At 38.5% G+C, this 57,671-nt stretch carries 28 protein-coding genes (1 of these 28 only partly in view); 14 read left to right on the top strand and 14 right to left on the bottom strand.

The genetic code is table 11. The features are described from left to right. The first annotated feature begins 140 nt into the window (after positions 1-140). From ACP6PM_RS24735 to ACP6PM_RS24750, 4 genes are all read left to right on the top strand, one after another. Positions 141-584 carry a globin domain-containing protein gene (locus tag ACP6PM_RS24735; protein WP_426589356.1) on the top strand — a complete coding sequence of 148 codons (444 nt, stop codon included), beginning with the start codon at positions 141-143 and terminating at the stop codon, positions 582-584. 33 nt (positions 585-617) lie between these two features. Then, on the top strand, positions 618-2,177 hold the full coding sequence (locus ACP6PM_RS24740; RefSeq protein WP_426589358.1) for a cobyrinate a,c-diamide synthase: 1,560 nt from the start codon (positions 618-620) through the stop codon (positions 2,175-2,177). Positions 2,178-2,770: 593 nt separating this feature from the next. After that, positions 2,771-3,121: a photosystem II reaction center protein Psb28 gene (gene psb28 / locus ACP6PM_RS24745; protein WP_426589360.1), complete on the top strand. Its 351-nt coding sequence runs from the start codon at positions 2,771-2,773 to the stop codon at positions 3,119-3,121. 955 nt (positions 3,122-4,076) lie between these two features. Then, complete coding sequence (locus tag ACP6PM_RS24750; RefSeq protein WP_426589362.1) at positions 4,077-4,568, top strand: ureidoglycolate lyase; 492 nt, start codon at positions 4,077-4,079, stop codon at positions 4,566-4,568. A gap of 851 nt (positions 4,569-5,419) precedes the next feature. Here ACP6PM_RS24750 and ACP6PM_RS24755 read toward each other — a convergent pair. Continuing rightward, positions 5,420-11,362, bottom strand: coding sequence for a cadherin domain-containing protein (locus ACP6PM_RS24755; RefSeq protein ID WP_426589364.1), 5,943 nt, complete (start codon positions 11,360-11,362; stop codon positions 5,420-5,422). Between the two features lie 512 nt (positions 11,363-11,874). Continuing rightward, positions 11,875-12,222, bottom strand: a complete 348-nt coding sequence (locus tag ACP6PM_RS24760; protein WP_426589365.1) for a CHASE3 domain-containing protein — start codon at positions 12,220-12,222, stop codon at positions 11,875-11,877. Positions 12,223-12,369: 147 nt separating this feature from the next. On the opposite strand from ACP6PM_RS24760, the gene codA reads away from it, so the two are divergent. The 3 genes from codA (at position 12,370) to ACP6PM_RS24775 (ending at position 15,987) form a co-directional block, all read left to right on the top strand. Further along, entirely contained in the window at positions 12,370-13,638 is a 1,269-nt protein-coding gene (gene codA / locus ACP6PM_RS24765) for a cytosine deaminase (protein WP_426589367.1), read from the top strand. 36 nt (positions 13,639-13,674) lie between these two features. Continuing rightward, a complete protein-coding gene (locus ACP6PM_RS24770; protein WP_426589369.1) occupies positions 13,675-13,878 on the top strand; it encodes a DUF4089 domain-containing protein in 204 nt (67 codons plus the stop codon). Positions 13,879-14,595: 717 nt separating this feature from the next. Continuing rightward, positions 14,596-15,987 carry an AtzE family amidohydrolase gene (locus tag ACP6PM_RS24775; RefSeq protein WP_426589371.1) on the top strand — a complete coding sequence of 464 codons (1,392 nt, stop codon included), beginning with the start codon at positions 14,596-14,598 and terminating at the stop codon, positions 15,985-15,987. Positions 15,988-16,087: 100 nt separating this feature from the next. On the opposite strand, the gene ACP6PM_RS24780 is transcribed toward ACP6PM_RS24775, so the two are convergent. The 3 genes from ACP6PM_RS24780 to ACP6PM_RS24790 all read right to left on the bottom strand — a co-directional run bounded on the left by ACP6PM_RS24780 (position 16,088) and on the right by ACP6PM_RS24790 (position 22,160). Then, a complete protein-coding gene (locus ACP6PM_RS24780) occupies positions 16,088-17,326 on the bottom strand; it encodes an RNA-guided endonuclease InsQ/TnpB family protein (RefSeq protein ID WP_426589372.1) in 1,239 nt (412 codons plus the stop codon). 168 nt (positions 17,327-17,494) lie between these two features. Next, complete coding sequence (locus ACP6PM_RS24785) at positions 17,495-19,882, bottom strand: peroxidase family protein (RefSeq protein WP_426589374.1); 2,388 nt, start codon at positions 19,880-19,882, stop codon at positions 17,495-17,497. Positions 19,883-21,203: 1,321 nt separating this feature from the next. After that, positions 21,204-22,160 carry an ion channel gene (locus tag ACP6PM_RS24790; protein ID WP_426589375.1) on the bottom strand — a complete coding sequence of 319 codons (957 nt, stop codon included), beginning with the start codon at positions 22,158-22,160 and terminating at the stop codon, positions 21,204-21,206. A 161-nt stretch (positions 22,161-22,321) separates the two neighbouring features. Here ACP6PM_RS24790 and ACP6PM_RS24795 point away from each other — a divergent pair, with 161 nt between their 5' ends. Then, positions 22,322-22,864, top strand: coding sequence for a GAF domain-containing protein (locus ACP6PM_RS24795; protein ID WP_426589377.1), 543 nt, complete (start codon positions 22,322-22,324; stop codon positions 22,862-22,864). 396 nt (positions 22,865-23,260) lie between these two features. Here the strand turns inward: ACP6PM_RS24795 and ACP6PM_RS24800 are convergent, their stop codons facing one another. Then, entirely contained in the window at positions 23,261-24,385 is a 1,125-nt protein-coding gene (locus tag ACP6PM_RS24800; protein WP_426589379.1) for a Gfo/Idh/MocA family protein, read from the bottom strand. A 113-nt stretch (positions 24,386-24,498) separates the two neighbouring features. Between ACP6PM_RS24800 and ACP6PM_RS24805 the strand changes: the two genes are divergently transcribed. Continuing rightward, a complete protein-coding gene (locus tag ACP6PM_RS24805; RefSeq protein WP_426589380.1) occupies positions 24,499-24,693 on the top strand; it encodes a hypothetical protein in 195 nt (64 codons plus the stop codon). A gap of 245 nt (positions 24,694-24,938) precedes the next feature. Here the strand turns inward: ACP6PM_RS24805 and gshB are convergent, their stop codons facing one another. Further along, positions 24,939-25,898, bottom strand: a complete 960-nt coding sequence (gene gshB, locus ACP6PM_RS24810; RefSeq protein ID WP_426589381.1) for a glutathione synthase — start codon at positions 25,896-25,898, stop codon at positions 24,939-24,941. A gap of 224 nt (positions 25,899-26,122) precedes the next feature. Next, complete coding sequence (gene grxC / locus ACP6PM_RS24815) at positions 26,123-26,383, bottom strand: glutaredoxin 3 (protein ID WP_293107114.1); 261 nt, start codon at positions 26,381-26,383, stop codon at positions 26,123-26,125. 124 nt (positions 26,384-26,507) lie between these two features. Between grxC and ACP6PM_RS24820 the strand changes: the two genes are divergently transcribed. After that, entirely contained in the window at positions 26,508-27,242 is a 735-nt protein-coding gene (locus tag ACP6PM_RS24820) for an alpha/beta hydrolase (protein ID WP_426589383.1), read from the top strand. 478 nt (positions 27,243-27,720) lie between these two features. Here ACP6PM_RS24820 and hflX read toward each other — a convergent pair whose 3' ends face one another. Continuing rightward, complete coding sequence (gene hflX / locus ACP6PM_RS24825) at positions 27,721-29,445, bottom strand: GTPase HflX (protein WP_426589386.1); 1,725 nt, start codon at positions 29,443-29,445, stop codon at positions 27,721-27,723. A 156-nt stretch (positions 29,446-29,601) separates the two neighbouring features. Here hflX and ACP6PM_RS24830 point away from each other — a divergent pair, with 156 nt between their 5' ends. The 3 genes from ACP6PM_RS24830 (at position 29,602) to ACP6PM_RS24840 (ending at position 31,149) form a co-directional block, all read left to right on the top strand. Next, the gene (locus ACP6PM_RS24830; RefSeq protein WP_426589388.1) at positions 29,602-30,213 is read left to right on the top strand and encodes a DUF3611 family protein; all 612 of its coding nucleotides are present in this window, start codon (positions 29,602-29,604) and stop codon (positions 30,211-30,213) included. A 344-nt stretch (positions 30,214-30,557) separates the two neighbouring features. Next, positions 30,558-30,704, top strand: coding sequence for a hypothetical protein (locus tag ACP6PM_RS24835; protein WP_426589390.1), 147 nt, complete (start codon positions 30,558-30,560; stop codon positions 30,702-30,704). A gap of 226 nt (positions 30,705-30,930) precedes the next feature. Continuing rightward, positions 30,931-31,149, top strand: coding sequence for a hypothetical protein (locus ACP6PM_RS24840; protein WP_426589392.1), 219 nt, complete (start codon positions 30,931-30,933; stop codon positions 31,147-31,149). 150 nt (positions 31,150-31,299) lie between these two features. Here the strand turns inward: ACP6PM_RS24840 and ACP6PM_RS24845 are convergent, their stop codons facing one another. From ACP6PM_RS24845 to ACP6PM_RS24860, 4 genes are all read right to left on the bottom strand, one after another. Then, positions 31,300-36,660 carry a trifunctional serine/threonine-protein kinase/ATP-binding protein/sensor histidine kinase gene (locus tag ACP6PM_RS24845; protein WP_426589394.1) on the bottom strand — a complete coding sequence of 1,787 codons (5,361 nt, stop codon included), beginning with the start codon at positions 36,658-36,660 and terminating at the stop codon, positions 31,300-31,302. 856 nt (positions 36,661-37,516) lie between these two features. Beyond that, positions 37,517-43,678 (bottom strand): AAA family ATPase, encoded by a 6,162-nt coding sequence (locus ACP6PM_RS24850; RefSeq protein WP_426589458.1) that lies wholly within the window; start codon positions 43,676-43,678, stop codon positions 37,517-37,519. Between the two features lie 196 nt (positions 43,679-43,874). Then, positions 43,875-49,208: a trifunctional serine/threonine-protein kinase/ATP-binding protein/sensor histidine kinase gene (locus ACP6PM_RS24855; protein ID WP_426589396.1), complete on the bottom strand. Its 5,334-nt coding sequence runs from the start codon at positions 49,206-49,208 to the stop codon at positions 43,875-43,877. Between the two features lie 75 nt (positions 49,209-49,283). Next, positions 49,284-54,638: a trifunctional serine/threonine-protein kinase/ATP-binding protein/sensor histidine kinase gene (locus tag ACP6PM_RS24860; protein WP_426589397.1), complete on the bottom strand. Its 5,355-nt coding sequence runs from the start codon at positions 54,636-54,638 to the stop codon at positions 49,284-49,286. 511 nt (positions 54,639-55,149) lie between these two features. On the opposite strand from ACP6PM_RS24860, the gene ACP6PM_RS24865 reads away from it, so the two are divergent. After that, the gene (locus ACP6PM_RS24865; RefSeq protein WP_426588079.1) at positions 55,150-55,584 is read left to right on the top strand and encodes a hypothetical protein; all 435 of its coding nucleotides are present in this window, start codon (positions 55,150-55,152) and stop codon (positions 55,582-55,584) included. Between the two features lie 1,112 nt (positions 55,585-56,696). On the opposite strand, the gene ACP6PM_RS24870 is transcribed toward ACP6PM_RS24865, so the two are convergent. Beyond that, positions 56,697-57,671, bottom strand: the 3' portion of a protein-coding gene (locus ACP6PM_RS24870) for an NAD(P)H-quinone oxidoreductase subunit F (protein ID WP_426589399.1). It continues 870 nt past the right edge of the window; only the last 975 of its 1,845 coding nucleotides appear in the window; the start codon falls outside the window, past its right edge; it ends in the stop codon at positions 56,697-56,699.

A 57,671-nucleotide genomic window follows, 5' to 3' on the forward strand; every position in this document is an offset into this window, starting at 1 on the left:
AGAAAATCATCCCACCAATTACCAACGCCTCTTTTTAAATATATCTCAAATGGGTTCTATATAAAGAAAAAGTTGATTTTATTCAGAAGTAAATTCTTGCTAGATAAAATTATATTGACATTAAATTACTAGCAATATATATGGTCAGTCAAAAAACAATTGATATTGTTAAATCTACAGCTCCTATTCTCAAAAAACAGGGAAAGCAAATTACTACTCGGATGTATGAAATAATGTTTCAAAATCACCCTGAAATTCAATCACAATTTGATATGTCGGCTCAAGCTGATGGCTCTCAATCAGCAAAATTAGCAACTGCAGTTTATGCTTATGCTACTCATATTGATGATTTGGCTGGTTTAAAATCAATGGTTGAAAAAATTGCTCACCGCCATGTACAAACTCATGTACAACCGGAACAATATCCAATAGTGGGAGAATGTATGTTGCAAGCTATGCAGGATGTTTTGGGAGAAGGTGCAACGCCAGAAGTTATAGATGCTTGGGCGGAAGCTTATCAGGTATTGGCGGAGGTTTTTATTCACCGAGAGCATGAAATATATGAGGAGGAAGGTGTTTCCTGATTTCATTTTTTTTAGTTAAAAAAGGGGGAAATATTGAGTTTAATAGTTGCAGGGGAGCGTAGTGGTGTTGGCAAAACAACTGTTACGTTGGCGTTACTAGCTTATTTAAAACGGCAACATCTTAAGGTGCAGTCATTTAAAGTGGGACCTGATTACATTGACCCAATGTTTCATCAATATGTGACGGGTAAACCTTGTCGGAATTTAGACCCAGTGCTGACTTCTGAAGTTTATGTGCAACAATGTTTTGGGCGTAATATTCAGGATGTTGATTGTGCTTTGGTGGAGGGGGTGATGGGTTTGTTTGATGGGGTGAAGTTTTTCGATCGCTCGTTAGAAAGGGGGGAATTTTATCCCCCCTTACCCCCCTTTCAAAGGGGGGAATTTTATCCCCCCTTACCCCCCTTTCAAAGGGGGGGAGCTGGTAAGTGTTTTCCTGATTTTGCTTCTACTGCTCATATTTCCCGGTTACTGAATTTGCCTGTTTTGTTGGTGCTTGACTGCAGTCGGTTGTCTGCTTCTGTAGCAGCGATCGCTCATGGTTTTGTTTCTTTCGATCCTACTATTAATTTTGCTGGTTTGATACTTAACCGGGTGGGGAGCGATCGCCACTTACAACTACTGCAAAATTCTTTAAAATGTACAAATTTACCTGTACTTGGGGTTTTCAGACGGTATCAAAATATTAGTATTCCTGACCGACATTTGGGTTTAGTTCCTACTGATGAAATGCCGAATTTAGATAATTTGATTAATGATTTAGTTGATTTGGCTGAAACTTGTTTTGATTGGGAAAAATTACTGCCTCTTTTAAAAGTTGAAAATGAGAAGTCTCAGGAGGTTTTATATACTAATATTTGCTCTGATAAGAACATACATTTTCCCAGCTTAGTTGCCAATAATTTTGAGAAAAAAAGGTCAGAAATTTTGATAGGAGTGGCTCGCGATCGGGCATTTAATTTCTATTATCAAGATAACCTGGATATTCTGGAAGAGTTAGGAGCAAAAATATTATTTTGGAGTCCGCTAAAAGATGAAAATTTACCAGTAGGAATACAAGGTTTATATTTTGGTGGCGGATTTCCAGAAGTTTTTGCTCAACAGTTAAGTGAAAATTTTCTTGTTAGAAAGGCAGTTAAGGAAGCAATTATTTCGGGAATGCCGACTTATGCTGAATGTGGTGGGTTGATGTATTTATCTGAAGCAATTATTGACTTTAATAGTAACTCTTGGCAGATGGTAGGAATTTTGCCGACTAAGGCAGTAATGGGGAAAAGTTTAAAGTTAGGATATCGGCAAGCAATTTCTAATATAGATACTCCTTTATTAGTAGCAAATACACAAGTTTATGGCCATGAATTTCATCGTTCAGAATTAACTGAAGTACCTCCAATACCTCTATATAAAATGTGGCGAATTGATGAGAAAAAAAATCAGATTCAGGCAACTTTTGAAGGCTGGAATTTTTATCAAGTTCATGCTTCTTATATTCATCTTCATTGGGGAAATAGAGTAGATATTCCGAGGAGATTCATTGAGCAGGGGAGTAGGGTAGTGGGGGAGTGGGGGAGAAGTCAAAATAAGAATAATTAACACGCTACTAACTAATAATATCATGTCCGGTTGAATAGGTATAATTAAAGCTTGTAGTAGGGCTTTAGCCCGACCTATCTATATATCGGGCTAAAGCCCTACTACAAACAACAACTTTTTTATCACTAATTATCCGGACATGATATTTTTATCAAAAAGGTTATTCCACCTGTGTTAATTACTTAATAATTGAAGTTTCACCCAAGTATATTATTCTTTTTTCACCCTTGGTATAAAAAGAAAGAGACTAGAGATAAAATATCACATATATTTAGAGCTTGCTGATTAAATATAAAAGCATTGACAGAGAAATAAGGTGCTTTTTTAGCTCTTGAAAAAGTACCTGGTTTTCAGTTCTTCATTCTCAAAAAGTTAGAATTTATGGCAAGAGTTGGGCAAAAAAATTACTCCTGTACGGACGTTCCATGCAACGTCCCTACCTACTCCCCTACTCCTGAAAAAAGACTTTTTCAGCAAACCCTATTTAGAGGTCTGAACAAGTCGGCTTTTTTTGATTCTGCCTCCTAATCTCTGCATATTTTTGGTAAAATTGGTAAAATTAAGAACTGTTCAATACCAAATTAAAAAATCAAATGACTGTATCTGTACAATTTATTGAAGGATTGAATGAGAAAATTACAGAAGTTAGTCTGAGAAAACGTCGTAACTCGGACACAAAAATCGTTGTATTAATATTTGACCGCCTGCAAGCTACTGAGAGTTTTCGTTCCTTCACTAATAAAATAAATAAATTATGGTTGAAAGACGAGGAGGGAGATATTGAAGTATCTCCCAATGGGATTAAGTTTTTGTCTGCTGATGAAAGTGATTTTTCCAAGGTAGAATGTTCTTTTGAAGTTGATTCAGAGGAAAATTTTGAGAGAGTAATGCGATTTTTGCACCGTTATGCTGAGGCTAATGGTTTTGAGTTTAAGTCTAATTAGGCAAATAATAGGGTCTGCTGAAAAAGTTTTTGGTAAGGAGAGACAACAAGGAATAGGTAAGAGTATTTTTGAGGTTGAACAGGAGTAAAATATTTCACTATAAGAGAATAAATGTATCAGTAAATTTAACAAAGGGAATAGGTAATAGGGGGTAGGCAAGAATACACAACTATTGGTCACCAAAAAATAGTCCTAAAATCTTGACTAAAATATAGCTAATTATCAAAGAGTGAGGACTTTTACTATAGCAATCCTAAATTGGTTGTGACAATTTTTATAATAGTTAATTTTAACTGAAAACTTTGAAAATTCTGACTCCTGAATCCTAAGTGCCTCCAAAATATAGCAATTCCCATACTGGTGAAGTACAAAATTTTAGGTTTAAGGGAACCCTTAACAGGGAACGGGTAACAGGAAACATGGAAGAAAAAGACAAAAAGATAACTGTACCTCACAACCTTGGGAAACCCTATATTATAACTTAAATAGGATTGCTATATTATACCAATTTAAAAAAAGAATGTTACGAATAGTAAGGGGAATAAAAATATTTTTCAGAAGATTTACCTTTGACAAAAAAGATAATTTCTGAGTTAAAATATAGTATTAAAGGCATTCCCATACGACTCCTAACTCCTGACTCAAACAAAAATTATCTAGTCATTTGTAGCAAACATTTATCAAAATGGTATTAGGGATGAATGTAAATTTATTCTATCGGTTCAAGCTTTAACATTTTGTTGAAAAAGAATCTCTAAGAGTTCAAATTTTGGATTAGTGTGGAAGGGTTTGTCTCCTAACTTGCAAATAGATAAATAAACAATTTCCCTCAAAAATTTGATAAATTAAAGTTTCAGATTTGCCGAAATAAATGTTATTGCTGTAGGGGCGGGTTCAAGAAAAAAACTTGTAGAGCTAAATTGGATAAAAATTAAAATCATTAAAGGGAAAAAAAATGAGTAAATCAATAGTAGTTAAACAACTGATTTCCCAGGAAATTACATCACAGAATTTTCGACCTTTTGGGCAAGTAATTTGGGCTTCAGCAGATGGCAAAAAATATGACCAAGATGATGCTCAATTAAGTTTAGAAAATGGTACGCCGCGATTCTATATTATGAGGTTGAAAAAAAGAGGTCGAAAGTTTACAAAAATTACTCGTCATGGGCAATGTACTCAATGTTTAGGTTCTCTAGAAGGAAAGGAATGGTTAATGGCAGTTGCTCCACCTTGTGCAGAAGAGGCACCTAAATTAGAGAATGTAGTTGCTTTTAAAATTCCCGGAAATTGTTTTATTAAATTAGAGGTGGGAACCTGGCACGCTGGACCTTATTTTGAGCAAGATTTTGTGGATTTTTACAACCTGGAATTAAGTGATACAAATGTTGTGGATCATTTTACTCACGACTTTGCTAGAAGTCATAATTTAGAGTTAGAAATTGTTTGACTTGCTTAACTAAAAGGAAGAAGGAAAGGTAGAGGGATAATTATTCCCACTACCACCTCTAAATTTCCCCGTTCTCCTGACTTGTGACTCCCGTAGCCCCTAAAAAATCACCTAGCTATTCGTAGCTAATATTTTTGACACTCCACGGACTAAAGTCCTGTGGATTCGCGATTAGGAGCTTTCAAGAATTGATAATTGATAATTACCTCTCCCTAAAAGGAAGAGGATTGAATCAAAGGAAAATTTGGCGTTGGTAATTTGAGGTATGATTCATGTTGTATGGAAGAGCGCAAGAGAACTCCGTGACCTAGAAGCGACCAAAAAACTTTCTCTTTCTATTCCTCTTTCTTCTTCTTTCTTCCCTCCTGACTCCTGACTCCTGACTCCTGACTCCTAAGTAATTAATATTAATATCATACACTAATTTACCAACGCCGAAAATTTTTTCTTGTTTCTCCTTTAAAGGAGAGGCTTTAAACCTTAATTATTCCGTAAATCGGGTTAAAACCACGATTTTGACATTGCTCGAAACAACCACATTGCCAGTACCGTACCCTCCCATATCCCCTCCCAGGAGGGGAACTAAAGGGGTGGGTACAGCAGTAGGGGCGATTCGCGAATTGCCCCTACTTGGCGGTGCCAATCGCCACTACTCTCTCCGGCTATGCATACCATTGAGGCTATTTTAGTTATTACTTAATAATAACACATTTTTTTGACTTGACGAACGGATTAAAATCCGTCGAGTTGCTTCCATCCAGCCGTTAAAACTGGCACTTTTCCTGCTTACCGAAATTTTACGATAAAATTGGTATCACATCGTTAAAGTCCGATCGCTGAGAATGCTACATTTACACCACAGTAAAATCATCCGCAGTAACTAAACTTGCATCAATACCTGAGATGCTAGCTAAAGTTTCCCCAGAAGCAGTAACATTAATTAAAGTCGAACCGCCACTGTTGACAATATCTAACTCATTAAAACCTACCCCTTCTAATTTAATTTTGTCTGTGCCATCCTCAAAATCTTGAATTACATCTACACCCATTGCTGGACCGATGATGAAAGTATCTGCACCTGTACCACCATTATATGTGTCGTTGCCTATACCACCGTTGAGGATGTCGTCTCCCTTTCCACCATCTAGGAAGTCTTTGCCATCCCCTCCAGACAATGTATCTGCTCCACTGCGTCCATAAAGTATGTCGTTGCCTACACCTCCATCTAGGGAGTCCTTGTTGCTACCACCATCTAGGAAGTCCTTGCCATTCCCTCCAGACAATGTATCCGCTCCCCTGTCTCCATAGAGTATGTCGTTGTTGTTACCTCCATCTAGGAAGTCCTTGTCATCCCCTCCAAACAATATATCTGCTCCACTGTATCCAAAAACTGTGTCTTTGCCATCCCCTCCAGACAATGTATCTGCTCCACCAAAACCGTAGAGTTGATCGTTACCTGCTAATGCTGAGTAATTTTCGGCAATTTTAGTACCTAAGAAAATATCGTCACCAGCAGTTCCTTGTATTGTGGAAGTTTCATTAAGATCATTGACATTAATGGTAACTGCCTCTTGATAAGTATCTCCATTGGCGTCAGTAGTCTGGACTCGGATATTGTAAGTAGACTGAGTTTCATAGTCTGGGGAACTATTGATTTTTAGTTGGTTTTCTTCAATGGTGAAGGCTGAGTTATCGGTATCTCCAGTACCTGCTACTAAGGAATAAGTAAACCTATCTCCATCATCTGGGTCGGTGGTAGTTAATGTCCCGACGACAGTGTTGGCTGCTACGTTTTCGTCAATAGTTTCATTACTGAGTAGGATGTCAGTGGGTGCGGAGTTCTCATTAAGATCATTGACATTAATGGTAACTGCCTCTTGATAAGTATCTCCATTGGCGTCAGTAGTCTGGACTCGGATATTGTAAGTAGACTGAGTTTCATAGTCTGGGGAACTATTGATTTTTAGTTGGTTTTCTTCAATGGTGAAGGCTGAGTTATCGGTATCTCCAGTACCTGCTACTAAGGAATAAGTAAAGCTATCTCCAATATCGGAGTCGGTGGTAGTTAATGTGCCGACTACACTGTTGGCTGCCACATTTTCATCAATAGTTTGACTGCTGAGTAGGATGTCAGTGGGGGCAGAGTTCTCATTAAGATCGTTAACATTAATGGTTACTTCCTCTTCATAAGTGGCTCCATTACTATCAGTAGTTTGGATGCGGATATTGTAACTTGACTTAGTTTCAAAGTCTGGGGAACTATTGATTTTTAGTTGGTCTCCATCAATAGTGAAGGCTGAGTTATCCTCGTCTCCTTCACCTGCTACTAAGGAATAAGTAAAGCTATCTCCAATATCGGAGTCGGTGGTAGTTAATGTGCCGACTACACTGTTGGCTGCCACATTTTCATCAATAGTTTGACTGCTGAGTAGGATGTCAGTGGGGGCAGAGTTCTCATTAAGATCGTTAACATTAATGGTTACTTCCTCTTCATAAGTGGCTCCATTACTATCAGTAGTTTGGACTCGAATCTCGTAACTAGACTTAGTTTCAAAGTCTGGAGAACTATTAATTTTCAGTTGGTCTCCATCAATGGTGAAGGCTGAGTTATCGGTATCTCCAGTACCTGCTACTAAGGAATAAGTAAACCTATCTCCATCATCTGGGTCGGTGGTAGTTAATGTCCCGACGACAGTGTTGGCTGCTACATTTTCATCAATAGTTTGACTGCTGAGTAGGATGTCAGTGGGGGCAGAGTTCTCATTAAGATCGTTAACATTAATGGTTACTTCCTCTTCATAAGTGGCTCCATTACTATCAGTAGTTTGGATGCGGATATTGTAACTTGACTTAGTTTCAAAGTCTGGAGAACTATTAATTTTCAGTTGGTCTCCATCAATAGTGAAGGCTGAGTTATCGGTGTCTCCAGTACCTGCTACTAGGGAATAAGTAAAGCTATCTCCAATATCGGAGTCGGTGGTAGTTAATGTGCCGACCACACTGTTGGCTGCCACATTTTCGTCAATGGTTGGATTGGTGTCTGAGAATTTAACTAAATAGCTATCTAAACCCCCATTACTGGTTAAATCATTTGTGCCGTCTCCGTCGATATCGATGCTGCCATCAAAGCTTCCTGTAGCCCATACATTACCATTTCTGTCGGTGGCTATGCCTTCATCAAAACCAATACCCCGGATATTTTGGGCAAACAACAAGTTCCCATTAGTATCGAACTTGGCTACATAGCTATTCCGATTCCCATTACTGGTCAAATCATTGGTACCGTCTCCGTCGATATCAATGCTGCCATCGAAGTATCCTGTAGCCCATACATCACCATTTCTATCGGTGGCTATGCTTTCGCCTCCATCAAAATCACTACCCCCGATATTTTGGGCAAACAACAAGTTCCCATTAGTATCGAACTTGGCTACATAGCTATCCCGACCCCCATTACTGATTAAATCATTTGTGCCGTTTCCATCAAGATCGATGCTGCCATCAAAGCTTCCTGTAATCCAAACATTACTATCCTTGTCGGTGGCTATGCCTTGACCTCCGCGCTCGGGAACATTAACACCCCCGATATTTTGGGCGAACAGGAATTTGCCATCAGTATCGAACTTGGCTACATAGCCATCATCTCGGCCATTATTAGTCAAATCATTTGTGCCGTCTCCATTGATGTCGATGTTGCTACCAAACTCTCCTATAACCCAGACATTACTATCCCTGTCTATCGCGATTTCAAAGATATAATCATTCTCAAGACCGCCGATATTTTGTGCAAACAGGAAGTCGCCATCAGTATTGAACTTGGCCACATAGCCATCGTCTCGGCCATTATCAGTCAAATCATTTGTGCCGTCTCCATTGATGTCGATACTTTTATTGAAATAACGTCCTGTAGCCCAAACATTATCATCACTGTCGATGGCTATGCCATGGCCCTCATTTCCCCCGATATTTTGGGCAAACAGCAAGTTGCCATTAGTATCGAACTTGGCTACATAGCTATTCAGAACCTGATTACTGGTCAAATCATTTGTGCCGTCTCCGTTGATGTCGATACTGCTGCCACGGAATGTTCCTGTCACCCAAGCATTATCATTGCTGTCGATGGCGATAGCATTGCTGTTATCACTCTCAAATCCCCCGATATTTTGGGCGAACAGCAAGTTGCCATCAATATCGAACTTGGCTACATAGCCATCCTCGAAGCCATTATTAGTCAAATCATTTGTGCCGTCTCCGTTGATGTCGATGCTGCTGCCACCGAATGTTCCTGTCGCCCATACATTACCATTGCTGTCGGTGGCTATGGCATAGATATTATCAATCCCCCCCAAACTTTGGGCGACTTCCGACTGGTAGGTATTGGTACTGAGTTTTATGTTAGTGGGATTGTCATTAATATTGTTAACATTAATAGTCACTGCCTCTTCATAACTGGCTCCATTACTATCAGTAGTTTGGACTCGAATCTCGTAACTAGACTTAGTTTCAAAGTCTGGAGAACTATTAATTTTCAGTTGGTCTCCATCAATAGTGAAGGCTGCGTTATCGGTGTCTCCAGTACCTGCTACTAAGGAATAAGTAAAGCTATCTCCAATATCGGAGTCGGTGGTAGTTAATGTGCCGACTACACTGTTGGCTGCCACATTTTCATCAATAGTTTGACTGCTGAGTAGGATGTCAGTGGGGGCAGAGTTCTCATTAAGATCGTTAACATTAATGGTTACTTCCTCTTCATAAGTGGCTCCATTACTATCAGTAGTTTGGATGCGGATATTGTAACTTGACTTAGTTTCAAAGTCTGGGGAACTATTGATTTTTAGTTGGTCTCCATCAATAGTGAAGGCTGAGTTATCCTCGTCTCCTTCACCTGCTACTAAGGAATAAGTAAAGCTATCTCCAATATCGGAGTCGGTGGTGTTAAATGTACCGACTACAGTGTTGGCTGCTACGTTTTCGTCAATATTGTCATTGCTGAGTTGAATATCAGTGGGGGCAGAGTTCTCATTGAGGTCATTCACCGTAATGGTAATTTTCTCTTGATACTTGGCGTCATCAGCGTCAGTAGTTTCGACTCGAATCTCGTAACTAGACTTAGTTTCAAAGTCTGGGGAACTATTGATTATCAGTTGGTCACCATCAATAGTGAAGGCTGAGTTATCCGTATCTCCCGTACCTGGTACTAAGGAATAAGTAAAGCTATCTCCATCATCGGGGTCGGTGGTTTTGAATGTACCGACTACAGTGTTGTCTGGCACATTTTCGTCAATATTGTCATTACTGAGTTGAATCTCAGTGGGGTCTTCATTTATATTGTTAACCTTAACGATCATTTTCTCTTGATGACCGACGTTATTTCCATCGGTAGTCAATACTCGAATCTTATACTCATTCTGAGTTTCATGGTCTGGGGAATTATTGATTTTCAGTTGGTCTCCATCAATGGTGAAGGCTTCGTTATGATCGTCTCCTTCACCGCTGATAAATTGGTAAGTAAAAGAGTTATCTCCATCATCGGGGTCGGTGGTGTTGAATGTACCGACCACAGTATTGGCTGGCACATTTTCGTCAACAGTGTCATTGCTGAGTTCAACGTCAGAGGGTTTTTCATTTAGATCGTTCACCTGAATGGTAATTTCCTCTTGATAAAAGCCTCGATTGTCGTCAGTAGTCTGAACTCGAATCTTATACTCATCCTGAGTTTCATGGTCTGGGGAATTATTGATTTTCAGTTGGTTTCCTTCAATGGTGAAGGCTTCGTTATCGTTGTCTCCTTCACCTGCTACTAAGGAATAAGTAAAGCCATCTGCTTGTTCGCTATCGGTGGTATTGAATGTACCGACTACAGTGTTGGCTGGCACATTTTCGTTGATAGCTTCATTGCTGAATTCGATGTCAGTCGGGTTTTCATTAACATAACCCTCATAGAAGAGAAGCTCATTGTTCTGCATGGTAAAAGCATCCAAGTTACCATCCCCATTAATATCAACAAGGGGGACCTCGTTCACACTCGCTCCCACATTTGTCGGTCCGAAGTAGTCAGTTTCTTCCTGAAAAGAGGGAACAGTAGGAGTTCCAGTATTGCGGAATAACCGGATATTGCCAGGGTTTCCAGTGATAACAACAAGATCCAAGTCCCCATCCCCATCAATATCGGTAAGGGTGGGTACAGACGTAGACCCCAAATTTGTCAGTCCGAAGTTTTCAGTTTCTTCATTAAAAGCTGTGCCACTGCCGCGGAAGAAGCGGATATTGCCATTTGTATTGATAAAAGCATCCAAGTTCCCATCCCCATCAATATCGCCAAAGGTACCTCGAAGAGAAGAATTGCTTAAATTTGATACAGATGGTTCTCCGATGCGAAAGCTGGGAACAGTAGGAGTTCCTTCATTGATTAAGGACACGACATCAAAGCTGATAGATCCCGGTGTGTTCCTCCAAGCATCAACAAAAAGATCCAAGTCCCCATCCCTATCAATATCGGCAAATCTTGTTCTCCATACCCTATTCACTCCCAAGCCTGGCTCCCATATCTGTGACAGGTTGAATGTGTTATTTTCTTCGTTAAAAGAGGGAACAGTAGGAGTTCCGGTATTGCGGAAGAACCGGATATTATCGGGATCGAACTTAGAACTATCACCCTTGAAGAAAAAAGCATCCAAGTCCCCATCCCCGTCAATATCGGCAAATGTGGGTGTAAACAGCTCCAGCGACCCACTCGCCAATTTTGTGAGTCCGAAAGGGTTTTTGATAGGAGATAAAAAGTTTCTCACTGCCATGATGAATTAATTCCTCTAATTTGATCGAGTTTTGGTGTTGTCAAGTTCTTACTAAATAGAACTAACAGGACTTACGCATTACAACGTATTTTCGTCATTGCGACCGACATGGAAGCAATCTCAAATCCTAGTTGTTCATACCTAATGCGTAAGTTATGACTAATGCTGAATATGGTTAATTCAGTGCGTTTTTGGCAACAGGTTATTGTGTTTCCGTTTTTGACGTTTATATCATCCCAGAAGTTTTCCGAAAAAGCAATACAGAAAAGTTCAGGAAAATTCAGGAATTTTTGACCTGAATAAAACTGAATATTTGGAGGTCAGAATCTGATAAATAATACGATTTTATTAGCATTTGAGCTTATACATACAACAAATGTCGTAGAATTAATGTTCAGAAAAGTTCAGTTTTAGTTAGTTTTATTCAGTGGCTGAAAAAATCAATCAAGTAAATGTCTTATACCAATTTCTCAGTGGATTAAATTTTTGAGGCACAGAGTCGTATGTAGGAATTAAGCAACAGGAGAAAAAAGGTTAAAAATACTCCAATACATATCCAATAAGCCATCTCCTCTTCTTGGCACACTTCCCCCTCTTCCCCACTTCCCACACTCTTCAGCGCTATGGATGAAGGGCGCGGAGATTGATACAGCATAAAATTTCGTATCCCACTTTTCGTATTCTGTTAATTGTTCAGAAAATTTTCCTAGAAGATATCCTCTAGCATTATTCTGCATCGACAAAATACTAAACCCTAAATTTTCAATATTATCAACTTGAGTTTCAATAAGATTTAGTTTTTGGGCTTGTTTTGTCAGTTTTTCTACTTGTAAATAAACGAAAAATGCTGATATAAGCAATAGTAATACTAGTAGAGATATCCAAGTAAAATTTGGTTTTTTAGATTTAGTCTGGGCAAATCCATAGTAATAATTAAGTAATTTTTTTTTTAACTATAACAATATAGGTTATTATAACATTATCAAATCTCAAATCAGAGAAATGCCATGTCTGACAAAATTTATGAGTTAATCTTACGAAACTGTTGCTTACTGCTACCAAACTACCAATTGGAAATAGTAGATATTGCTATTGATGATGGTATAATTACTGCTATTTCTGCAAATATTCCTGCTTCAGGACAACAAGAAATAGAGATTGAAGAAAAATTAGTTACCCCACCATTTGTAGAATCCCATATTCACTTAGACTCTAGTTTAACTGCAGGTAAATCACGTTGGAATCAAAGTGGAACATTATTTGAAGGGATAAAAATTTGGGCTGAATACAAACAAAATTTGAGTATAGAAGATGTGAAAAAACGCGCTATTGAAACTCTTAAAACTCAAGCTAAACAAGGAGTATTATTTGTCAGAAGTCACGTTGATGTTAGTGAACCAACACTAACAGCATTACAAGCACTTTTAGAAGTGAAAGAAACCGTCAAAGATTGGATGACTTTACAAATAGTTGCCTTTCCTCAAGACGGTATTTATAGTCAAGATGAAAATCTGACTTTTTTAGAGACTGCTTTGCAATTAGGAGTAGATGGTGTAGGTGGAATTCCTCATTATGAATTTACCAGGGAAGATGGAGTAAAATCTATACATCATATCTTTGAGTTGGCAGAAAAATATGACTGTTTTATTGATATTCATTGTGATGAAATAGATGACGACCAATCGAGGTTTTTAGAAGTAGTTGCTGCTTGTGCAATTCGCACAGGTTTAACTTCACAAATTACTGCTAGTCATACAACTGCTTTTGGTTCTTATAATAATGCTTATGCTTTTAAATTAATGAGTTTATTAGAGAAGTCTAAAATTAATTTTGTTGCTAATCCTTTAATTAATATTACTCTCCAGGGTCGTACTGATACTTATCCAAAAAGGCGTGGTGTGACGCGAGTAAAAGAGTTATGGCAACATGGATTAAATGTTAGTTTCGGACATGATTGTGTGCAAGACCCTTGGTATAATTTAGGTACTGGTAATATGTTAGATGTAGCTTATATGGGTGTACATATTTGTCAGATGACAGGAATACCAGAAATTAATGCTTGTTATCAAATGATTACTAGGAATGGTGCGAAAACTTTAGATGTGGAGGATAGGTATGGAATTGAAGTAGGAAAACCGGGTAATTTGATAGTTTTAGATGCTAAGAATCCCTTTCATGCAATTAGGAAACGAGCTACAGTCAAATATGTATTTTCTCACGGGAAATTATTAGCAGAAACTACACCTACAAAAATAAAATTTGCTGCCTTTACATAAAAAATGTGAATGAAAAACTAAGTGAGGAAATAAATTATGAAAAATATCGAAAAATATGTAGAATTAACGGCAGAATTAATCAACTTACCATTACAGTCAGAACATTTTCCAGGTGTCGTAGCAAATATGGAAAGAATAGCAGCGATCGCTCAATTAGTTACAGACTTTCCTCTACCACCAGAAATAGAACCTGCACCTAAATTTGATTTAGAAAAATGGGGAGAAAAAATCGAGAAATGAAATGGGTCTCACCCTCCTGTAGTTGCTATGAAAAGGGGGATTCCAAATTGCCAATAGTAGGAGTTTGGTCTCCAAACCCCTACTCAAGTCTTTCTTTTTCCTGATTTTTTATTACCAAATAATTAAGATTTAAAACCTCTAAACATGAAGGATAAAAAAGAAAAAAATTCCTTTGAGTCAATCATATCCTTTCCTTAAAAAAAAGATTTCATTAATGGATAATGGATAATTTATAATTACCTCTACCTTTTAGGGAGACGATTGATGTTTAAGGAAAAAATTTACTTTTTTCCCTTTTATTGGGTCGGGTTTAAACCTGAATCATCTAATTATTTAATTGTTTAATTATTCAGGTTAAAAGCCTCCCGTAATAATTGATAATTAGAGAGAGTTTTCATGATCCATTATCCATTGTTAAAGAGGTAATTATCCATTATCCATGATTAATTAGGGCTTGCTGAATAAATTTCAAAGCATTTACAGATAAAGGTTTCAGCATTTTTAAGTATCAAAAAGTGCGAGATTTTAGGTGGCAATGGTTCAAAAATTTAGGATTTTAGGCGCATAGTTGAGCAGAAAAATCACTCTTACAATTCTTACTACTACCCCTCTATAATTCCCATTTCTCCTGTCTCCTGTCTCCTGTCTCCTGTCTCCTACCCCTACTAAAAGACTTTTTCAGCAAACCCTAATTATTAATTATTAATTATCAAAAACATGACTATCAACCTTAACCAAACAGACGCTGTAGCGATCGCCTCTGCCATCAAAACAGGGGAAATTACTGCCGAAATCTTAATAAACCAATGTCTCGAACAAATTTACGACCGCAACCCAACTCTAAATTGCTTCACCGCAATCACGACAGAAACCGCACTAAATAGGGCAAAACAAATAGATAGAGACATTGCCCAAGGCAAAAACCCCGGTTTACTAGCAGGAGTCCCCTTTGCTGTGAAAAACCTCTACGATATCTCAGGTTTAACTACCCTCGCTGGAGCTAAAATTAACGCCGAAAACCCACCCGCAACCCAAGATGCAACCGCCGTTGCTAAACTCAAACAAGCAGGTGCCATCCTGGTTGGTGCCCTCAATATGGATGAATACGCCTACGGTTTCGTCACCGAAAATAGTCACTACGGCGCAACACCCAACCCCCACGACCTCACCCGCATCTCTGGCGGTTCCTCCGGTGGGTCTGCTGCTGCGGTTACTGCGGGTTTAGTACCCATTACTCTCGGTTCCGACACCAACGGTTCCATCCGAGTACCTGCTTCTCTATGCGGAGTCTTTGGGTTTAAACCCACTTATGGGCGTTTATCGCGAGCAGGGGTTTTTCTGTTTGCCAGTAGTTTAGATCATGTTGGACCCTTTGCTCGTTCTGTACGAGATATCGCTACAGTTTATGATGTTTTGCAAGGGTCGGATGCAAGAGACCCAGTTTGTACTAACCGCCCTCCTGAAACTTGTTTACCTCAACTAAACCAAGGTATTAAAGATTTGCGCATTGCTATTGCTGACGGTCACTTTGCCAAAGGTGGGGAATCGGAAGTATTCACAGCAGTAGAACAGGTGGCGGAAAATTTTGGTGTGACTCAGCGGGTGACAATACCCGAAGCACATCGAGCGCGAGCTGCTGCTTATATTATTACTGCTGCTGAGGGCGCGAATTTGCATTTGGAAAATTTACGCACTCGTCCCCAAGATTTCGACCTGGGAACTCACGATCGCTTTTTGGCAGGTGCTTTAATTCCGGGAGACTGGTATATCCAAGCTCAACGTTTCCGCCGTTGGTATCAAGGTTGCGTCGAGGAAATATTTAAGGAAGTAGATATTATTTTGGCTCCCACTACTCCTTGTGTTGCACCGCTATTAGGGCAGGAAAAAATGACTATTGCTGGGGAAGAAGTGTTAGTACGTCCGAATTTAGGTTTATATACACAACCTTTGTCTTTTATTGGGTTGCCAGTTTTGTCGGTTCCCATTCGCCGTACTAATGGTTTGCCTTTAGGAGTACAAATTATTGCTGCACCTTATAATGAAGCATTAATTTTACGAGTGGCAGCATTTTTGGAGATGGAACAGTTAGCACCTCAGTATTTTATATAGCTGTACTTCAAAATCAGAAAAATCAATTTGAAAATTGGATTCTATTGGATTCTAGATGTAGAACGCAATCTTAGCTCTTGACATCCTCCCGACGCTGCTATCACGAGACAGCGCGGGATTCCCCTACATCACTGATAGGGGCTTTCTGCTTCAATGCACCTGCCTTCCGGGATTTACTCCCTTCAGGTCTTACAGTCGCTCCTAAAGACTTGCCAGCGCGGTCTTGGGGGTTCCCCCCATGAGCGACTGGCGCTGTCACTGCGAGTCCCGCAGCCAAAATGTTTATACTAGCGTTAATATCTCTATCATGGTGAGCAGCACATTCTGGACAATCCCACTCTCTAATATTTAGAGGTAGTTTATCTACTACATACCCACACTCAGAACAACGCTTGGAACTAGGAAAATATCTATCAATCTTAATTAGTTCCCGTCCGTACCATTCTGCTTTGTATTCTAATTGTCTGACTAACTCTCCCCAGTTGGCATCACTAATTGCTCTAGCTAATTTATGGTTTTTTACCATATTCTTAACCGCCAAGTCCTCAACTACAATAGTTTGATTTTCCCTAATTAGTTGAGTGGTTAGTTTATGAGTATAGTCAAGCCTTGAATCTTTAATTTTTGCGTGTATTCTAGCTACTTTAAGCCGTGCTTTCTGATAATTGTTAGACCCTTTAGTTTTTCTAGATAGAGATTTTTGAGATATCCTGAGTTTCTTATACAGTTTATTAAAATACTTAGGGTTGTTGACTTTTGTGCCATCGCTTGTCGCAATCAGACTACTAATACCAACATCAACACCAACTCTTTTTTTGAGTGGTTTGAGTTGGAAATCTCTGTTGTCGTTAAATCTCAAAGACACCGACCATCTATTAGATGGGTCAAGTTTAACTGTGATTGTCGTGGGGTTACATCCTAGGGGTAGTTGTCTACTCCATCTAATCGGTAATGCTTCAGCACATTTAGCTAGGTATACTTGACCATTTTTCCACTTGAATGCTGCTTTGCTAAATTCAGCACTACCACCATTACGTTTCTTCTTAAAGTTAGGGTATTTACAAAAGTTAGTAAAAGCAGTTTGTAAATGTCTCAGACTTTGCTGCAATGGTACGCTGCTTACAGATCTCAGGAAGTCTAAATCCTCCTGTTTCTTCCAATTGGTAAGCATGGCCGAAGTTTGCTTGTATCCTACACGCTCCTGTTTCTCGTACCAAGCTTGAGTTCTGGCTGCCAAGGCTTTGTTATAGATGAGTCGCACACAGCCTAAAGTTCTCCTCAACAAGTTTTCTTGTTCTGGAGTAGGGTAGAATCTAAATTTATACGCTTTCTCAACCATCTACTACTTACTTATTACTTATCCAACACTTACAGTTTAATATATTATGTGTAAAACCTCAATCTGGTTGCGATTCATCCCGACGCTTCCTTTTCAGGAAAGCGCGGGTCTTCTCGCAACATTTAGATAAACAGGAGAATTTATCCCCTGTTTAATTCATAGAAGATATTATCCGATTTGGAAATTATCTGCTGTCAGAGTTGGGTTCCCAGAGAGAATCGCAAATGGACCGCCATCTCCGAAACCTGCTGCACTACCATTAGCATTGTAGAATAGACGACCTGTGCTAGAATTATAGACAATAATGGCATCACTTGTCCTAGGACTACTTGTTACAGTGGCAAACTCATCACCAATATCTCCTCCCACAGCAGTAGTTATTGCTGTAAAAGTATCCTTGTCAAGTAGAATTATATCTCGATTAGACTGGAAGTCTATAATTGTATCTATACCCAAATCTTGTGGTTCAAACGCTTCATTAGAGTCAAAGATAAAGCTGTCTTGACCAGCACCACCAGTGAGTTCGTCGTTTCCTGCACCACCATTCAGGGAGTCTTGACCAGCACCACCATTCAGGGAGTCTTGACCAGCACCACCATTTAGGAGGTCTTTACCTTCATCACCATTGAGAGTGTCTTGACCAGCACCACCATTCAGGGAGTCTTGACCAGCACCACCATTCAGGGAGTCTTGACCAGCACCACCATTTAGGAGGTCTTTACCTTTACCACCATTGAGAGTGTCTTGACCAGCACCACCATTGAGAGTGTCTTGACCAGCACCACCATTTAGGAGGTCTTTACCTCCACCACCATTCAGGATGTCTTTACCTTCACCACCATTTAGAGTGTCGTTACCTCCATCACCAGTGAGTTCGTCTTTACCTTGACCACCATTCAGGAGGTCGTTACCTCCACGACCTTGAATAGTATCGTTACCTAAACCTCCTGACAAGATATCGTCACTGGAAGTACCTCTCAAGGAATCGTTATCATCTTCAACAAAGAATACATTCTCAGAAATACTCTGAATTCCAGTGTTTAAGTGGATAATATCCGACAACTGAAGATCCTCTAACCATTCTGAAACAGACTCATTGCCTAATTCCCAAGTATCAAGGTCAGTATCAATTCCAAACCAGAAGCGATCGCCATCCCGCAATCGGGTAAACTGCTCTTCTAAAAGAGCTTCATTCAATTCCCCAATACTAGCATTTGGTAAATTATCCTCTGACAACATCCCCACCCAGATTTCAACATCGTCAACACTATCATAAACTGACTCTAGTGCTGCTACTACTTCCTGGTCAGATGAAATGTCACTAAAATTATTTTTCCTGGTTAACCCTAGTGCTTCTCTCGCATCATTATAACTGCCCAAACCATGGTCGCGACCACGCTGAATATTTAGAGATGGCAAATCTGAACCATTTGCTACTGGTGCTCCTAGTGGTGGTGGTGGACCAAACAATAAATTCCGCAGATCGTCAATTACATTTGCATCTGTTTCCTGCTGCACCTGGAAAGCTAAACCCCTCAATATAGGGTCTATTCCCCCTTCGTTAGGTATACGATCTGGTCGGAAGAAAGCATCTGCTAAAGTCAGTGCACCATCCTCAGTGGGGGTGCCATCTTCATTTATACGTGGTAGAGTAGAACTAATTAAAGTGTGCCCTATACGAAAACCAGCAGTCGAAAATTCTGTAGTGATATTAGGATTAACAGTAGGATCGTATCCAGTATAAGGGTCGAGAGTTACGCCTAAACTAGGTAAGAACTCATCATAAGTAATTTTCTGGATTTCTGCACCTACTATTTTACGCGCCCGTTGATAAATCTCTTCATCAGATAAGTCTGTATGAGTATCTGCAATAATTCCAGCAATCCGGTTATGTTCTCGTACCCATAAAGTGTGCATTGATGCTAAGCCAACATTTTCGTTTGCTCGGACATCACCAGCAATAAAAGTGCTTGCACCAGTTCTCTCTTCCATCGACATATGAGGCGCATTTGGATCGCCTTCCGCCCTAGGCAGCAAATCTCCTGTAGGATCCTCAGTAACTTTCAATTTTCCATCATCAAAAGTTCGCAACCACTCAGCCCGATCTTCTTCACTACCGTAAACATTACTACCATCTACCCAAGCAGTAAGTTCGTTGAATTGTTCGCGGGGGTTACTGGGGTCAGTACCAGTAGTTTCATCAAATAGTGACCTGGTAACAGGAATAACTGAACCTGGTGCAAAAACTTCATCGTCATCAGGAATGACAATGTTAATAGTTTCTTCTGTCCGACCTTGTAACTCGCTCAAGGTAACATCATGGTCAAGAAATTGTCCCCATAACCATGTATAATCGCTTAAATTGCGAGCATTGAGGATAGATTCTGATTGGCTAAATACAGCATTACTAATTTCTCGTGGATTTGGACCATTAGCTAATTGTTCTATTCCATCTGCATAGCTTGCTGGTGTTAAACGAAGTAGGTTTTCACCAACTTCACCATATTTAGGATTATTTAGGTTATTGTTACTACCGTCAATTGTACGAAAATTCATGTTTCTGCTTGTTTTTTATCAGCTAACATTATTATACTTCTAAGCTTTACTAAGCTTATGCAGTTTTTCATAGATCAAGCAATAGCAAATCAGTATCTTTACTAATTCTTTATATAGTTAAAATCTGTAAATGTATTAATTTAACAAATGCTTCTTAACTATAGGTTAAGAAGTAAAATTTTTTTCTAATCATACTAACTTTCTAAATAACATAATTTAGTCTAGACGAAGTTTTTACGGATTTTAAAGTTAAAATTAAAATTGCTGTTTGCTAAAATTTTCATCATTAAATAATATTAATTTGTGTTAAGTAATCATATAGTATCCATCCATATAACAACGGAAATACCTTAGATTGATAAGCAAAATTTATAGTAGATTGATAGAGATACTAAGGTTTGTCTTCATTAAATCTTAACAAAACTCGGGCACAACATTGAACAAAGCTGTATAGCGCTACGCGCTAGGGAATAGGGAATAGGGAACAGGGAACAGAGAACAGTTGACTATCAAAAGGTTTCAGGATTTAGAAATATCCGCGCCCTATTTGCGTAGTGCTATATAAGATATCACTCAACCATACCGCCTCAAATATCAAAAATATCTCCCTGTGCATCTAATCTACAATTGTCGTCAATCATTAGCACCTGTAATTTTGAGTACTTCTATATATGTAGCGATCGGTTAATTAAATCATTAATTTATGATCTAATTATCCCAAATATTACCTGATAATTTGTTTAAAAATAAAATTTTAAAAATAAAATTTTAAAGAAGCGGTTAGCACTTAGCAATCAGTCATATAGAATCCGGTTGAACAGTCGTCATTGCGACGGAAGAAAGCAATCTCAGGGATGCGCGAAGATTGCTTCCTTCCACTCCGTTCCAGTCGCAATGACTTGGCTATAGTAATTATCCGGATTTTATATCAGATTATTTTTTTAACGTGTGAGAAGGGGATTTCAACTCCTCCTATACAATCCTACCCTTGGGGTTGCAGGGGATTTCAACCCAGAGCTATAAAAGCTGTTAACGAAGACGACCCATGAGGATAGCTGTTTGCGGAGCATTCAGGTACGGAAATGCGCTCAAGCTGATAGCTAATTAATTTTTAGGTGATTGCTGAGGTAAAATTCCGCCTTTTATGTTGTCAAACCAAACCAAAACGCTTGCAGAAAACTCTCAGTAATTTGTATTTGAATTAAAGAACTAATTACTATAACAAAAAAGTATGCGATACTTTATTTGTGCTAATTTTAAATTACATTATAGCAATCCGTGCAACAGTGTCAGCTAAGTTGAGCAATCAACTCTTAGACTATTAAAAAATTCTGTTATGACTATTTTTATTATCCTGGTTTAATGTCTCAATTCGACGCTTATTCTTATTTGTTTCCAAAGGCAAAACATCATGAAAATGTGAGTAATCAAAATAGCGTTTACCATCATTTCCTATAGACATCAAATCCACAAAACGTTTATCCCAGATAATCTTATCTAATGTATAAACATGGCGAGCATGAATAGTTTGAGAAACAGTTTCATCTAACCCTGTAAGGGTGACAAAAAATCGAATGTCCTGATTATTTAAGTCCCTAAAGTCATTTTCAGACCAACCATGTAGAGGACTATTTTTATCAATGTGGTGCATTACTGACCAGGTAAGAGCAAGCATTGGTGTTTCAGAACGAACCAATTCTAAATCGCAGAGTCGTTGCAAAGAATGTCCTTCTGGAGTCACTTCTTGATTCAGTAATATAGTTACTCTGACTTGAGCTTCCACTATCCAGTTTTGGCGTTGGTTAGCAATGCGAAATATGAGGGTAGGTACTCCATTGTAAGGAGAAATAACTGCTACTCTACTGAAAAGAACTCGCGCTGTTGGTAATGAGAAGCGAGCAAACATTAACCCTGTAATCATTGCCATGCCAATTAAACCAATAAAAACTTCTATAGCTACTAAGATATGAGTATAAAGATTTGTGGGGTACATTGCACCATAACCAATCGTAGCCATTGTTTGTATACTAAAAGAAAAAGCATCAATAAAAGAACCAGGTTTAGCATTAGCAATTCCTCCATTACTTCCTAAATATAAAAATGCAAAGAGAGTATTAATTACAAAATAACAACTGATGATTATTACCCATAGCTGTTGCCAAGAAATTGTCATTAACCAATGGTAAAAATCACTCCAGTAAAAGTGAGTAACTCCTAACACCCTAAAGTTCACAGAACCAATTTTTCTGACAACAGTTTTTTGTCTGTTTTTTTTCATTATAAAAATGCTAAAAATGATAAATTGTGCCGATAGGCATTGCCAAAGCCGGAAAAATGAGTCAAACTAAAGTTATTTGAAAAAAATATCGGCTATAAATAAGCCGAAAAATTTAACCTAGGCAAGCTTAAAAAATTATAAGTAGTTGATTTATACTAACTATGGCAAATAGTGACAACAAAAACCCTAATTATAATCCTAATATATATTATAATGACCCAGATTTAGAAAATTTCGCAAATCGTCTGGCTCATAATGTGGAACGGAACACTTTGATCCAAGAAACTATTGATAATATTAGACACTATCTTCAAGTAGACAGAGTGGTATTATACTACTTTTATCGTGAGTGGAAAGGACAGGTAACATTTGAGTCTTTGAGCTATGGGGAGCTATCAATTTACGGTTCAACAGGAGCTGATGAATGTTTTAATGATGAATATGCTGTTATGTATAAAGATGGAAGAGTACGAGCAATAGAAAATATTGACTTAGAACCAATACATCCTTGTCATCGAGATTTTCTTCATAGCATACAGGTTAAAGCTAATTTAGTAGTACCTATTCTCAATTCTAGGAGGTTATGGGGACTATTAATTGCTCATCAATGTCAAGATGTACGTTCTTGGTCAAAGTCGGATATAGAAGTTATGCAAAAAGCAGCTATAACTCTAGCAACTGCACCAATTATTAGAGATAGCTAATCTATAGCGCTACGCGCAACTCAGAAATCAGAAGTAATTACTAATTCTTGAAAGTAGCTAGAGGGATAATGCTTCTAAAGATATATTACCAACCTGTCAATGAAAGTATCTTCCAATTCAGAAATTTAGATTTTTCCTACTCCTGACATTGACTTTTTTGATGATGATACAACTGCACTAAGTCTCCAGTCATTTTTGAGAAACGCTATATAATTTTTGTACTTCATATATCTGCAATTTTCTGTATATAGCAATCCCCTGTATATTCGTGTCAAAAATCTTACTGCTTTTTAAGGAACACTTAACTGGTAGGAGTTTCAGTTTTTTTATTTACTTTTTGATTACCCGCAACCTATGCGCGGATTGCTATATAGCATCGTACTAATCTAAATTTAGTTAAAAACTATTCCTATTCTCGATAAATTCATCTAAATCTGGCACATTTACCCAAGTACCAGTTAAATTAGATTCATGGGTTAAATCCATTAATAACTGAGAATAAACACCCTCTCTCAGAGATGGAACTACAGATTTTCCTGCTTCTATTGCTTGTACCCAATTATCAACTACTCGAATAAAAGGTGCAATTCTACCATCAGAATAAACTGTCGGAAAATCTAACCTTTCAGGAATATTTATTTCTGCTAAATTATCCCCATTTTGAGAACCCCAAACTTTAAACCCATGCACATAATCTTTTTGATTATTACTACCAACAATTAAAGTACCTTTACTACCATAAACTTCTACCCAATGACCACGTCCTTGATAGGTAACAGAACTAATACAAATTTGACAAGGTGTACCGTCTGCCAACTCTAACATAATATTACAAGTATCATCTGCATCTACTGGTTTTAATTGGTCTCCCATAGTAGAGTCAGGACGAGTTTTAATAGAAGTATTAAGTTGTCCCCAAAGTTTTTTAGCAGGACCAAATAACCAGTTAACATAATCAAAAGTATGAGAAGCGATCGCTCCTAATGCACCACCACCTTTATCTTTTTGAGAATACCAATTCCAAGGACGACTTGGATTAGCACGACTTGATGCTAACCAATCAATTTTAATTAAGCGTTTATCCCCCACATATCCATCTGCTAAAATTTCTGCAAATAGTTGCCAAGCAGGAATATAACGAAATTCAAAATCCATAGTTGCTACACATTTATTAGTAGCAGCAATATGATATAATTCTTGAGCTTCTTCTGCTTTTAAAGTTGTCGGTTTTTCTAACAATAAATGTTGACCTGCGGATAATATTTTTTTTGCCATTTCATAGTGTAGAAATGGAGGAGTTGAAATCGTTACGGCAGTAACTTCAGGTAGGGAAATAATTTCCTCTATGGTATTACAAGCATGAGGAATATTATGGCTTGATGCAATTGATTTAGCTTTTTCTAAATCTGGATTATAAACAGCTAATACTTCAGTTTGGTGATGTGCTTGTAAACCTGGTATATGTACTTTTTGACCAAATCCTGTACCGATAACTGCTACGCCAATAGTTTGATTTTTCATTGTTTATAATAATAAGGAAGGTTTCATTAATGGATAATTGATAATGAATAATTACAGCCGATTCCAGGTTTATGAAGTACGGTGGTACTAAATTTTTAAATAGTTTTTGAAGTATGGAATTAAGTTTTCACTCAAAATTAGCAAATCTACTATTATCATGGATAATTGATAATGAACAATCGATAATTATTTACAGCATATTTCGGGCAAATGATGTACAAGGTAAATGGCAAAAATATTGTATTGCGGGTATCTTGCCAGGGATGATTGTACCTCATAATAGTGGAAAGCGCTGTATTAATGGATAATGAATTAATCATCCATTATTAATTATTAATCATCCATTATTAATTACTGGAGAGTACAAAGTTCTTATAAAAAACGATTTCCTTTCAAGACTGAAAGTATTACTGGAAAAGGCTTAGAGCACCTACAGTTTTAAATGGCGAGTTTCTAACCTTGAGATCCCTGAAAGCCTTAGCTAGCAATAGTTATTCCAAGAACTTTGCACTGTATAGTTAATAATTAATTATTAATTAATAATTATTAATTATTAATTACCCATTACCCATTCTATTACTTGTTTACCGATATTAACATTATTAAGCAAATCAATTTCTCTAATTCCTGTTGGACTGGTAACATTAACCTCTGTAAGATAACCACCAATCACATCTATACCAACAAAATATAAACCATCCGCTATTAATTTAGGTGCTAAATACTCACAAATTTCATATTCCCTTTCTGTAATTTCTGTCTGAGCAACCCTACCTCCTACTGCCATATTTCCTCGAAATTCTTTACCACTAGGAATCCGATTTACCGCTCCAATAGGTTTACCATTCAACATAATAATTCGCTTATCTCCTTCTTTTGCTGCTGGTAAATAACTCTGAACCATCACAGGTTCTTGACCTTGTTTTGTACTAATTTCTATCAGAGAATTAAAATTTTTATCCGTGGGTTCTAAAAATAAAATTCCCTCCCCAGCTTTTCCTCCCAAAGGTTTTAAAACTGCTGCTCCTTGTGACTCTAAAAACTCTCTAATTACCTGTTTATCTTGACTAACAATTGTCTGCGGAATTACCTTTGTAAATTGCAAAGCATACATTTTTTCATTAGCAGCGCGTAACCCTTGAGGAGAATTTATTACTAAAGTTTTTTCTGGATTAATATAGTCTAGAAGATAAGTAGTATAAAGATATGGAATTGTTACTGGTGGATCTTGCCGCATAAATACAGCATCCATTGACTCTAATGGTTCCAGCATAGTTTTTCCTAAGTCATACCAAGGGTTACTTGCTACCCAATGATTTTCTACTCTTTCAATTGGGATTAAATGTACCTGCTTAATAGTTGCCCAGGTTTTACTATCAATAATAGTTAACTGGTTAATTTCCGTTATCCAAACTTCGTGACCAAATTCTTGAGCAGCTTCCATTAGTGCGACGCTACTATCGTGAACTGGGTTAAGTTTATCTATGGGATCTATGATGAATAGAAATTTCATCTTTTTTTTTGTTAATTAGTTCAAAATATTTTTAGTCGTCAAATAGGGGGCAATAATCATCTTCAAAAAATATTTACCCTAGGACTTACGCAGAGACCATCTATATAGCGTTCAAAACTATAACGTTATAGTTTTTCTACTCTATATATAGTACCTTGGCGTAAGTTCTGTACCCCTCTAAAAGCATAAATTCTAGTAAAGTTTTTTTGTTACCAGATTTGATACTAAACTGCTAGAAGTTGGTCTAGTTTCCCTTGAGCTTCTAATCCATGTAGCTCATCACAGCCGCCGATATGTTGGTCATTGATAAAAATTTGGGGCAAAGAACGACGGCCATTTGCTCTCACGGCCATCTTTTCCCGTTCTACATCATCCCCATCTATAGCGTATTCCTGATAGTTTACTTGTTTTTTTTCTAAAAGGGCTTTAGCACGAATGCAAAATGGACAACTTGACCAGGTATAAATTTCTACGTTAGCAGACATAATCGATTACCAATAAGCAATATTTCTTAACTGATTGTAATATTAACTTGCTATTTGGGAATGTTTTTAGATTTTAGATATTTTTTCTGTATATATACTAGGAAATTAATTCAACTTCAATACGATGTCCTTGACCTTAGACATATACCCCCCTATATTACACGAAGACGATAAATCTTCTGGAGTTGTCTTAGTCCTCCAGGGATTTGATGTAGACAAATCAGAGTATGCGGCCATAGCATCCGAGTTGAGTCAGAATAAATTCTGGGTTATTGTACCCAACTGCTTTCCTGCTCGAAGAAATTACCTTTGTCCAGAGGATAGTTCTGCAGCGAAGGTTCTCTCATCGCTGGAGCTTTCCAGGTTTCAGGATCTTGAAAAAGCTCTTCAAACTGGAGTTGTTTTGCTAGGACATTCGGCTGGTGGACTAGCTGCCTTTGGAAGTAATGACGCTAATTCTTCAGAATTACCCTATAAACTAATTGCGATAGTTACCTATGGGTCAAACGCTCCATTCAATACCAAGATTACTAGCCCGTTGCCTCCTGTGCTTATGCTATCTGGGGAAAAAGATTCAGTAATTACTTCTGAAATTTCAAGAACTGCGTTTCAGAGAATATCAGCATCAACAAAAACCTTCATTGAGTTTGCAGGACTTAATCACTACAGTATAAATGACAATCCTCAACCTAGTGGTCCTCCTATTGAAGTGAATATAGCTGACTTCTCTAATCAAGACTCGGTTAAATTGATATCCTCTGTTGTTAGCTCATTTGTCCGTGCTGTTGAAGCCCAACAGGAGAACTGGCTGAGTTCCCTTGATCGAGACATTGTTGAAGCGATCGTCTATTCTGAATAGAAATCCCAGATTGACCATAATATTAAGTAGAGTTTGTCAAGTGCAGTTAATATTCACTGATAATAAGTAATACTATTTCACTTTAAAGATGTCATAATTAGTTCAGCAGGACTTACGCATAACCACCATATCTCGTAGGGGTTATTCGCGAATCACCCCTACAGATAGCATATAATATCATGTTCGGTTAAATAGTTATTATAATTAAAGCTCGTAGTAGGGCTGAAGCCCTACTACAAACCATATACTTTATTATAAGTGATTATCCGAACATAATATAATTCAACTATTTAGTCTAAACTCCAGTGTTCAGATAAATATATTTTTGTAATTATTATATAGCGAATACATCAGAATATTCGCACTGCTCCCTTCTAGAGTTTGCGTTTATAGGAAAAGGTAGAGAATATAGAAAATTGTAGAATTTAACAACCTGTAGAGAAGTTCCATGGAACTTCCCTAAATTATGGGTGGTTGACTATGAAGCAATAACATAATCAATAAGTTGTGCTAGTCGTTGACGCAAAGTTTCTAAACCAAGTCCCTGAGCAGCAGAAATAAATACAGCCATCGGATATTCTTCGTGAGCAAATCTTAAAGTATCTCCATCTACTTGATCAATTTTGTTAAAAGCAACTAAAGCAGGTCCAGGAGTTTCTGGCATTTCTGCCAAAATAGTCATCACAGAACGTATTTGACTTTGCCAAGCGGGATGAGACAGATCGACCACATGAAGTAAAGCATCTGCATCCGTAACTTCTTCCAGAGTTGCCCGAAAAGCATCCATCAGAGTAGGAGGCAGTTCGTGAATAAATCCCACCGTGTCAGTAATCACAATTGTAGTTGGTTTTCCACTAACAGTATCAGGAACACTCAGACGACGAGTAATAGGATCTAGAGTCGCAAACAATTTGTCTGCTGCATAAACTTCTGAATTAGTAAGTGTATTTAATAATGTAGATTTACCAGCATTCGTATATCCAACTATTGCCACTGTTGGTACTTCTTGACGTTGACGATGTTGGCGAAGACGGGAGCGATGTGCTTGTAACTGATTAACCTCTTTCTGCAATCGAGATATTCGTGCATTAATTGCCCGACGCTCTGTTTCTAACTTGGTTTCACCAGGTCCTCTCGTACCAATACCACCACCAAGACGAGACATCGCTTCACCTCGACCTGTAAGACGAGGAATAGTATATTCTAGTTGAGCAAGTTCGACCTGTAATTTTCCTGCGCGAGATTGAGCGCGTTGGGCAAAAATATCCAGAATAACTTCGGTGCGGTCTACAACTCTAACACCAATTTTTGTTTCTAGGTTGCGTACTTGAGCAGGGGAGAGGTCGCGGTCAAATACAACGAGGTTAGCTCCCACAGTTTGAACGCTCAGAGCAATTTCTTGGACTTTACCCTCTCCTACAACTGTCTGGGGATGAGGATGCGATCGCTTCTGATGTACCGTCTTTAATACTTGACCTCCAGCAGTATCAACAAGTCGAGCTAGTTCAGCTAATCCATCTTCAAATTCCTGATTGGTCATTTTATCTATTTTTAGCCCCACCAGCAGCACTAGGTCTTGGTCAGAATCAACCTCTTGAGCAATAAATTCTCGTTCAAATTCTGCTTCTAGTCCATCAACCAAGTCAATAAAATCTTGTTTGGCAACCATATCAAGACTTAGAGCAGGTGACACGCTCCAAAACTTCAGAGCTTGAAGATCGGTATTTTCACGTTCGTGTGTGGGAATGGGTAACAGGTGAGCTAGATAAGCTTGTTTAATGTAACCTGTTGCTCCTCCACCCCGACGTTTAAACCCTTCACCTGTGAGAGTCAGTATCACCAGAGCATCAAGTCGTTGAATCACCATTGCAGTCAGAGCAGCTTCCGAAGGTACTTCTGATTTTAGGTTGGTAGCGATACAACGAATACCACTAAGACGACCTGCACCATAACGGGGTAATTCCAGAGGTGGAATTTGGGTTTGGCGGGGTGTGCCAATTCCCACCCGGATAATTTGTCCCCTACGATTAATGTATACGCAGACTGGTTGGCCAACTTCTGTGCTAATGGAGGCTACTCTTTGGGCAAATTCCGAGGTAGTTAGGCGATCGCCTGGTAGTCGCTGATGGTACAACCTTTGCAGTTGTTTAAGTTGGTTAGATTTTAGACCTTGAAGATTTCCGTAGATGGTTTCGATAGGCATTCCTAGCCACGTTTTTGTGGCCCCTCTCTATACTACTTTATAAATATTATAAATATATAAACATTTAATTATAATCTATAATCAAAATTTTTGCAATTAACATAATTTTTTTCTTGCTTATGATATATCAAAGATGATTTTATAGGACAAGTAACTATGTTTAATTTCTTAATGGAAAACTCTTCTCCACCAACTGTTCAGGAAATTGCTTTTGCTTTTCGTCGTTGGGGTTGGGTTGGTTTTTGGGTGCAAATAGTATTTGCTTTTATTCCAATTATAATTTTGATATTTGCCCTATTTTTTACTAATAATCCTGACTATACTAGACCAGGAAATTTATACATAGGAGAATTTTTAGCCTTTGGTTGTCTATCAGCACTCATTTTTACTATTTACTGGTGTTTTCGTTATGTACAGTTATCTAAAAAGCTAGAAAACCCCCAAATGCGCCCTCCAAAAGCAGACGTAATTCAATGTTTATGGATTGGGTTAATTGCTAATATTTTAGGAATGCTTTGTGCAATAGTAGTTGCTATGGGTAAAGTAGCAACCTTGTTATGGCAAATGTTATCTATTCCCCAAGGAGCCTCAGTAATTAGCACTCCTGGTAGTAATCAAGCCATAATTAACAGAGGTACTTTAGTTGTACCGTTAGATATGGTAGGGGTACAAGCCATGTTAAGTACCATTGCTGCTGAGTTAGCGGGTATTATAGTTGCTTTGTGGCTGTTAAGTTTGGTTAGTCAACATCATTCTCAGCATTCTTAAGCTTCTGAGCATCAATACTCAAAAGTGAGTAACTCATTAGTAGTAAAGCAAAAATCAGTCCTTAGTTACCCTTAAATCTCATTTTCCTGTCTTGCTAAACTAACTTAATGTCTTCTTACTCCTGTAATCCCTACTTAACTTAATTTAATATGGAGACAGATCCCACATGGGAGCTATTACCGAAAAATTAAGGTAAAAAGCCTCTCCTTTAAAGGAGAAACAAGCGGTCGAGGGATGGCGAGGTCTCCCGCTCTTGCGGGAGACCTCGCCATCCCATCCTACGGAATTATCCGCAAAGAACCGCTTTTTCAAAATTACTTTTTTTGGAGTAAATGGCAAAACTTATGTTATACTTAAATCAGATAGGTGGAGTTCCCCCCGATTTTAAGTCTGCTCTTGAAGATAAGTTACAGCCGATAAGGCAGTGGTCTTCAGTGAAGCAGGAAGCTTGTCTCCAAAGCTCAAACCTCGGTTTGGGTAAGTTTGGGTAAGTTCAGTAGAACGGCAGAATGTAAACTTCACTATAAAATGCTGTCAAGGGAAATACCCTTAAGGAAGTTCCGACTGCCGTAATGGAGCATCGGAAACCTTCACTGTTTTGCTTCCTGACATAAAACACGACATAAAAAGCGTAGTTCCTCAGTAGGAGGGAAGCGATAGCGTCAATCACGGGAGCATCACAGACGATTAAATCCTCGTTGACCGGAGGTGAAAAATATGACCGAAAGATTATACTTGTTAATTTCTGGCTCAGTTTTTGCTCTAGTTGGATTCTTTCACATAATAAGGCTAATATATCAGTGGTCTATTCAAGTAGGAGTTTTAGGAATTCCACAATGGCCATCATTGTTAGCTATTGTAGTTGCTGGCTTCTTATCAATCTGGGCTTTTCGTGTAGCTAGTCATCTTAGCAGTTCTCCTAGTTCTTTTCATTGAGTAAACTCTCCTCAACTTACTCTAAATTTATCTAGACGATAGTTAAGCCTACTAGCGCCTCTAGCTTTAAAATGTAGGTAAATTTAAAGTATTCTCCCCCTTCCCTACAAGGGAAGGGAGTTGGGGAGTTAGGTTTTACCCACAATTATTTCAGACAATTGGTAAGATAATTGTAAAGGTTGTACCTTCTCCAACTTTAGAATTACAGGTAATTGTACCATAATGTTTTTCTGTAATAATTTGGTGAGCGATCGCCATCCCTAACCCTGTACCTTTTCCCACCCCTTTCGTCGTAAACCCTTGCTCAAATATTCTATTTTTTGTTTCTGCTTTCATCCCACAACCATTGTCTTCAATCTTAATCTGTACTTGATTTTCATCTAGTTGAAAAGTTTGAATATTTATCCGATTCGGTTTTTGTTTAATCTCAGCTAAAGTTTTACCAACATTCGCTTCATCAAAAGCATCAATTGCATTTGCCAAAATATTCATAAACACCTGATTCAACTGACCTGCAAAACAGTTGATTTCTGGCAGTTCCGAATATTCTTTGATAATTTCTATTGCCGGACGTTTATCGTTTGCCTTGGTACGATGTTTGAGAATTACTAATGTACTCTCTATCCCATCATGGATATTAAATTTCGTTTTATTCTCTTGATCTTTGCGGGAAAATATTCTCAGACTGGTGCTGATATTTTTCATCTGCTCTACTCCTACATTCATCGACTTTAAAATCTTGGGAAAATCTGCTCGCAAATATTCTAAATCTATCTCTTCAGCATGATCTTCGATTTCTTCAGCAGAAGTATTCTCTTGATATAGCTGCAAATGCTCTAATAAGTCATTCAGGTTGTTTTCAGCTATTAAAATATTGCCAGCAATGAACCCCAAAGGATTATTAAGTTCGTGGGCAACACCAGAAAGCAAAGTTCCTAGTGCTGACATTTTTTCACTTTGAACTATTTGCAGTTGTGCTTTTTGTAAATCTCGCAGTGCAACTTGTGCTTGCTCATAAAGTTGAGCATTTTGCAGAGCAATGGCTGCTTGAGCGCAGAGAAATTGAATAATTTTCTGACGAGAGCTGGTAAAAACGCCTTTTGTTGTAAGATGCTCTAAGTACAAAATAGCCACTAAATGACCTTGATGCAATAGTGGCACACATAATACACTTTGGGGTTGATAAGTCAGCAAGTACCCTTCAAGGATTCCAGCAATCTCAGTTTTAGCTTCATCAATGAGTACAACCGACTGTGTATTTTTCACATATTGAATCAAGCGAATTGGGACTGGACTTTCCCTGGTCAGGGGTTGTAAGTGAGTATTTGTGTCTACTGTACCATACGTTGTCAGTTCTGCTATGGCTCGCAGATGCCATTGGTCAGTTTCTGGAATCAGTAACCCAGCTTTTTGTGCCCCCGCATTAGTGAGAATAATCTGTAGAATCTTACCTAATAGTGGCTCTAGCTCTATGATACTGGAGATGGCTTGAGCTGCTTGTAAGATTGAAGCCAAATCCAAAGTATCAGATAATCCCGTACTGTTTGTTTTAGTCGTGGTTTTTGAGATTAATGTTTGAGTTACCTGCTCAATACTATCAAGGGGATTAAATTCTACCTGTTGCTGTTGCAGAATTGAGGTAAGTAGTTGAGGGTATTTTGCTTCTAGTTGATTAATCTTAGCTTTAGCTCCCCACCGAGCATAGCAATAGTAAGCTTCTACCATGTAGGTTTGGGCGAATTTTTCTTTGCCCCAGTGGAGGCATAATTTGGCTGCGAGTTCGTTAGCTAATGCTTCTTCTTGCAGATATTCGTTTTCTTTGGCTCCTGTTATGGCACGGTCATACAGCTCGATGGCTTCAAATCGATATCCTAAAACTCGCTTATGTTCTGCTGCGACTAAATCATACTTATGTTGAGCATTCATGGGAGCATGAGTTGCCCAGTATTGCATCTTACTCTGATTAGTTTCAACCTTTTCCAGAATACTTTTCTGCAGAGATTTATCGGCATCATCATAACCAGCTAAGTGAGTTAACGAATCATAGAAATTCCATACATACTCAGCCAAACAACCAGGTACTCCATCCAAATAAGACTCTGCTAATGCAGCATTCTCAACTGCTTCGGGAATTCGCTCGAATAAATAGCAAAGAATCAACTTATTCAGATAAACAAAATGGAGTGCCGTGCGGTCATTAGCACTAATTTGAAATGGAACAGATTCAGTTTCATTATAAGCTGTTCCTATTAGTTCCCATGGAATTTCCGACTCTCCCAATAAATTGAGAACCCCTTGTTCAAAAGCTTGATTCCAAGCCAAGGCATTTTCTTGTTTGATAGTGGCGAGAGCATGACTTGCAGTTGCCATTTCTTCTTTGACAGCAGAAAGATTATAACCCGTTAAATAAAAGTATTGAGAACGGTATGAGATGGAAACTCCCGCAAATTGTAAGCTGCCAATCTCAAGTCCAGTTTGGTAAGTCTTGAGCAATAAGGGAATTGCTTCCTTAACATGGCTCGAATGGTGGTTGATGCAAATCCCTATAGCATGAGTACCAGCAACACCATCACCTGTTTGGGGGTTTAAATCAAGTTGGCAAGCAAGTTTTCCATATTCAGCTCCCGATATAAAATCCTGTAATGCCAAAATACAAACTATGCCATAGCAGCAATAAATATGTGAATAATATACTGTATTCCCATATTGGATAGATAACTGCATCAGCTTACAAACTACCCAAGGGAAAAGACTTGGTTTAGCTTGATAACAAGCAGTCAGTAAGTTTTCCATAATATTGATTTTGGCTAACTGTTTCCGATCTTCCATCAAGGGTAAATAAGCTAGATCGGTAATAGCTTTACCTTCCATCAATTGCGAAATTGCTGCTAGTTCCACCTGTAAATCCTCAAGAGGTGATTCTGGCACATCCAGTCCTAATAACCCCAAGAACTCTATACCAATATTGACTGCTGATAACTGTTGGCTTTGAGCCATCTTAGCCTGAATTTTAATTTCATGCACTTTCACCAGATCGAGTAAGTCTAACCCGCGAGCAATAATTTGCTCTATTATGGTTTCCATCAATTCAAAATCACCAGTCAGATAAGCTGCTTCTGCATAATTTTCATGTAACTTTAAAGCTAATGGATAATTCCTTTCCCAACTTTCTACATCAAGTAAAGACAACGCAGTTTGAAAATATTTTAATGCTGCTACATAAGCTGCTGAACCTTTGGCTTTTTCTCCTGCCGTTAAATTGAGTTGAATCAAATTTTCTTGTTCTGTGGAGTCAGCCACTAATTCTATCGCCTGGTTCCAATGATTAACAATTGTAAAAATCTTGGCATCCTGTTCTTCTGGAGAAAGATTTTTTGACAGAGTACGTCCAATATGTAAATGGGTAGCTTGTTTTTTTCCTTCAGGAATCAGAGAATAAGCTGCCTGTTGCACTCGGTCGTGCAAGAAACGATAATTCACTGATATATTTTCTTCACTTTTCTCCTGCTGTTGCTCTCCTTGGAAAAATTTATAGGTGTCACTGTTGGGAATGACAAACCCCTCTTGTAAACCCCACCATAAATTTTCTGCCACCTCTTCTTGAGTACCCTTACACACCACTGCCAATGTCTCTAAGTCAAACCTATTACCAATACACGCTGCTAGCTTAAACACCTCTTGGGTTGCCTCTGGCAGTTTCTCCAACCGCCCTACCATAAACTCTACCACATTATCTGTTAGGGCTAACTGTCGTACCTCTGTCAGATCGCACTGCCAATAACCTACATCCGCCTCAAACTTAATCCAATCATCTTCATACAACCCTTTCAAGAATTGGGTGGTAAAAAACGGATTTCCTTTGGTTTTCTGATACACTAACTGGGATAAGGGTGCTGCTAGTTCGGTCGAGCACAATAATGTCTCAGCTACTAAACGAGTAATATGTTTCTCGCTCAAAGGTGCTAGAGTTAGAGTCTCAATATTAGCCTCGTGTTTCTGAATTTCATTTAATGTCAACATCAACGGATGAGCCGGAAATACCTCGTGATCTCTATAGGCTCCCAACATTAATAAATAACCAACTTCCGATTTATCCATCAACAACTGCAACAAATTTAACGATGCGGAGTCTGCCCATTGTAGATCGTCGAGGAAAATTACTAATGGATGGTCTTTGGTGGTGAATACCCCTACAAACTTACCAAACAATAAATTAAAGCGATTTTTGGCTGCACTGCCAGACAAATCTGTCACTGCTGGTTGAGTACCAATAATTCTTTCGACTTCGGGTACTACATCTATAATTACTTGCCCCTTTTCTCCCAATGCATCCAGAATTTTGCTTTTCCATACAGCTATTTCCTCGTCGGACTCTCCTAACAATTGTCCCATCAAGTCTCGGAATGCTTGCACTAAAGCAGAGAAGGGTATATTGCGATTGAACTGGTCAAACTTGCCTTTGATGAAATACCCTCTTTGCTTGACTATGGGTTTATGCACTTCATTGACTACGGCTGTTTTCCCTATTCCCGAAAACCCTGCTACCAGAATCATTTCTGTTGCACCTGCAGCGACAAGAGCGAATCCATCCAAGAGTCTTTGTACTTCATTTTCCCGTCCGTAGAGCTTTTCTGGGATACAGAAGCGATCGCACAAGTCTCTCTTTCCTAGCTCAAATTGCGTAATCTTTCCTGTAGTTTCTAACTGTTGTAAACATTGCTCTAGATCGTGCTTGAGACCCAAAGCACTCTGATAACGGTCTTCGGCATTTTTCGCCATTAACTTTAGAACAATATCAACAAGGGGAGTAGGGAGTTGATTTTTAGGAGTCGGAGGTGTTTTGGCAATATGACAATGGACTAATTCCATCGGATCTCTACTTTCAAAGGGTAACTTTCCTGTTAGCAGTTCAAAAAATGTCACACCCAGAGAATAAAAATCTGTGCGATAATCAATTCCTCGGTTCATCCTTCCTGTTTGCTCTGGAGAAATGTAGGCCAAAGTTCCTTCTAGAACGTTGGGACTAATCAGTTGTTGTTGTTCAGTTGGCAGTAAAGTAGAGATGCTAAAATCTATCAATTGGACTTGCTTAGTTTCCGGGTGTATAAGAATATTACTGGGTTTAATATCTTTGTGGATGATGCGCTGTTGAATTAGATAGTGTAAAACTTCAGTCAGTTGAATAGCGATAGTGAGGAATGCGCTCACAGAAGAGTCAGCTTGCTGCCAGTAGTCTAAAAGGGCGATCGCTCCTGAGTCTGGCATCACTAAGGCGTAACTATTACCGTAGCGTTCTAAGGCCAGTGTTTGTACAATAGCAGGATATTTGAGATGACGGGTAATAATGTATTGGTTGCGGAATTGGACTAATTCATTGAAACTGGGATGAGGATTGCGTAATACTTTGATAATTACTGGTTTATTGTCACAGATCCGCTGGCCACGATAAACCAGAGTGCGTATTCCTTGGTATAAACTTTCACTGAGGTAGTAGTTGGGAAGGTTGAGCATATATACTTATATAATTCATAATGGTTTGTAGAATTACATGGTGTTCTAAATGGTGAGTAATAATTTATTGCTTGCAGAAGGTGACAAACTGGTTGAAGTTGAGGTAGGCGTTTGGTAGGACTTTAAATGACTAATGGTTATCAATCTGTAGCTCGGATAGCTCTATAGACAAAGGTGTCGGTGCCGGAGTATATTTGCTTGTTTTTTTTTGGTAACCAGGTAAGTTAAGCATCATTATTAGGAATGGAATTCAAGGTATAATTGATTTTTCCCTTGATTAATCTTCCAAGGAGAAAAAAATTTTTTTATTTAATAGAGTTGTCGCTAAATAGATGGAAAAAATAGCTCAAATTAAGACACAGAAGTAATTCCAGAAGTTTTCAATCGATAATAGATAAAATCCTTACATGACAAGGGTTTGCCAGTTTTTTTTAGTTATAAAGCGACAAGTATAATAATAACATAGCGCAGATTTTGTTTTTTTGTCAACAATCATTACTAAAATTTGGAAGATTCATTATTGATCAGGAAAATTACTTAAACTAAGTATAGCGTTTCTCAGGCTAATGAGGTACACCTATTTTTATTTCTTTTCTATATCCCTATTCCCTATTCCCAGTTAAGTGTTTCCTAAAACAAAGAAATTTTGTACCTCATATCATGTCCGTTTATATCGTTTGTGTAAAAGTTAGCGTAAATATCAACAGGAAATTTAAGTTTTTTCTTGCTCTTAAACCTTCCTCCCTCTCGTCCCTCTTCTGTGTTCCCTCTTCTGTGTTCCCTGTTCCCTACCTTTGCTATACAATACCGATGCTACCGGACATGATATCACCAGCATGGGAATTGCTATAATATTTTAAGCAATATGTAGTGTGATCGTAAATATTGTACCTTCTCCAACTGTAGAATCACAGGTAATTATACCCCCATGTTTTTCCGTAATAATAGATTTAGCGATCGCCATCCCTAACCCTGTACCTTTCCCCACTCCTTTTGTTGTAAACCCTTGCTCAAATATTCTCTCTTTGGTTTCTGCTTTCATCCCACAACCATTATCTTCAATCTTAATCTGTAGTTGATTCTTCTCAAGTATAGAAGTTTCAATTATTATCCTATTTGGTTTCTGTTTAATCTCAGCTAAAGTTGCTTCATCAAAAGCATCAATAGCATTAGCCAAAATATTCATAAACACCTGATTCAATTGCCCAGGAAAACATTCCACCTGTGGAACATTCCCATAGTTTCTCACAATTTCAATGGCTGGACGTTTTTCGGTGGCTTGGGTACGGTGTTTGAGAATAACTAATGTGCTATCAATTCCTTGATGGATATTAAAAGTTGTCTGATGTTCCTGGTCTTTACGAACAAAAGTTCGCAGACTACTACTAATATTACGAATCCGCTCTACTCCCACATTCATCGACCCTAACAATTTTGGCAAATCTTCACGAATAAATTCTAATTCTATGGCTTCAATTTCTTCAGCTATGACTTGATTTGGCCCTGGATATTCTGATTGATATAGAGCGATCAAACCCAGTAAATCTTGTACATATTCTGTCGCCGGTTGAATATTGCCTCCTAAAAAACCTGTGGGATTATTAATTTCATGGGCGACTCCTGCCATTAAGTTCCCTAATGCTGACATTTTTTCACTTTGCACCATTTGCAATTGTGTTTTTTGTAGGTCTTGGAGTGCTTGCTCTAGAGCCAGAGATTTTTCAATTAGGGCAGTTTGAGTTTCCTTGATTTGGCTAATATCGCGCATAATAGTCGAAAAATATTCTGCCATTCCTTGAGCAGATTTGTGAGCAATAATAATTTGGGAAACTGGAATTTCTCGTCCGGTTGAATCTATGACTGCTGTTTCCCCAAACCAAGTTCCATGACTAGCAGCTATAGGAATGGCTTGATTGAGAATGATTTCATTCGCCCACTGAGGATGGTTTTGTGTGAGTTTAAATGAGTTACCATGACTATGTAACTCTGGGCGTAATTTTTTAAATTGAGCATTCATCCAGAGTACAGTACCTTCAGTATCTACAATGCCAACATAATCAGAAGTCGCTTCTAAAATAGCAATGAGACGTTTTTGTTCTTGTTCTAGTCGTACGCGCTCGGTAATATCCTCATAGCTGCCTAAGATTCCGTATACCTTCCCAGTTTCATCACACAGTGGAATTTTGTTTGTATCTAGCCACCGTGTTGTACCATCAATCTGCCTTTGTGTTTCAATAATGTGTAATTCAGCTTGGTTAGATTCCATCACACGGCGCTCTGATTCTCTAAACAAGTCAGCCTCCTCTCGAGTACAAGGCAAATCCTCATCATTTTTACCAACAAGCTCTTCGGGAGAATTAAAACTTACGATTCTGGCAAATTTTTGGTTGCACCCTAAAAAATTAGAGTTTCTGTCTTTCCAGAAAATGAATTGTGGAATCGTATCAATAATTTTTCTGAGTAAGTTTTCCGATTGTTTAACTTGTTGTAGGGATAATTCCGACTTCTGATGCAGTTGAGCATTTTTAATTGAGATGGCAGCTTGGTTACAAAGAAAGTTAAGTATGAGAATACGCTCTGGGGTAAACACCCCACGGATAAGTTGATTTTGTAAATACAGAATCCCTACCAATTTTCCCTGATTTAGCATCGGTACACACAAAATACTTTGGGGTTGATTTTGATTAAGGTATTCATCAAAAATTGGCAAGTCGGTGTCAAGGTTATTAATAACTAAAACTTCTTTGGTGTTTTTCACATATTGGATGAGTTGAACTGGTAAGCTTGTATTGTTGGCTAAGGGTTCAGCACAAAGCTCGGTGCTATCTGTTGTAGCAGTAACTCGGAGCTGCCAAGTGCTATGCTCGTCAGGTATGAGAATCAAGCAGCGCTCGCCACCGGAATTTTCCAGAATAATCTGGCTTAATTGATAGAGAAGTTCATCTAGTTGGATGATTTCTGAAAGCAACTGAGAAGATTTCAACACCGCAGCTAAATCCAGGGTAGTATTGATACTTGTTGCCGAGGATTGAGTAGGCGTTTGAGAGGAATGAATTGAGAGTTGGGGTTGAGCAATAGTTGTCAGAGTATCAAATAAATTAGTAGATTGGAGCTGTTGCTGTAAAATAGGTTGGAGTAATTGGGGATAGCGCTTTTCTAGGTCGTCAGTTTTGGCTTTGGCTCCCCACTGAGTGTAGCAATAGTATGCCTCTTGCATATAACCTGCTGCAACTTTTTCTTTGCCCCAGTCTAAGTAGAATTTGGCTGCCAGTTCATTGGCTAGAGCTTCTTCTTGCAGATATTCGTTTTCTTTGGCTCCAGTAATAGCCAGGTCGTAGAGTTCGATTGCCTTGACATAGTTTTCTAGAGAACGGTGATATTCCGCTTCCACTAACTGATATTTATGTAAATGATTCATCGGTGCATAATTCGCCCACTTTTTCATCTTTACCTGATTCTGAGTAACAGTAGTCAGCCATTGATGTTGTAAAGATTGCTGGAAACTGGGTTCTCTATATCTATATCGATCTAGTAAGATTAAGGAGGCGTAGAAATTTTGTGTTACGTTCATTAAAGATCCCAACCCAGCTTTTTGAGAATATTCATTTGTTAAATCAATACAATGAAGAGCTTGGCTCATCTCACCAAATAAGTAGCATAGAATTTGCTTAATCAAGTAGACTACATAAAGTGAAAAATAGTTTTTGGCAGACTTGAGAGTTGCCAACATAGTCTCTTCATTGAAACTATCACCAATTAGAAGACAGGGATTTTCTGTAGTGTCTAATAAGTTAAGGGTAAATTGTCGCCAAATAGTAGCGTAGTGAAGAATATGCTGCTGTTTTAATTTCACACCAAGCTGAATGTATTGTAGCTGTTTTTCTTGAACACTATCAAGAGGCTCTCCCAATAACATCAGATGGGCACAAGCATTTTTCGCACAATGACAAACATATTCTAGATCGCCTGTCTCTAAGCCACTTTGAATACCTTTATTGAATTGTTCGATACTTGTTTTAGCATGGTCTTTCCAGTGAGAAATAAATCCACCTAATAGTTCAGAAACTTTACATTTAACTTCTTCGGCATTCAATATATCCAATAATTTCAGAGCAATACAACCACTTTTATATCCCTTAGTTAAATCCCCTGCACCACATAGGGCCACACCATAGACAGCATAAGCAACAGGAGCAATTGAAGTATGTCCCTCTTTTGTACAAAGATAGACCATAGTCCAGATAATTGGTTTTAGGAGATCGGGATTAGCATTATAAGCAGCAGAATAAATGGTTACTAAAATCCTTAGAGCTGCCTGCTTATAAGGGTCTTCCATATTGGGAAAATATTCCAGTCTTTCTAACTCTGGTAATATGATTTCAGTATTTTCTGGACTCACCAAAGGAACACCTAAAATTTCTAGAATCTTTAAGCCATCATCCAAAGCTTTGATAAGTTGGTTATTGCCTATTGCATATTGGAGTTGAATCTCATAAATCTTGATTTTTTCCAGTAAATTATTTGCACGATCTAGAACTTCGTTTACTAATGAACTAACCGAATCTAGTTGCAAATTGAGATAAGCAGTTTCAATTGTTTCTAGGTGTAATCTAAGAGTTAAATTGTAATCTGCTTGCCAACAGTTCTGAGGTAGTAAGTTTAGCCCTACATTAAAATATCCTAGTGCTGCTTCATAAGCGGTAGCTGTTTTTGCCGTTTGTCCTGCTCTAAGGTTAAGATTGAGGAGTTTATTTTGCTGCGCTTGGGTTTGGGCAAATGTTATGCCAATATTAAGCTGATTAACAATTTCAAAGATATCCCGATCTTCGTCAAATATTAAGCTTTTTTGTAGTAAATTTTGGCCAATTTGCCAGTGAGTTTTCTGTTTTTGACTTTCCGGAATCAGAGAATAAGCAGCTTGTTGCACTCGGTCATGTAAGAAACGATAACTAACTGTCACCATCTGTTCCCTTGTCTGTTTGACATCACCCTGAAAAAACTTATAAGTTTGAGAAATAGGTAAAATCAAACCCTCTTGTAATGCTCCCCAAATATCTGCTGCTACATCTTCTTCTAGTTTCTGACATACCACTGCTAATGTCTGTAGTTCAAACTGATTACCAATACAAGCTGCTAACTTTAAGACCTCCTGCGTTCCTACTGCCAATTTTTGCAACCGATGAGCCACAAATTCCACCACATCATCTGTAATAGCTGCATCCCGCACCTTCACCAAGTCACATTCCCAATACCCTAACTTCAAATTAAACCTAATCAATTCATCTTCATACAACCCTTTCAAAAACTGAGTTGTAAAAAACGGGTTCCCTTGAGTTTTTTGATATACCAACTCACTCAAAGGTAGAGCTAATTTTTGAGTACAGTTCAAGGTATCTGCTACCAATTGATTGATATGATTAATAGCTAATGGTGCTAAAGTAATTGTGGAAATAATTGCCTGTTCTTTTTTTAACTCTCCTAAACTCAAAATCAATGGATGAGCTGGAAATACTTCGTGATCGCGATATGCTCCCAACAACAGTAAATATCCAGTATCTCCACTACTCATTAAGACTTTCATCAAGTTCAACGATGCTGAGTCTGCCCATTGTAAGTCATCTAAAAACATTACTACTGGATGTTCGGCAGTAGTAAATACAGCAATAAATTTTTGAAATAGTAAGTTAAAGCGATTTTGGGCCTCCCTGCCAGAAAGTTCTGGTGCTGATGGTTGTTTCCCGATGATTTTTTCTAGTTTTGGTACTACCTCAATGATGACTTGAGCGTTGTCTCCCAAAGCTTTGATTATCTTTGTTTTCCAATTAGCTAACTCTATATCTGACTCGCTCAGTAGTTGGTTCACCAAGTCTTGGAAGGCTTGCACGAAGGCACTGAAAGGAATATTGCGATTAAATTGGTCGTATTTTCCTTTGATAAAGTAACCTCGTTGCTTAACTATGGGTTTATGCACTTCATTGACAACAGCAGTTTTCCCAATTCCGGAAAAACCTGCTACTAGGATCATTTCTGCTCTTTCTTCTCCCCCCTTACCAAGGGGGGTTTGGGGGGGATTGCTAACTCTGTCAAAGGCATCAAGTAGGGTTTGTACTTCCATTTCCCTGCCATAGAGCTTTTCTGGTATGAGGAAGCGATCGCTTACATCCGTTTGTCCTAACTCAAAGGATGTAATTTTTCCTTTTGTTTCTAACTGTTGCTGACATTTCTCTAAATCATACTTGAGACCCAAAGCACTCTGATAACGGTCTTCGGCATTTTTGGCCATTAATTTGAGGACGATACTTTGTAAGACTTTGGGTACTTGACTTTTGAGTGGAAATTTGGCTGACTGAGCAATATGGTTATGCACCAATTTTATTGGCTCGGTGGTAGTGAAGGGTAATTCTCCGCTGAGAAGTTCAAAAAATGTTACTCCCAAAGAGTATAAGTCTGTACGATAGTCAATACCTCGATTCATTCTACCTGTTTGTTCAGGAGATATGTAGGGGAGGGTTCCCTCTAAGAGATTGGGGTTAATAAGTTGTTGTTGTTCCTTTGGTAGTAAACTAGAAATGCTGAAATCTATGAGTTTAACTTGCTTGGTTTCAGGATGAATGAGAATGTTGCTGGGTTTAATATCCTTGTGGATGATGCGTTGTTGAGTTAGGTAATAGAGTGCTTCTGCTAATTGAATAGCAATATTGAGAAATTCAGTTAGAGAAAAATCTGGCTTTTGCCAATAGTCTGCTAGAGCGATCGCTCCTGAATCTGGCATAATTAGAGCATAACCATTATCATAACGTTCTAGGGCTAGAGGTTTAACAATTGCTGGATGTTCGAGATGACGGGTGACAATGTATTGGTTACGGAATTGGACCAATTCATTGAAACTGGGGTGGGGGTTGCGTAAGACTTTGATAATTACTGGTTTCTTGTCCCAGTTCTTTTGGCCACGATAGACCAGAGTGCGTGTTCCTTGGTATAAGTTTTCGCTTAGGTAGTAGTTGGGAAGGTTAAGCATCATAGTGTTGTTGATGGTGTTCAGATTTGATTTGCATAGATTGGGAGCTTTTGGTAAGATTTCACTAAATAGACATCTCCAATAATAAAAACAGGAAATCAATTATCGTACAGAAATTATCAGTTCTTTCTCCCTATTCCCTATTCCCTACTCCCTACTCCCTCTTTTCTGGAGATGTCTAATGACAATGACTAGGTTAAATGGGAATATCTATCATAAATTTAGTACCTTTTTCTGGTTGGGAAATACACTGTAATTTTCCTCTGTGCTGTTCTGTGACTATTTGGTAACTAATAAACAACCCCAGTCCTGTTCCTTGACCAACTGGTTTAGTAGTGAAGAAGGGGTCAAAAATACGTTGCTCAACAGTCTTACTCATTCCTGGCCCATTGTCAGCAATGGAAATCCTGATATTATCCTGGTTTTGCATTTGAGTAGCGATCCTAATTTCCGGACAATCTGGTGCTTTGGAGGTAGTTAAAGCATCAATGGCGTTGGTGAGAATTTGTAGAAACACTTGATTGAGTTGACTGGCGTAACAGTTGACCAGGGGTAGTTGAGCATAGTCTTTAATTATAGCAATATTTGGGCGAGAGCCACTACCTCTGAGGCGATGTTGCAAAATCATTAAGGTATTTTCTAATCCTTCATGGATATTTACCCGCTTCATACCTTGTTCGTCGAGGCGGGAGAAGTTCCGTAAACCGAGAATAATCTGGCGAATTCGAGTGCTTCCTGTTTCCATGGAATCAAATATTTTTTCTATGTCTTCACATAAAAAGTCTAACTCTAGCTCTTGTAATTTCTCTTCTATAGCAGCACTGGGAGCGGATAAGTTTTCTTGGTAGAGGTTGAGTAGTTCTAGTAAGTCCAGGAAATATTCGCGAGCGTGAGTGATATTACCTGAGATAAAAGTAATGGGATTATTTATTTCATGGGCAATTCCGGCTATCATTTGCCCTAAAGAAGACATTTTTTCGGTTTGAATAAGTTGAGCTTGGGTCTGCTGCAATTTTTGTAGGGTTTGTTGCAAGTTTTGGGTTCTCTGCTCAACTTTAGCTTCTAAGTCTTGGTAAAGTCTGGCGTTTTCGATGGATATGGCTGCTTGGGCGGTGAGCATCTTGAGAACTTCTATGCGTTCTGGAGTGAAAGCTTCTGTCGTGAGGTTGTTTTCCAGGTAGAGGAGGCCCATGAGTTTTCCTTGATTGATAATAGGAATGCAAAGGAGACTTTTGGGTTGTTGTTTGAGCAAGTAGGGGTCGGCACTGAAGGTATTGTTTTGTTCAAAGTTGTTGTTGAGTAGCAGAGTCTTTTGAGTCCGTTTGACGGTGTTGATGATACTGCTAGGTAGGGTTTTGCTTTCAGCTACAGGAGTAGTGGATAGGTCACAAGTCTCGTTATTGAATTGAGCCACAATTTCCCAATTGTTAGAGTTGTTTAATAATAAAACTCCTTTGTTAGCTCCGGCATTCTCAATTAGGAGTTGCATGAATTTGCACAGCAAGGTATCTAGTTCGATTTCTTCGGAGATAGCTCTGGAGGCTTTGATGGCAGATGCATAGTCTAAGAAAACAGTTGTGGTAGTGACTATATCTGAGACTTGAGTGGAGGTGAAACTGTTGTGGAAATTATGAGGTTCTCTTTTTTCTAAGATGGGGCTGAGGAGTTGGGGATATTTTTCTTCTAGTTGGTTAATCTTGGCTTTGGCTTCCCACCGAGCGTAGCAGTAGTAAGCTTCTTGCATATAGCCTGCAGCTACCTTCTCTTTTCCCCAGTCTAGGTAGAATTTAGCTGCCAGTTCGTTAGCGACGGCTTCTTCTTGCAGATATTCGTTTTCTTTGGCTCCTGTTATGGCACGGTCATAAAGCTCTATTGCTTGAAATCGTTCTCCTAAAATTCGGTGACGTTCTGCTGCTACTAAATCTACCTTATGTTGACCATTCATTGGAGCATGATTTGCCCAATATTGCATTTTACTCTGATTAGTTTCAACTTTTTCCAGTATACTTTTCTGCACAGATGTTTCTGCATCACCATAATGAGCTAACTGAGTCAACGAATCATATAAATTCCATAAATACTCCGCCAAACAAGCAGCTACCCCATCTAAATAAGACTCTGCTAGTGCAGCATTTTCAACTGCTTGGGGAATCCGATCGAATAGATAGCAAAGAATCAACTTATTGAGATAAACAAAATGGAGCCCCGGCCGATTGTTGGCAGCTATTTTCAACGGGACAGACTCAGTTTCATTATAGGCTGTTCCTATTAGTTCCCATGGAGTTTCTGACTCTCCCAATAAATTGAGAACAGCTTGTTCAAAAGGTTGATGCAAAGTCAAGGTATTTCCTTGTTTCATGGTAGCAAGAGCATGACTTGCACTTGCCATTTCCAGTTTCATAGCAGAGAGGTTATGACCCATTAAATAAAGGTATTGAGATCGGTATGCGATTGAGACTCCCCCAAATTGGAAATTCCCAGTGTCAAGTCCAGCTTGGTAAGCGTTGAGTAATATGGGAATAGCTTCCTTAAGGTGAGTTGAAAGGTGTTTTATGCAAGCCCCTGTAGCAAAAGTACCAACACCATCGCCAGTTTGGGGGTTTAAATCCAATTGGCAAGCAAGTTTTCCATACTCAGTCGCTGATGTAAAGTCCTGTAATCCCAAAATACAAACCATGCCATAGGAGGAATAAATCTGTGCAGAATATAATGTATTCCCATATTTGATAGATAACTGCATGAGCTTACAAACTACCCAAGGGAAAAGACTGGGTTGAGCTTGATAACATGCAGATAGTAAATTTGTTAGAATGTTTACTTTGGCTAACTGCTTTCTATCCTTCATCATCGGTAAGTCTGCTAAAGTAGCAATAGCTTTACCTTCCATCAATTGGCAAATTGCTGCCAGTTCCACCTGCAAATCCTCGGGCTTTGGTGATTCGGAGACCTCAATCCCTAATAACGCTAAGAAATCTATACCTATTTTGAGAGCTGATAACTGTTGGGCTTGAGCCATCTTGGCGTGAATTTTAATTTCATGGACTTTCACCAGATCCAACAAATTTTGCCCACGTTCGATAACTTGAGCGAATATGGTTTCCATCAATTCAAAATCACCAGTTAGATAAGCTACTTCTGCATAATTTTCATGTAATTTCAAAGTTAATACATAATTCCTTTGCCAACTTTCTACATCCAGTAAAGACAACGCCGTTTGAAAATATTGCAATGCTGCTCCATAAGCTGCCGAACCTTTGGCTTTTTCTCCTGACTTTAAATTAAGTTGAATCAAATAGTCTTGTTCTGCGGGATCAGCGATTAATTCTATCGCCTGGTTCCAGTGATTGACAATCGTAAAAATATTGCTATCCTGTTCTTCTGGAGAAAGGTTTTGTGACAGTAACCTGCCAATCTGTAAATGGGTAGCTTGTTTTTGCCCTGACTGAATCAGAGCATAAGCTGCTTGTTGCACTCGGTCATGCAAGAAACGATAATTTACTGATATATTTTCTACACTGTTCCCCTGCTGTGACTCTCCTTGGAAAAATTTATAGGTGTCAGTTTGGGGAATCACAAACCCTTCTTGCAACGCTCGCCATAAATTTCCTGCTACTTCATCTTGAGTCTGCTCACACACCACTGCTAATGTACTCAAGTCAAATTGGTTCCCTATACAAGCTGCTAGTTTCATTACATTCTGATTAGCTTCTGGTAGTTTCTGCAACCTCCCTACCATAAACTCTACCACATCATCTGTTAGTGCTAACTGTCGCACCTCTGACATATCGCACTGCCAGTAACCTGCTTCCATATTAAATTGAATACACCCGTCTTCATGCAACCCTTTCAAGAATTGGGTCCCAAAAAACGGATTCCCCTTTGTTTTCTGATACACTAACTCGGATAATGGTGCTGCTAGTTCTGTTGTACATATTAATGTTTCCGCTACTAAACGAGTAATATCTTTCTCACTCAAAGGTGCTAAAGTTAGAGTCTCAATCTGAGCACCCTGTTTATTAATTTGATCCAAACTCAACATTAACGGATGAGCTGGAAAAACCTCGTTATCCCTATATGCTCCTAACACCAGTAAATAACCTACTTCCGACTCTTCCATCAACAACTTCAGCAAGTCTAATGATGCTGAATCTGCCCATTGTAGGTCATCTAGGAAAATTACTAAAGGATGCTCTTTTGTGGTAAATACCCGCAGGAATTTACTAAATAATAAATTAAAACGATTTTGAGCTGCACTGCCAGATAAATCTGTCACTGCTGGTTGAGTACCAATAATTCTTTCTACTTCTGGTACTACATCTATAATAACTTGCCCGTTTTCTCCTACCGCATCCAAAATTTTGCTTTTCCATGCAGCTAGTTCGGTATCGGACTCTCCTAACAATTGTCCTATCAAGTCTCGGAAGGCGATGACAAATGCAGAGAAGGGTATATTGCGATTGAACTGGTCAAACTTGCCTTTAATGAAGTACCCTCTTTGCTTAACTATGGGTTTATGCACTTCATTGACTACGGCAGTTTTTCCAATTCCCGAAAACCCGGCGACTAGCATCATTAGAGTTGCACCTTGAGTGACAAGAGCAAATCCATCCAAGAGTCTTTGTACTTCAGTTTCGCGTCCGTAGAGCTTTTCTGGTATGAGGAAGCGATCGCAAAAGTCTCTGCTACCTAGCTCAAATTGCGTAATCTTTCCTGTAGTTTCTAACTGTTGTAAACATTGCTCTAGATCGTGCTTGAGACCCAAAGCACTCTGATAACGGTCTTCGGCGTTTTTAGCCATTAACTTCAAGACTAGATCGACCAAGGGAGTAGGGAGTTGAGAATCAGGATTCGGGGGTGTTTTGGCAATATGACAATGGACTAATTCCATTGGGTCACTACTTTCAAAGGGTAACTTTCCTGTGAGAAGTTCAAAGAATGTCACACCTAGAGAATAGAAATCTGTACGATAGTCAATCCCTCGGTTCATCCTTCCTGTTTGTTCTGGGGAAATGTAAGCTAGAGTTCCTTCCAGAACATTGGGACTAATCAGTTGTTGTTGTTCTTTGGGTAGTAGAGTAGAGATGCTAAAGTCGATGAGCTGGACTTCCTTGGTTTCTGGGTCGATGAGAATATTGCTGGGTTTAATGTCTTTGTGGATGATGCGCTGTATGCTCAGATAGTGGAGAACTTCTGCTAGTTGGATAGCAATGTGGAGGAAATTTGTGAGACTAGGCTCTGATTTTGGCCAATAGTCGGAAAGAGCGTAAGCTCCTGAGTCTGGCATGATTAGAGCATAGCCATTGCCATAGCGTTCCAGGGCTAGAGGTTTAACAATGGCTGGATGTTCCAGATTACGGGTGATAATGTGCTGGTTACGGAATTGGACTAACTCATTGAAACTAGGGTGAAGGTTGCGTAAGACTTTGATAATTACTGGTTTGTTGTCCCAGTTCCGTTGGCCACGATAGACCAGAGTGCGTGTTCCTTGGTATAAGTTTTCACTTAGGTAATAGTTGGGAAGGTTAAGCATATATACTTATAATGTTCGGATTGGATTTGGGTAAATTTCAAGTTTTTGGTGAGATTTGATTTCTGAATGACTAGGTTAAATCGGAATATCTATAATAAATTTAGTACCTTTTCCCAGTTGGGAAATACATAGCAATTGGCCTCCATGTTGCTCGGTGACTATTTGGTAACTAATAGACAACCCCAGTCCTGTTCCTTGACCAACTGGTTTGGTAGTGAAGAAGGGGTCAAAAATACGTTGCTCAACAGTCTCACTCATTCCTGGCCCATTGTCCCCAATGCAAATCCTGATACTATCCTGGTTCTGCATTTGAGTAGCGATCCTAATTTCCGGACAATCTTGCCCTTTGGAAGTAGTTAAAGCATCAATAGCGTTGGTGAGAATTTGTAGAAACACTTGATTGAGTTGACTGGCGTAACAGTTAATCAGGGGTAGTTGACCATAGTTTTTAACTATAGCAATATCTGGGCGAGAGCCACTACCTCTGAGGCGATGTTGCAAAATCATTAAGGTATTTTCTAATCCTTCATGGATATCTACCCGCTTCATACCTTGTTCGTCGAGACGGGAGAAGTTGCGCAAACCCAGAACAATCTCGCGAATCCGACTGCTTCCTGTTTGCATGGATAAAAATATTTTTTCTATGTCGTTACATAAAAATTCTAGCTCTATTTCTTCTAATTTATCTTCTATAGCAGCACTGGGACTAGAGGAGTTTTCCTGGTAGAGGTCGAGCAATTCTAGTAAGTCCTGAACATATTGGCGAGCGTGAGTGATATTACCTGAGATAAAGCTAATGGGATTATTGATTTCATGGGCAATTCCGGCCACCATTTGCCCTAAAGAAGACATTTTTTCGGTTTGAATAAGTTGAGTTTGGGTCTGCTGCAATTTTTGTAGGGTTTGTTGCAGGTGTTGAGTTCTCTGCTCAACTTTAGCTTCTAACTCCTGGTAAAGTCTGGCGTTTTCAATGGAGATGGCTGCTTGGGCGGTCAGCAGGTTGAGAATTTCTATGTGTTCTGCAGTGAAAGCTTCTGTAGTGATATGGTTTTCCAGGTAGAGGATGCCCATCAATTTTCCTTGATTGAGAATGGGAGTGCACAGGAGACTTTTGGGTTGTTGTTTGATCAAATATGGGTCAGTGGTGAAGTTGTTGTCTTGTTCAAAGTTGTTAATAATTAAGGTCTGTTGCGTCCGTTTAATGGTGTTAATAATGCTATGGGGTAAAGTTTCACTTTTATCTAGAGAAATACTGCATAGGTGAGAAGTTTCGTCATTGCATTGAGTGACAATTTCCCAATGTTCAGAGTATTTTAATAATAAAACTCCTTTGTTAGCTCCTGCATTCTCGATGAGGATCTGCATTAATTTAGAGACTAGGACATTCAATTCAATTTCTCCCGAAATAGCCTGGGAAGCTTTGATAGTAGAAGCTAGATCGAAGACAGAGGTAGTGCTGGTAAGAGTGCCCATAGATTGGGAGAAAGTAAAGAAATCGCTTTGAGTAGAAAGAGACTGAGGAGATTTTTGGAGGATGGGGGTGAGGAGTTGGGGATAAGTTTGTTCAAGTTGGTCAGTTTTGGCTTTAGCTCCCCATTGAGCATAGCAATTGTAAGCTGATTGCATATATCCCACAGCCAATTTTTCCTTGCCCCAGTCTAGGTAAAATTTGCCTGCTAGTTCGTTTGCCAAAGCTTCTTCTTGGATGTATTCGTTGGCTTGAGCTTCTGTTATAGCATCATCGTATAGCTCAATTGCTTCTAATTTTTTACCGATACACCGACATCGTTCTGCCTCAACTAAAAGATACTTATGTAGAAAGTTTTCTGAACAGCTATCTGACCAAATTTTGAGCTGCTGCTGATTTGATTCTATTTGCTGCCAAGCATTGCTCTGTTCTTGTTCCGACATACCAGAATACAAGTTGAGTAAAATCAGAGAACCATAATAATAGTAACAACTAGAGGTTGTAAAGCCTCCGACATAATTAACAATCTGTTTTGCTTTTGTTAGGTAATTTAAACCAACCTCAAAGTTTTCTGTTAAACAGGAAAGGTGCATTCTCACAATGTAATAGAGACAAACTGAAAACCATATTTGGGATGTTTCTATACGAGCGATCGTTTTTTCAGTTTCAATCATTGCGTCATTTTCTCGATCTAGGCAGAGTTTAGTGACAAAAACTTTGGCAGCGGCAAGTGCTACTTGCAAAAGCTCGTTCTGGAATTTATCCGCCACCAACTTATATTTTTCTATATCTGGGGCAACTGCTGCTAAATTTTCTCCTTGGAATAATCGATTGAAAATATTGCTTAATAAGTTATAAGCAGCAAATTGAATTTCTCCAGAATCCAATCCTGCTAGAAAGCTTTCATAATTTACATTTGCTGCCCCTTTTATTGGTCTTGCCCAAGGCTGAATCCAAGCTCCCAGCAATAATCCAGCTTGACACCTCTGAGATTTACTATTGAGTTTGTAACTTAGTTGCATAGCTAAATCTGCCAACTCATAACCCCTTTGATATTGCCCTTGGAATACTAAAAGTAATCCATAGTTGACATAAGCTTTGATTGACTCAGGAATATTTCCATGTTTAATTGATAGGCAAGCTGCTCTTAAAGAGATAAAACTGTAAAGTTCAATGCTGGAGCTAATATATGTTGGTGGATCTAGAGAAATTAGCAATTTAATCATTGCTTGCATAGATTGTTCAACTGTTGTCGGTAAATCTAATAGTGATGAGATAGAGTGTTCTGTCAAACTTTGGTTAATAGAGGCAAACTCTGACTCAACTTGCTTAGTCAGATTATTGCTATCAATCTCAATCCCCAGATTTTTTAATCCCTTCAGACCTGCCTGAATTCCTTTTTCATATTTACCTTGTAAACTAAATTTAGTGACTTGAATGCCATAGAAATCTGCTAGCTCTATAGGAGAAGTCACCTGTTGCAAAGCAATTGCAATTGTCATCTCCAATTTCTCGTAGTTAGAATTACTTAACTGAGCTTCTGCTAAGTGACGATGCAGATTTAAACTCAACTTATATTGATTAACCCAAGCATCTTTTTCTAGCAAGTTAATACCTGTTTCTAGATACTCAATCGCAGCTTGATACGCTGTAGCAGATGTCGCTTTTTCTCCAGCAGCTAAGTTCAGTTGTGCTAGTTGCTCTTGCTCCCTTTTTTCATCGATCATAGACTTGCCAAAATTCAGGTGGTTGACAATATCAAAAAGTCTCTCATCTTGTTCTGTTTCAGAAAGCTTCCTCAGCAGTAATTGACCAATATGGTAATGGGTAGCTGGTTTTTGATGAAGAGAAATTAATGAGTAGGCAGCTTGTTGCACCCGGTCGTGCAAAAACCGATAATTAACTGAAATATTTTCAATATCTTCTTCTTGCTCTCCCTGAAAAAATTTATAGGTTTGAGTTTCGGGAATCACAAAACCTTCTGGTAATGCTCCCCATAAATCTGTTGCCACTTCCTCTTGAGGTTTTTCACACACTACCGTCAACATTGCCAAGTCAAAACGGTTACCAAGACAAGCTGCTAACTTCAGCACATTTTGAGTTGCATTCGGTAGTTTCCGTAAACGCCCTACCATAAATTCCACCACATCATCTGTGAGAGATAACTGCCTTATCTGGGTGAAATCGCATTCCCAATATCCCTTGTCGCTATTGAATGTTATTAAGTTTTCCTGATGCAAACCTTTCAGAAATTGAGTAGTGAAAAATGGATTTCCTCTAGTTTTTTGATAAACTAATTCCGACAATGGTCTAGCAATTTTTGTTGAACAAAGTAATGTATCGGCAACTAAACTTGTAATATCTTTTTTGTCTAAAGGGGTCAAAGTAATAGTATTAATATTTGCATCTTGTTTTTGAATTTCATCAATAGTAAGCATCAATGGATGAGCTGGAAAAACTTCGTTATCTCGATAAGCACCTAATATTAATAAATAACCTGTTTCTGATTCATTTATTAAAATTTTCAGTAAGTTCAATGATGCTGAATCTGCCCACTGTAAATCATCCAAAAATATTACTAAAGGATGGTTTTTGCTGGTAAAAACGCTAACAAATTTACTAAATAATAGATTAAAGCGATTTTGCACTGCACTACCTGATAGTTCAGGAGCTGGTGGTTGTTTACCAATAATATGTTCTAATTCGGGAATTACATCTATTAAAACTTGACCATTTTCTCCTAAAACTGCCATAATTTTAGTCTTCCAATCAGCTAAATTTTGATCGGATTCTCCTAATAATTGAGCGATTAAATCTTGGAAAGCTGAGACAAAGGCACTGAAAGGTATATTGCGATTAAATTGGTCATATTTTCCTTTGATAAAATATCCCCTTTGTCGAACTATGGGTTTATGAACTTCATTAACAACAGCAGTTTTGCCAATACCAGAAAATCCTGCTACCAGAATCATTTCTGCTCTTCCTCCCCCCTTACCAAGGGAGGTTTGAGGGGGATTACTAACTCTATCAAAAGCATCTAGTAAAGTTCGTACTTCGATTTCCCTTCCATAGAGTTTTTCTGGTATAAGGAAGCGATCGCTGTTATCTCTTTCTCCCAACTTAAATGATGTAATTTTCCCTGTAGTTTCTAACTGTTGTAGACATTGGTCTAGATCGTGCTTCAACTCTAAAGCACTCTGATAGCGCTCTTCAGCATTCTTACTCATCAACTTGATGACTATTTCTTGCAAAACTTCAGGAATTTGGATATTAACTGGAAACTCAACTGTTTGGGCAATATGGCAATATACCAATTTCATAGGATCTGTGGTGGTAAAGGGTAATTCTCCGGTTAGAAGTTCAAAGAATGTTACACCCAGAGAGTAAAAGTCGGTGCGATAGTCAATACCTCGGTTCATCCGTCCAGTTTGTTCGGGGGAGATGTAGGCAAGGGTTCCTTCTAAGATATTGGGGTTAATTAGTTGTTGTTGTTCAGTAGGTAGTAAACTCGAAATGCTAAAGTCAATGAGTTGGACTTGCTTCGTTTCTGGGTGGATGAGAATGTTAGTGGGTTTGATGTCTTTGTGAATAATGCGTTTTTGGATGAGATAGTGGAGAGCTTCTGCTAGTTGTATAGCAATGTGGAGAAAGTTGCTGAGACTTTGATCTGAGTTAGGCCAATAGTCGGAAAGAGCGATCGCCCCTTTATCTGGCATAATTAGAATATAGCCCTTGTCGTAACGTTTTAGGGCTAGAGGTTGAACAATGGCTGGATGTTCCAGGCACCGGGTAATAATGTATTGGTTGCGGAATTGGACTAATTCATTGAAACTGGGGTCAGGGTTGCGTAGAACTTTAATGATGACGGGTTGCCTAGGGGAAGGTCGGATAGATCGATAGACTAGAGTGCGTGTTCCAGTATATATTTGCTTTGTTTCTTCATAACCAGGTAAGTTAAGCATCATCATCTCCAGGAAAATTTAGACAAAATAGTTAATATTACAGGAGTTATAGCAAATCTCAAAAAGTTTGCTATATATCCTGAAAAAAGCTGTTAGATAGTAGGTGTTAGGTGTTAGTGAGTTTATGAAAAATACCAAAGTAGTAGTTTTCACCGAAAAATTGGGTCTGAAGCCTCGCCCTTGTATAGCAGTCGAAGCAAAAGGCGCGGACGCATCAAAAGCCTAAAACCCAGACAAAGCGAGATTTTTCCTTCTGCCTCCCCCCTTTCAAAGCTATGCTTTATAAACATCTTTCTTAACATAAAACTTAGACATTAGAAAAAGGTTATGTTTATTACCATTCAATGGATATGATAGGAGAGTAAACCTATTTAATTAGAGGCTAAACTCCCCCCACTTCCCCATCTCCCTATCATAAAAGCATTTTAGGAGTTCCTTTTACAAAGAGTGCGAATTACTGTCACAGATGAAATTGGTAATCAGATTGGGAAACCGATGTGGCTAATTGTGATTGGTTCACCTATATGAAGAGTTAAGCCTCATTGATTGCTATGAATCTGATCGACAAGGTTATGACATGGAACAACTAGCTCCTATTTTGGGTAAACAAAGATTGTTAATGACAGCTTATTCAATTCCAGATGTTAAACACGAAGAAAATTGGTTCAAATTAACACTTATTGCTTATGTTAATTTATGGGTTGCAAGGAATAATCGTGTTTTTTTACCCCATCATTGGGAACAGTATTTGAAGAATAACAAATCAGTTAAAATTACTCCCAGTTTAGTTCAAAGAGACTTTTATAGAATAATTTCGACTTTGGGTACAATGACTACATCTCCCAAACGTCGAGGTTATTCTACCGGACGGATTAAAGGATATAAAATAACACCACGAACTCGTCATCAAGTGATCACAAAAGGGAATAAAAATTCTCGAAAATAACTAAAAGTTGGCATCCCTGTCGGCGACAGCTCTCCATTGTTTCTATTTTTCAGTGATTAAATTCACTAGAGATAGAGGGATATTGCCAGATGTAGTTAGCGTAATATTTACGCTAACTACATCTGAATTTTGTCCAAAGTCCAATAATTAACTGATTCCTGCAAATATCAGTAAATAATCGCATTATTTGGGGATTTTTCTAGGGCTAAACGGCTGTAGAATCCGAAAATCTCTGCTTATTGCTTTTTGAAACAGCCCTGCCATCCAAGGGGAGGCTTTTAACCTAAACTGTTTAATTATTTAATTATTAATTATCCGGTAACCCCCCCAGGAGGGGAACTAAAGGGGTGGGTGTAGGACCATGCGAAGCGTCAACCCACCGAGGAACCAACGTTCGGTAGGAATATCTTTGCCTAATAGCCAGAGAGGATGTCAAGAAACAGCATTAATGAATAATCACTCAGCCAAAACTATAACCTTGAAATATATAATAGAGTTGTTGGGAAATAAAAATTGAACAATGCTCAAAAGGTTACTCTATAAGGTTTTCAGGATTTTAGGACTGAAAAAAGGCTATAAACTTTGATTGATAAGGGTTTTAGCCATTTTTTTAGCTTAATTCCCAACAACTCTAATGTTTAGAACTTGACATACTCTGGACGTTGCGCTTATCCGACAATGCCGGATTCTTCAGCCTGGAGACACCAGGCTGCTGTTTTAAAAATGCGTAAGTCCTGGTACTATTGTAGTATATTTTTACCATACATTTCGGAAGTTAGAGAGGAGAGCTATGATATTTTTGAAGTATGACAGCAATAACATCTTCAATTAGAGTACAGTATATTTTCCACTGTGGCATGATAGGAATCCACCCCTTTATCAGCTAAACAATTACATAAACCCTTGTTATGTAAAGTTTGTAGACATTGACAGCTAAAAAAACTTGAAATAATTATCTTGTCTTGGTTTTGGAAATTTTTTCAATCTATAATTAGCCGCAACTCTCAGGAGTCATGTAAAAATAAGTTCTACAAATTTTATCTGGAATGAATTGTGAAATCTAGCTTCCATCAAAAAAACTGTAATGGTTATTTTTACATAACTCCTGATGTTTAAAACCTGAAATCGATCAACCAAAGCGCCAAAATTCCTAAAACACCAATTCCGAGCACAATAGTCACAATATAAGATTGACCTTGACCAGAGACCCCATATTTCAAACCTTGCCCACTAAAAATCGTTGCCAAGCCAACCAAATTAACAGCTCCATCAACAATATAACGGTCAATCCAAGCATTTAATTTCGAGAGTTGAGTAACTGCAAACACCACCGTTACATTATAGAGGCGATCGATATAGAAATCATAAGCAAACAAATCTTGAGCAAAACGCAAAGGAGCTTGTATTGGTCGAGACCAAGTTCTACCTAACTCCATAGTGCTACCCAGAATAACACCAAATAAACCAGATGTTACTAACAAAATAACAACAGCTAAATTCAGATAACCCCAGTCAGGTAAAAGTGATAACTGTTCCATAATTATCGGAGTTAACAGAGTGACAATAATTAACGATACCATCGGCACAGCCATAGGCCAGGGAACTTCCGGTGCCCGTTTAGTCTTAGGTTGAGGTTCACCCAAAAATATCAAACGAAACACACGAGTTAGGTTTAAAGCAGTTAGGAAGTTAACAAATAATAAAACAGGTACTACCCAAGGATCGATAATCCAAAAAACATCTAAACCTTCTCGCAACGCCCAAAAACCACCCAAAGGCAATAATCCAACTAACCCCAAAGTTCCTACTAAAAAAGAAGTTGTAGTTGCAGGCATTCGAGACCATAATCCACCCATTTCTGTGAGGTCTTGACTATTAGTAGTCAATATTACACCACCAGCACTCATGAATAATAGTGCTTTAGCAATACAATGTGCCAAGAGTAATAGCAAGCCAAATGTAGTCCATTGTGTTCCAACAGCAATGAAAACTAATCCCAGGTAAGCACTGGTAGAATGAGATAAAGCACGCTTAAGATCGATTTGAGCCAGAGCAACCAAAGAAGCTCCAACAGCTGTTAAAGTTCC

The sequence above is a fragment of the Dapis brunnea BLCC-M229 genome (assembly GCF_050015995.1).
GTDB lineage: Bacteria > Cyanobacteriota > Cyanobacteriia > Cyanobacteriales > Microcoleaceae > Trichodesmium.

Coding starts and splice junctions, on each gene's coding strand:
- ACP6PM_RS24735 (WP_426589356.1), top strand. CDS start 141: ATGGTCAGTCAAAAAACAATTGATATTGTTAAATCTACAGCTCCTATT.
- psb28 (WP_426589360.1), top strand. CDS start 2,771: ATGACTGTATCTGTACAATTTATTGAAGGATTGAATGAGAAAATTACA.
- ACP6PM_RS24750 (WP_426589362.1), top strand. CDS start 4,077: ATGAGTAAATCAATAGTAGTTAAACAACTGATTTCCCAGGAAATTACA.
- ACP6PM_RS24755 (WP_426589364.1), bottom strand. CDS start 11,362: ATGGCAGTGAGAAACTTTTTATCTCCTATCAAAAACCCTTTCGGACTC.
- codA (WP_426589367.1), top strand. CDS start 12,370: ATGTCTGACAAAATTTATGAGTTAATCTTACGAAACTGTTGCTTACTG.
- ACP6PM_RS24770 (WP_426589369.1), top strand. CDS start 13,675: ATGAAAAATATCGAAAAATATGTAGAATTAACGGCAGAATTAATCAAC.
- ACP6PM_RS24775 (WP_426589371.1), top strand. CDS start 14,596: ATGACTATCAACCTTAACCAAACAGACGCTGTAGCGATCGCCTCTGCC.
- ACP6PM_RS24780 (WP_426589372.1), bottom strand. CDS start 17,326: ATGGTTGAGAAAGCGTATAAATTTAGATTCTACCCTACTCCAGAACAA.
- ACP6PM_RS24785 (WP_426589374.1), bottom strand. CDS start 19,882: ATGAATTTTCGTACAATTGACGGTAGTAACAATAACCTAAATAATCCT.
- ACP6PM_RS24790 (WP_426589375.1), bottom strand. CDS start 22,160: ATGAAAAAAAACAGACAAAAAACTGTTGTCAGAAAAATTGGTTCTGTG.
- ACP6PM_RS24795 (WP_426589377.1), top strand. CDS start 22,322: ATGGCAAATAGTGACAACAAAAACCCTAATTATAATCCTAATATATAT.
- ACP6PM_RS24800 (WP_426589379.1), bottom strand. CDS start 24,385: ATGAAAAATCAAACTATTGGCGTAGCAGTTATCGGTACAGGATTTGGT.
- ACP6PM_RS24805 (WP_426589380.1), top strand. CDS start 24,499: ATGGAATTAAGTTTTCACTCAAAATTAGCAAATCTACTATTATCATGG.
- gshB (WP_426589381.1), bottom strand. CDS start 25,898: ATGAAATTTCTATTCATCATAGATCCCATAGATAAACTTAACCCAGTT.
- grxC (WP_293107114.1), bottom strand. CDS start 26,383: ATGTCTGCTAACGTAGAAATTTATACCTGGTCAAGTTGTCCATTTTGC.
- ACP6PM_RS24820 (WP_426589383.1), top strand. CDS start 26,508: ATGTCCTTGACCTTAGACATATACCCCCCTATATTACACGAAGACGAT.
- hflX (WP_426589386.1), bottom strand. CDS start 29,445: ATGCCTATCGAAACCATCTACGGAAATCTTCAAGGTCTAAAATCTAAC.
- ACP6PM_RS24830 (WP_426589388.1), top strand. CDS start 29,602: ATGTTTAATTTCTTAATGGAAAACTCTTCTCCACCAACTGTTCAGGAA.
- ACP6PM_RS24835 (WP_426589390.1), top strand. CDS start 30,558: ATGTTATACTTAAATCAGATAGGTGGAGTTCCCCCCGATTTTAAGTCT.
- ACP6PM_RS24840 (WP_426589392.1), top strand. CDS start 30,931: ATGACCGAAAGATTATACTTGTTAATTTCTGGCTCAGTTTTTGCTCTA.
- ACP6PM_RS24845 (WP_426589394.1), bottom strand. CDS start 36,660: ATGCTCAACCTTCCCAACTACTACCTCAGTGAAAGTTTATACCAAGGA.
- ACP6PM_RS24850 (WP_426589458.1), bottom strand. CDS start 43,678: ATGCTTAACCTTCCCAACTACTACCTAAGCGAAAACTTATACCAAGGA.
- ACP6PM_RS24855 (WP_426589396.1), bottom strand. CDS start 49,208: ATGCTTAACCTTCCCAACTATTACCTAAGTGAAAACTTATACCAAGGA.
- ACP6PM_RS24860 (WP_426589397.1), bottom strand. CDS start 54,638: ATGCTTAACTTACCTGGTTATGAAGAAACAAAGCAAATATATACTGGA.